Origin of the sequence: Streptomyces sp. NPDC059002 (assembly GCF_042740435.1) — a bacterium.
Classification (GTDB): Bacteria; Actinomycetota; Actinomycetes; order Streptomycetales; family Streptomycetaceae; genus Streptomyces.
Genome location: NZ_JBHYJI010000012.1, coordinates 61,172 through 118,842 on the forward strand (window position 1 = coordinate 61,172; position 57,671 = coordinate 118,842).

Consider the following 57,671-nt stretch of genomic DNA (forward strand, 5'->3'; position numbering starts at 1 on the left):
AATTATCTAATCATTTACTTTTAATTATTAATATATCTTTTTCCGGGTGGTATTGGGGGTTTTCCGCCATGCGGCGGCAATACGCGGGTGTGGCCCCGCGTGTTTGTGGGGGGGCCTCGCCGGACGTACGGAATCGGATCGGTCGAACTCGGACTGGACGTACGGAAGAGAGTCGTCAGGCCAGGAAGTCCCGCGCGATGCCCTCGGCCACGGTCTCCAGGATCGGGCCCGCCTCCGCGATGCACCGCGCCACGTCGGGCTCGACCTCGGTGAGGGCGTACGCGCGGCGGATGCCCGCCCTGCCGAGGACCTCGGGGGCCAGGGCCAGGCGGCCGCAGACCGCGACGACCTCGATCCCGGCGGCGCGGGCGGCGGCGGCCACCCCGGCGGGCGCCTTGCCGTGCAGGGTCTGCTCGTCGAGGGAGCCCTCACCGGTGATGACGAGGGTGGCGCGGGCCAGGGCGGGCGCGAAGCCGAGCACGTCGAGCATGACCTCGATGCCGGGCCGGAAGCTCGCGCCGAGCCCGACGAGCGCGCCGTACCCGATGCCGCCCGCCGCGCCGGCGCCCGGCGACTGCGCGTACTCGGCGGCCTTGGGGCCGATGGCCTTCTCCAGGACCGTGGCGAAGTGGGCGAGCGCCGAGTCCAGCGCGGCGACGTCCTCGGGCGTCGCGCCCTTCTGCGGTCCGTACACCGCGGGCGCGCCCTTCGGGCCGGTCAGCGGGTTGTCGACGTCGCTCGCGAGGACGATCCCGACGTCCTTCAGGCGCGGGTCGAGGCCGGAGAGATCGGCGCTCGCCAGGTCCTTCAGCGGGCCGCCGCCGGGCGCGACGGGCGCGCCGTCCGCGTCCAGGAAGCGGGCGCCGAGCGCGGCCAGCATGCCCGCGCCGCCGTCGGTCGTGGCGCTGCCGCCGACGCCGAAGACGATGGTGCGGGCCCCCGCGTCGAGCGCGGCGCGGAGCAGCTCTCCGGAGCCGTACGTCGTGGACGTGAGCGGCGCGAAGACGCCGTCGGGGAGCAGCTGGAGGCCGGAGGCCTCGGCCATCTCCACCACGGCGGTGCCGTCCTTGAGCGCGTACGCCGCGGTCACCTCGGCGCCGAGCGGTCCGGTGACCCGCACCTCGCGGCGCTCGAAGCCGCCCGCGACGGCCGCGGCGACCGTGCCGTCGCCGCCGTCGGCGACCGGCAGCGCCTCGACCTGCACACCGGGGGCGACGCGGTGGAGTCCGGCCGTCACCCGCTCGGCGACCTGCACGGCCGTGAGCGAACCCTTGAACTTGTCCGCGGCGATGAGGACACGCTGCGCCTGCCGCTCGTGTCCCGCCGTCCCTGCAGCGTCCGCCACCTTGCATTCCCCTTGCTTTCCGGGCCTTGCTCGCGTCAAGGCAGTCGCGCCGCTGCGACCATAACCGCAGGAGGGGCTCCCTGCCCATGGCCGCCCTCGGCGGCGGACGGCGTGCCCAGGCGATAAATACCCCTTTACCGCTCCATAGTGGTGCGTCATGAGCACGGAAATGATCGATCAGCCCCTGCCCGACGAGGGCCCGCCGGACCCGCCGTCGAACGGCCGGGACCCCTCCGGCGGCTCCCCTTCCGACGGCACCCCCGACTTCGCCGTCATCGGCATCGGCGTGGCCGCCGTCCTCGCGGTGGTCGCGTGGGCGGCGATCGGCAAGAAGTCCTTCGAGAGCGCGTCGGACACCGCACTCGCCTGGGTCCTTGACAACTTCGCCTGGCTCTTCGTGATCGCCGCGGACGTCTTCCTCGTCCTGTGCGTCGTCCTCGCGATCAGCCGCTTCGGCCGGATCAGGCTCGGCAAGGACGACGCACGGCCCGAGTTCACCGACCTCGCGTGGATCGCGATGATGTTCAGCGCGGGCATGGGCATCGGCCTGATGTTCTACGGCGTCGGCGAGCCCCTCACCCACTATCTGAACCCGCCGCCCTCCAGCGGCGCCGAGCCCCGCACCGGCGGCGCCGCCCGCACCGCCCTCGAGTACTCCTTCTTCCACTGGACCCTGACCCCCTGGGCGATCTACGGCATCGCGGGCCTCGCCCTCGCCTACGCGGGCTTCCGCAAGGGCCGCGGCAACCGGCTCAGCGCGGTCTTCGTGCCGCTCATCGGCGCCCGGCGGGCAGCGGGCTGGCCGGGCCGTCTCATCGACCTGCTCGCGCTCTTCGCCACCGTCTTCGGCACGGCGACGAGCCTCGGCGTGGGTGCCCTCCAGGTCGCCACCGGCCTCAACCTCACCACGGGCGCGGAGAGTTCGACCACCCTCCAGCTGATCATCATCGCCTCCCTCGGCACGGCCTTCGTGGTCTCCGCGTTCTCCGGGGTGCACAAGGGCGTGAAGTGGCTGAGCACCCTCAACCTCGCGCTCGCCGCCTGTCTGATGCTGTTCGTCTTCGTGCTCGGCCCCACCGTCTACATCCTGGACGCGATCCCGGCCAGCCTCGGCGGCTATCTCCACGAACTCCTGCCGATGGCCACGCGCACCGGCGCCTTCACCGACAGCAGCTGGCTCGGCGCGTGGACGATCTTCTACTGGGCGTGGTGGCTGTCGTGGGCGCCGTTCGTCGGCACGTTCATCGCGCGGATCTCCCACGGCCGCACGATCCGCGAGTTCCTGATCGGTGTGCTGCTCGTGCCGAGCGGCGCCACCGTCATCTGGTTCTGTGTGATGGGCGGCACCGGGATCCGCCTGGACTCCACCGGCAAGGTCGACATGGCCGAGAAGGTGAAGGAGGGCGCGGAGTCCTCGCTCTTCGCGATGCTGGACGCACTGCCGCTCGGCACGGTCACCTCATGGGTCGCGATGATCCTCGTCATGACGTACTTCGTCACGAGCGCCGACTCCGCGTCCCTGGTGATGGGCTCCCTCAGCAGCCGCGGCTCGCTGCACCCGCCGACCTGGCTGGTCGTCACCTGGGGCGTCCTGATGGCGGCGGTGGCCGCGGTGCTCCTGGTCGCGGGCGGGCTCAGCTCGCTGCAGAGCGCGACGATCCTGGTGGCGCTGCCGTTCGTCGTGGTGATGCTGACGCTGTGCTGGGCGCTCCTCAAGGAGCTGCGCGAGGACCCCGGTGCGGGGCCCGCGCGCGGGCACGCGCTGCACGGCCTGCGGGACGCGGTGCGCGCGATGGTCGGTGACGCGATCACCGAGCAGACCCCGGAGCGTCACCCCCGGCTGCGACGGATCGTCAGATCCCGCAGCCAGGACGAGGACTGAGCGCTCCGCGGGAAGTGCGGTCCACATCTGCGGGTGCGTCGTGGCTGGCCACTGCCCCGCGCCCCTACGCGGCGCACCCGGACCGCAACGACCTTCCACAAGGCCGCTCAGCGGATCGGGCCCCGCCACATGGGCGGGGCCCTCGGCCGCACATGCTTCGCGCCGCATCGGCGTCGTGACCGCGCGGAAGCGCCCCGGATTCGGTAGACCGGACGCATGACCTCCAAGACCCTCGCAGGCACCGGATCCAGCACCGTCGACCTCGCCGACCGGGTGCTCGGCGGCTGGCTCGGGCGGATCGCGGGCAACATGCTCGGCAAACCGGTGGAGCGTGGCGACTACTGGACGCGCGAGCGCATCGACCGCTATCTGCGGCGCGCCGACGCGCTGCCCCTCACCGACTACCTCCCCGAACCGCCGGACGGCGACGAGGAGTTCGAGCTGCGCCCCGAGTGGCGCCGCTGTGTGCGCGGCCGGATCCACGGCAGCTGCCGGGACGACGACGTCGACTACGCCATCCTCGGCCTGCACCTCTTGGAGACCCACGGGTTCGCGTTCAGCACCGAGCAGGTCGGCGACCTGTGGCTGCTGCGCCTGCCGTATCTGCAGACGTTCACCGCGGAGCGCGCCGCGTACCGCAACCTCGCGAGCGGACTGCGGCCGCCGCTCACCGCCACGTACGAGAACCCGTACCAGGACTGGATCGGCGCGCTGATCCGCGCCGACGTCTTCGGCTGGACGTCGCCGGGCGACCCGCGCCGCGCCGCCGCGCTCGCCCGCCGCGACGCCGTCCTCTCCCACACGGGCAACGGCGTCTACGGGTCGATGTGGGCGGCCGCGCTCATCGCGGCGGCGTTCACCGCGGCCGGACCGCGCGACGCGGTGGACACGGCGCTCGCCGTGATCCCCGCGAGCAGCCGCCTCGCACGCACGGTGCGGCGCGTGACATCGCTCCACGAGGCGGGCCTCGGCTGGGCCGACACGCTCACCACGCTCACCGAGGAGACGGCGGGCCTCGGCTGGATCCATGTGGTGCCGAACGTCGCCGTCCTGACCGCCGGACTCCTGTACGGCGAGGGGGACTTCACCCGCACCGTCGCACTCACCGTGCGCGGCGGTCTGGACACCGACTCCAACGGCGCGACGGCCGGGTCGGTGGCGGGCGTCCTGTGCGGGGCCGCGGCCATCCCGGCCCAGTGGACCGAGCCCCTCGCGGACCGGGTGAGCAGCGCGGTGTTCGGCTTCGACGGCGCCCGGATCAGCGAACTCGCGGCGCGCACCGTGGAATTGGCCGCACAATGACTCCATGCCTGAGTACCTGGAACTGGACCTGGCCGGGGCCGCGCTGCGCGTCGAGCTCGCCGACGTGGGGCAGGCTCCCGAACCGGGCGCGCTGCCGCCCGAGTTCGGTGTGCCGGGCCCCGTCTCCACCGGCGGCGGCCGGACCGCGGCGCTCGCCGCCGACGCGCTGCGGGCCACGCTGCGCCCGCTCGGCCCGCTCCTCGACGAGGTGCACGCGGCGGTGTCCGGAGCCGAGCGGCCGCCCGAGGAGTTCACGGTCGACTTCGGCATCGAGGTGGGCAAGGACCTGAAGCTCGGCATCGTCGGCCTGAAGGGGGCGGCGACCATGACGGTGTCGGCGACATGGCGGCGCGCGGATGGTCAGGGGGCCGGGACCGACGGTCCGTCGAGCGGGGGCGACGGGGCGTAGTCGTGGGCTGGTTCAAAGGGGCGGAAGGGCCGCCGCCGGTGGTCGCCGTCCTGGGACGGGACGGCGACGCGGCGGTCGGCGCGGCCGCGCTGCTCTCCCCCGGGCGCGCCCTGACCTGCGCGCATGTCGTCAATGAAGCGCTCGGGCGGCCGCTGTTGAGCGGCACGCGGCCCGCGGACGAGGTGCTCCAGGTGGGCTTCGCCCGGCGCACGGTACGGATCAAGGCGCAGATCGAGGTGTGGGTGCCGCCCCGGCACGGCGCCGCGGCCTGGCAGGGCGACCTGTGCGTCCTGCACCTCGCCGAGCCCGCGCCCGCCGGTGCCGACCCCGTCGTCTGGACGGACATGACGGAGGGTCAGTCGCTGCGGGCCTGGCACGGCTGCGGGGAGCCGATCACCTTCGCGGACACGGTCCTCAAACTGCTCGACGGCCAACTGGGCTATCTGGACGGCCCGTTGTCCGGCGCCGCGATCGGCCCCGGGTTCAGCGGCGGGCCGCTGTGGACCGACTCGGGCGACAGCGCGGCCGGGCTCGTCGTCGGACGCCTCGGGCAGCCGGACGCCGCCCACCCCGGCCAGACGCTGCGCCGCACCTGGGCGCTGCCCTGGCAGACGGTGCGCGAGCAGCTGTACGCGGCGGGGGCGGGCGACGTCGTGGACGACTGCCGTACGCTGCGCGGCACCCCGCAGGACGACCCGCTGGCCGCCGAACTGACCTCCCTGCTGCACTCGTTGCTGCCCGACCCGGTGGTGCGCGCCGAACACGCGCGACGGCTCGCCGCCGAACTGGGCCTCGCCGTACCGTCGGACGGCTCGGCGCCCCGCGTCGAGGAACTGACCGCCGTCCTCCTGGAGCGGCCCCGCGCCCTGCCGACACTCAGCGAGTCGCTGCTCACCGCGGGGCCCCACGGCGCACGGCCCGACCACCTGACGGCACTGCTCGGCACCGGGCGGGCCGTCGAGGCGGCGGGGCTGCTCTCGCGCCGCGAGCACGCCTTCCTCGAAGAGCAGCTCAGGCGGGTCGTCCTGCACGATCCGACGCTGCCCGCCCGCGCCGCCCAGGAGGCGCTGCGCTACACGCCGCTCCCCTCCGCCCTGTGCACCGCGCGCCTTCCCGTGTCCGCGCTCGGGCAGGTCATCGCGGACCTGGAGGAGTACCAGGACGGCGGCCGCGTGCCCGCGGGAACGCCGCGGGTGCCCGCGCTCGTGCACCTGGTCGAGTTCATCGCCGCCGCCGCGGGCGGACACGTCGGCGACGCCCTCGGCCGCTGGAGCGAGCGGGTCTGCGCCAGGATCGGCGTGCACCCCGCGGCACGCGACCAGCGCAGGGCCGACGCCGCGCACTGGGCGGGCGCCCGGACACCCCCGGTGACCCGGCTCCTCGCCCGGCTCACCCGGGCCGAACCGGACGGCGAAGGCACCGAACGGGCCGAGCGCTACCGGTGCCGACTGTGGCAGCAGCACGCGGACGGCACGGTGCGCCGCCTGGAGACCACGACGGGCGACACGCCCCTGACGCCGGAACAGGTCGGCGCGCTGATCCGCGAGGGCGCCGAACGGTCCGGCGACGGGCTGCCCGCCGTCGACATCGAGGTCGACAGGGCGGCACTCCACCTGCCCTTCGACGAATGGGACGCGGGCAGCCCCAACGAATTCGTGCCGAGCCTCCCGCTCGGCGCCTCCTTCCCGCTCACGCTGCGCTGCCCGGAGATGAGCCGACGGGTGCCGCGCCGCGAGGGGGAACACCGCCGCCGCTGGGGCGACGGGCACGGCAGACCCCTGGTCATCGACCCGAGCTGCGCGGACGGACGGCAGGTCGCCGCGCTGCTGAGCTCCACCCACCGGGACGCCAACCACGTCGTCCTGCACGGCCCGCCCGCGCTCCGCGCCCAGCTGCTCGACCTCTGTCTCGCCCTCGGCGTCCCCGTCGTGCTCTGGGACCGCGAGGCCGAGGGACACGACCACGCCCACCGCCTCGAACCCCTCGCGCCCACCGGCCGCCTGCACGAACTCCCGGGCCGGCTGCACCGGTTCAGGGCGGCCACGCTGCCGGACCCCGCGGGATGCCTGGCGCGCCCCTCCCTCGTCTGGGAGGACCTCGTGTGGCAGGACCGCGCGGGATCCGACCACGAGCCGAGACTCACGGACCCCGACGCGCCGCCGCGCCCGCTTTCCGACGAAGGAGTACGCAGTTCATGACGGCACCCCAGCAAGGCGACTGGCGCCTGTTCCGCGGCGACGGCGACGCCCGGCGCGTCGACTTCCCCGAGGCCCCGCCCTGGCGCCGCTTCACCCCGGCGGACGGCACGCCACGGCCCCGCCCCTATCTGATCGGCCCCGACGAGTCGGAGGTGGTCAACGCCGCACTGCTGCTGCGCCGCCCGCTCCTGGTCACCGGGCATCCCGGCACCGGCAAGTCCTCCCTCGCGCACGCCGTGGCGCACGAGCTGTCCCTCGGCCGCGTGCTGACCTGGCCGGTCAACAGCCGCTCCACGCTGCGCGACGCCCTCTACGACTACGACGCGATCGGCCGCCTCCGCGAGTCGAATCTGCGCCGCGAGGCCGCTTCGGAGGACGGCACCGAGGACGAGGGGCCCGACATCGGTTCGTACGTCCGTCTTGGCCCGCTCGGCACCGCCCTGGTCCCCGGCGAGCGTCCGCGCGTCCTGCTCGTCGACGAGCTCGACAAGGGCGACGTCGACCTGCCGAACGACCTCCTGACGGTCTTCGAGGAGGGCGAGTTCGAGATCCCGGAGCTGGCCAGGCTCCCCGAGGACCAGGCGCACATCGACGTCCTCACCGCGGATCCGCAGGTGCGGGCGCCGGTGACGCGGGGCAGGGTGCGCTGCTCCGAGTTCCCGGTCGTGGTCATCACCAGCAACGGCGAACGCGAGTTCCCGCCCGCGTTCCTGCGCCGCTGCGTACGCCTCGACCTCGCGGAGCCGGACGAGCAGCGGCTGCGGGACATCGTCGAGGCCCACCTCGGCGACGCCGCGCTCGACGGCCTCGACGACCTCCTGCGCACCTTCCTCGGCCGCCGCGCCCCCGGCGAACTGGCCACGGACCAGCTCCTGAACGCCGTGTTCCTGCGCAAGGGCGGACTCGACCTGCCGCCGGGCGCGCTGCTCGACGCGGTGCTCCATCGGCTCGGTGGGGCGGTGTAGGGGTGGCGGACCAGCAGGACGCCGTCGACCGGATCAGGCAGATGCTGCGAGGGAGCGCCGCCCGCGGGCGGCCCGAGCGGCTGCGCCTGGCGCTCGGGGCGTTCGCGGAGAGCGGTGTGGAGCTCACGCAGGAGGAGCTGCTCGACGCGCTGTGGCTGGCGGCGCGGCTGCCCGAGGGCGCGTCGACGGCCCTGGCCCGGGCGTCGGGGACGATCACACCGGCGCGGCAGGCGTACGGGGACGGGTGGCTGCCACCGGTCCCCGGAGCGCAGGCGGACTCGACGAGGCTCCGCATGCCCAGGGAACCTGCCTCCGCCGACGACGAACCGCCTCCGCCGAAGCGGCGGCCCCACCCCGTGGCACCGCCCGCGGACGCCGACGTCCAGCCTCGCGCGGTCCCGCGCACCGCCCCGTCCACCCCCCTCAGGGAGTCCCCCGGCCGCTCCCCCCTCTACGGCGGCACCGCCCGCGCCCCGCGCAGGAACGCCGTCCCCGCCCGCCCCGTCCGCACCCCCGGCGCCCGCGCCCTCGGCTCCCGGCAGCTCCAACTGGGCCGTGCGCTACGCCCGTTGAAGCAGACCGTCGCCGACCGCAGACGCTGGGAGCTCGACGAGACCGCCACCGCCGACTCGACGGCCCACAGCGGTCTCACCGACGCCGTGCTGCGCCCCGCCCGCGCGCGCTGGCTCGATCTGACGCTGCTCGTGGACGACGGGGCCTCCATGCTCCTGTGGCAGCGGCTCGCCACGGAGACGCGGCTGCTCCTCGAACGCAGCGGCGCGTTCCGTGACGTACGCGTGCACGGCCTGGACACCCGTACCCCGGGCGCCCCGCTCCTCGGCCGCCGCCCCTTCACGCCCGGCACCGCCGTGCTGCCGCCCGCCACGGTGACCGACCCGGGCGGCAACACCCTGATCCTCGTGCTCAGCGACGGCGTCGGCGCGGCCTGGCGGGACGGGCGAATGCGGGAACTCCTCAAGCAGTGGGGGCGGTTCGGGCCGACGGCCGTGCTGCACGCGCTGCCCCCGCACCTGTGGGACGGCTCCGGCATCCGCGCCGAACGCTGGCGCGTCACCACCCGGCGGCGCGGCGCGCCCAACCTCACCTGGGACGTGGCGGATCCGGTCCTCCCGTCCGGGCTCACCGGGTTCGACGGCGTGCCGGTCCCGGTGCTCGCGCCCGAGCCGGCCGCGGTCGGCGCCTGGGCGGGCCTGGTCGCATCGCCCGGGGCCAGCGCCGTCCTGCCGCTCCTGACCGAGCCCTTCGCACCGGCCCCTGCGGCGCCCGACCCGCTCGACACGGGCCAGCACGTCCTGCGGTTCCGGGACACGGTGTCCCCGGAGGCGTACCGCCTGGCCGCCCATGTCGCCGCCGTCGCCCCGGCGTCCGTGCCGGTGATGCGCCTGGTGCAGGACGCGCTCGGACCGGACGTGACGACCGGGCACCTCGCCGAGGTGTTCCTGAGCGGTCTGATGCGACGCTGCGACGACTCCGTCGATCTCGCCCCGCAGCACCGGAGTTACGACGTCACGTCCGAGGCCCGCGACATCCTCCTCGGCACCGCGCCGGTCCGCGAACTCCTGCGTACCAGCCGGACCGTGACGGACCGTCTGGGCGAACTGGCGGGCAGGTCCGCCGACTTCCCGGCCTGGCTCGCCCACCCCGAGGGCGCCGGACGGGTCGGCGACGGGGCACGGCCGTTCGGCTGGGTGGACGAACGGCTGATGCGGAGGCTGGGGGTGGGGGTGGGCGTCCCGCGGGCGGCACCCGCGCCGTCCTCCGCCGGACCGGACGTACCCCCGCATGACGCGTCCACGGACGACGTGCCCGCGTATGTCGACGCACCCGGCTCGCCGTGGCGGTCGCTGCAGCCCGCGAATCCCCGATGGGCGGGCCCCTGGCGGCTGTTCGCGCGGCACAGCAGCGCGAAGACGACCAGCGGGATGTTCCTGGGACGGCGCGCCGAGGGGGGCGTCGCGGCCCTCCGGCTGACGCGTTCGGGTTCGCTGAGCCGCACCACGCTGCCCCGGCAGGCCCAGGCGCTGCGCCTCCTGAACGGCTGCCGGGCGCCCCGGCTGATCGGCATGGACCCGGCGGCGGAGCCGTCCTGGCTTGCGATGGAACTCCACCTGGCGGACGGTCGCCCCGCGCCGTACCTCGCGGGCCGGACCCTGGACGGCGAACGGTACGCCGACCCGGGGCAGTTCGCCCTGCTCGGCCTGCGGGTCGCCGGAGTCCTCGCGGACGCCCACGTCCGGGGGATCCTGCACGGCGACCTGGTGCCGAGCAGGGTGCTGCTGACGCCGGACGACGTGTGCGTCACCGGCTGGTGCGTGCACGAGCACGCCGACGGCGTCGAACACGACATCTCCAAGCTCGGCCTCGTACTCCTCGGAGCCGCGGGCCGCGGCCTGCCCCACTCCTTGACCGACATCCTGCGGCGCTGCTCGTCGCCGCTGCTCGACGAGCGGCCCACGGCCCGCGAAGTGGCCGAGCACTTCCGGGCGTTCGTCGAGTCGCAAACCCACGCGCCCCGTACGGACGGCGACGCCGACGGCACGCTCGCCGTGCCCGTCGGACGCGACGAGCGGGGCGCCGACGTCGTCCTCGACTTCCGCGCCATGGGCCCGCACGGCATCATCCAGGGGTCGGCGGCGGACTGGTCCGCCGTCCTCGACGGGATCGTCTGCGGCCTGGCCGAACGGTATTCACCGGTGGCGGTGCAGTTCCACCTCTTCGACGCGACCCAGCAGTACCTGCGTCCGGCGACGGCCGGCACGCTGCCCCACATCGTGGCGGCGGCCGGATCCGCCTCCCTGGAACGCACGCTCGGCGGCGAACGCACACGCCGCCGCACCTTGCTCACCGAGGCGCGCGCCATGGGCAGGCCACGCCCCGAACTCACCCGGCTGATCGCGGTCGTCACGCCGGACGGACTGACGGGCGAGACGGGCTGGCTCGAAGACCTCGACATCCACCTCCTGGTGCTCGACGGCCCCGAACGAGGGCCGCTCGACCTGGACTTCCGCATCGACCTCACCGGCCGCGACCCCGTGCTCCACCACTCGCGGGCACCCTCGTCCGGCATCCCCTTCCGGCTGCCGCTGCCCCGGCGCGTCCCGTATGAGGCCATGTACGCCGACGAGTTCCAGGCCGCCGTGACACATGGCCGCCAGGGGCACCACCACGCCGCGCTCGGCTGGCTGGAGAGAATCGCTGCCCGCCAGCTCGAACACCTCGGCCCCGACCACCCGCACCTGCTGTCCACGCAGTACGAGACCGGTCACCTCCAACTCGCCCTCGACCGCCTCGATGACGCCCTGCAGACGTTCAGCAACTGCGCGACACGGCGCGCCGAGGTGCTCGGCAATGAGCACGCCGACACCCTGACCGCGCACCAGCAGTTCGCCTTCGTGCTCGCCCGCATGGGCCGCCACGACGAGGCGCACACGGTCTACCGCATCGTGCTCCGCCTCTGGGAGAACGTCCGGGGCCACACCCATCCCGACACCCTGCTGTGCCGCCACAACCTCGCCGTCACCCTCATCGCCCTGCGCCACTACACGAAGGCCGTCGTCGAAGCCCGCGCCGCGCGCAGCGGACGCGAGAGCGTGCTGGGCAGCGAGCACCCCGACACCCTCGCGAGCGGCCATGAACTGGCCGTCGCGCTGCACAGATCGGGCATCCTGGCCGAGGCCATCGACATCGCGCGGAGCGTCCTCGAAGCGCGCGAGCGCGTCCTCGGCCCCATCCACCCCGGCACCCTCGCGACCTACCGCCTCATGAGGGACCTCGGGCTGCCCGGACGCTGACGGGGCCGCCCCGGCTACGCTTCCCCCGTGACCATCCAGGACTTCGCCACATACGTCGCAGGACTCCCCCGCGTGCTCGTCGGGGCCGCCGCGCTCTTCCGGGACGCCGAGGGACGGGTCCTGCTCGTCGAGCCCAACTACCGCGAGGGCTGGGCGCTGCCGGGCGGGACCGTCGAGTCCGACGCCGGGGAGACGCCGCGGCAGGGCGCCCGCAGGGAGACCCTCGAAGAGATCGGGCTCGATGTCGTGCTCGGTCCGCTGCTCGCGGTGGACTGGGTGCCCGCGGGCAGCGAGCGGGTCCGGCCGCCGCTGGTGGCGTATCTGTACGACGGCGGGGTGCTCGACGCGGAGCGGCTGAAGTCGATCGTGCTCCAGGAGGAGGAGCTGGTCTCCTGGCGCCTGGTGGAGCGCGCGGACCTCGCGGAGCTGCTGCCCGGCGCGCTGGGGCGCCGGGTCGCGGTCGCCCTCGACGTCCTGGCGGACGGCGGCGGCACGGCGGAGCTGGAGAACGGCCACCGGGTCGGCTGACACCGCCCCGGCAGCGCGCCGCCCAGCACCCGGCAGCACACGGCTCAGAACAGGGCGTCCGCCCCGGCCCCGTCCTCGGGCCCGCCCTCGAAGGCGAGCAGCCGCTTCTTGCGGTCGAGCCCGCCGCCGTATCCCGTCAGGCTGCCGTCGGCCCCGACGACGCGGTGGCAGGGCACGATGACGCCGATGGGGTTCTTGCCGTTGGCGAGGCCCACGGCGCGTGAGGCGTTCGGTTTGCCGAGGGCGTCGGCGAGTTGGCCGTACGTACGGGTCTCGCCGTACGGGATCCGCCGGAGCTCCTGCCAGACCGTCCGCTGGAACGGCGTGCCGTCCAGGCGAAGGGGCAGGTCGAACTCGGTGAGTTCACCGGCGAAGTAGCCCGTCAGCTGGCTGATCGTCTCGCCGAACGGCGCCGGGTCGCGGTCGCCGAAGGTCTCCTGCGGCGGGCGGTGGCGCTGCTCGGTCATGTAGAGGCCGCTGAGGACGCCGTCGGTGGCGACGAGCGTGAGCGGCCCGTAGGGGCTGTCGATGACGGTGTGCAGGCGTTCCATGAGTACGTCCCTCGGGGGATGGCTTACGCGGGGATGACGTTGATCGGGTGGTCGTCGGTGGCCCACAGGTACTGGACCGCGTACGCCCGCCAGGGCCGCCAGGCCGCGGCGCGCGCGGTGAGCGCCGCCGGGGTGTGCGGCAGGCCCAACTCCTGTGCGGCGCGCCGGATTCCGAGGTCGGTGGGGAGGAAGGCGTCCGGGTCGCCGAGGGCCCGCAGCGCGATCACCTCGACCGTCCAGGGCCCGAAGCCGGGCAGTTCGGTCAGCCGGGCACGGGCCTCCTCCCAGTCGCTCTCGGCACCGAGCCGCAGGCTGCCGTCGGCGAGCCGGCCGACGAGCGTGGTCAGCGTGGTGCGGCGGCTGCGCGGCAGGGCGAGGGACTCCGGGTCGAGCGCGGCGAGCTGCCCGGGGGCGGGGAAGAGATGGGTGAGGCCGCCCTCGGGGTCCTCGACGGGGGTGCCGTGCGCGGTGACCAGGCGCGCGGCGTGGGTGCGGGCGGCGGCCGTGGAGACCTGCTGGCCGAGCACGGCGCGTACGGCGAACTCGGCCTCGTCCACGGTGCGGGGCACGCGACGGCCCGGCGCCTTGTCGACGAGCGGCGCGAGCAGCGGGTCGCTCCTCAACTGGCCGTCGACGGCGGCCGGATCGGCGTCCAGGTCGAGCAGGCGGCGGCAGCGGCTGATGGCCAGGGTGAGGTCGCGCAGGTCGGTGAGGCTGAGCCGGCAGCCGATGTGGTCGGGGTGCGGGGTGAGCGCGACGATGCCGTGCCCGAAGGGGAGGCTGAGCGTGCGCCGGTAGGCCCCGTCGCGCCACTCCTCGACGCCGGGCACACCGGTCGCGATGAGGTGCCCGAAGAGGTTGTCGGGGTTGAGCGGCTTGCGGAACGGCAGGCGCAGCGAGAGGACCCCGGGGGCGCCGGACGCCGCGGGCACCTGCCCCGCGGCGGCGCGCTTCGGCACACGGGCGCGCAGCTCGCCGGGGGCCAGCGCGAAGACCTCGCGCACGGTGTCGTTGAACGTGCGGATCGAGGAGAACCCGGCGGCGAAGGCGATCTCCGCCATGGGCAGCGCGGTCGTCTCGATGAGCAGCCGCGCGGTCTGCGCGCGCTGGGCGCGGGCCAGGGCGAGTGGTCCCGCGCCCAGCTCGGCGAGCAGCTGGCGCTCGACCTGCCGGGCGCTGTAGCCGAGGCGTGCGGCGAGACCCGGGACGCCCTCGCGGTCGACGACGCCGTCGCCGATGAGCCGCATGGCGCGGGCCACGAGGTCGGCCCGCTGGTTCCACTCGGGCGAGCCGGGGCTGCTGTCGGGGCGGCACCGCTTGCAGGCCCGGAATCCGGCCTGCTGGCAGGCGGCGGCGCTCGGGTAGAAGGTCATGTTCTCGGCCTTGGGCGGCACGACCGGACAGCTGGGACGGCAGTAGATCCGCGTGGTGAGGACGGCCGTGAAGAACCATCCGTCGAAGCGGGCGTCCTTCGACTGAACAGCACGTACGCAACGCTCGGTGTCGGTGTGCATGCCGTCAAGCATCGAGGATCGGGCCCGCCCGGGCTGGCGGGAATCCGACATCAACCTCGCGCCACCAGGCCCCTCACGCGCTCCTGAGCCGCCGCCACACCGCCTTCGCCGCGTTGTGCCCCGACATGCCGTGCACACCGGGACCGGGCGGGGTCGCGGACGAGCAGATGAAGACGGCGGGGTGGGCCGTGGTGTACGGGGAGAGGGAGAGCTTGGGCCGCAGCAGGAGCTGGAGTCCGCTGGCGGCTCCGCACGCGATGTCGCCGCCCACGTAGTTCGCGTTGCGCGCGGCGAGTTCGGGCGGGCCCGCCGTGGCGCGGGCGAGGATCCGGTCGCGGAATCCGGGCGCGAAGCGCTCCAGCTGGCGCTCGATGGCGTCGGTCAGATCGCCGTCCCAGCCGTTCGGGACGTGGCCGTACGCCCAGAAGACGTGCTGGCCCGCCGGGGCGCGGCCGGGGTCGACGACGCTGGGCTGCACCGTGATCAGGAACGGGGCGTCGGGGGCGCGGCCCTCGCGCGAGGCGGCGTGCAGCGCGGCGCCGATCTCCTTGCTGCTCGCGCCGACCTGGACGGTCCCCGCGGTCCACGGCTCCTGCGCGGTCCAGGGCACGGGCCCGTCGAGGGCGTAGTCGATCTTGAAGGCGCTGGCGCCGTACCGGTACCCCTCGTAGGCGCGGCCGAGTCCGGCGATCCTGGCGAGCGCGGTGGGCGAGGTGTCGAAGACGTAGGCGCGGGCGGGCGGCAGGTCGTCGAGCCGCTTGACCTCGTAGTCCGTGTGGACCGCGCCGCCGAGGTCCGTCAGGTACGCGGTGAGCGCGTCGGAGATGGACTGCGAGCCGCCGCGAGCGACGGGCCAGCCGCGGGCGTGCGCGGCCAGCGCGAAGACCAGGCCGACGCCGCCGGTGACGATGCCGTCGAGCGGCGCGATGACATGGGCGACGAGTCCGGCGAAGAGCGCGCGGGCGCGCTCTTCGCGGAAGCGCCGCATCAGCCACGTCGACGGCGGCAGGCCCGCGAGTCCGAAGCGGGCGAGGGTGACGGGGTCCCGGGGCAGCGAGCTGAGCGGCAGCGACATGAAGTCCCGCAGCAGGACGTCCCACTTGCCGAGGAAGGGCTCCACCAGGCGCCGGTACGCCCCCGCGTCGCGCGGCCCGAACGAGGCGGCGGTCTCGGCGACGGAGCGGGAGAGCACGGCCGCGGTGCCGTCCAGGAAGGGGTGCGCCATCGGCAGCGGGGGCTGCAGCCACTCCAGGCCGTACCGGTCCAGCGGCATGGCGCGGAACGCCGGGGAGTTGATGCCAAGGGGGTGGGCGGCGGAGCAGGGGTCGTGCCGGAATCCCGGCAGCGTCAGCTCTTCCGTGCGTGCCCCGCCCCCCACGGTGCTCCTGGCCTCGAAGACGGCCACCGAGAAGCCCCGGCGGGCCAGCTCGACGGCAGCGGTGAGCCCGTTCGGTCCCGCCCCCACGACGACGGCATCAAGCATCGACGGCACCTTCGGACTCCTTTGTCAGCCGATGGCCACTGCCGCCAGGATAGGCCGGGGCACCGGCGCCGCCGTCGGCGCGGGTACCCCCGGGGCGGTCCGCGGGATCAGGCGGTGCCCGCGAGGAGACCCACCACACGCTCGGCCGTGGCCGCGTCGCGCGCCGCGGTGAACGGCAGGGCGTTCCCCCCGGCTATCCGGAACGGCTCTCCCGCCAGGGTCAGGTCGGCGCCGCCGGCCTCGGCGACGAGCAGCAGACCCGCGGCGTGGTCCCAGGCCAGCTCCCAGGAGAAGGCGACGGCGTCCAACTCGCCCTTCGCGATGGCGAGGTACTCCAGTCCCGCGGATCCGCAGGGGCGGGGGCGCACACCCTCGGTCCACAGGCCGCTCAGCGCCTGCTTCTGGGCGTCGGTGGTGAAGTCCGGGTGCGAGGTGGCCACTTCGATGGCGGGGCCCGGCGCGGGCGAGCCCGCGACCAGCGGCCGTCCGTCGAGGTGGGCGCCCTTGCCGCGGACGGCCACGGCCAGCTCGTCGAGGGCGGGTGCGTACGTCCACGAGGCCTGGACCTCGCCGTCGACCGCGAGGGCGACGAGCATGCAGAAGCCGGGGTCGCCCCGCACGAACTGCCGGGTGCCGTCCACCGGGTCGACGATCCACACCGGAGCGGCGCCCCGTATCGCCTCGTACCTCGACGGGTCCGCGTGCACCGCTTCCTCGCCGACCACGACGGAGCCGGGAAGGAGGGCGGCGAGATCGGCGGTGAGCTGCTCCTCGGCGCGGCGGTCGGCGACGGTCACCACGTCGTGCGGCCCGGACTTCTCGACCACGTCGCCCTCGGCGAGCTGCCGGAACCGGGGCATGACCTCGGCCGCGGCAGCCTTGCGGAGGGCCTCTTCAACGCCGTGCACGCCGTGCACCAGAAACTTTTCGATCATGTGTCCATGAGAGCACGCCCCACTGACATCCCGTACGCCCCACCTGAACGCCCCCTTACCTCACGGTGAACCTCCCGTGCCGCGCCCCGCCGCCCGCCCACTCTCTCACCGCCCCACGGCGTACCCCTGCATCCCCCGGGGATTGGCCCCCGCCGAAAGCACCCCGGTCCGCGGATCCCGTGCCACCGCGCACAGCCGCCCCTCCGACCACGCGCCGCCCACCGTCACGTCGTGCCCCCGCCGCCGCAGCTCCGCCACCACGTCGGGGTCCGTGCGCGACTCGACCGTGAGGCTGCCCGCCCGCATCTCGCGCGGGTGGAAGGAGCCGGGGAAGGCGTCGGTGTGCCAGTTCGGGGCGTCGATGGAGCCCTGCAGATCGAGGCCGCCCCGCACCGTGGACCGCAGCACGACCCCCAGGAAGAAGTGCACCTGCCACTGGTCCTGCTGGTCGCCGCCCGGCGTGCCGAAGGCCATGACGGGCACCCCGTCCTTGAGCGCCAGGGACGGCGTGAGCGTGGTCCGCGGGCGCCGCCCCGGTGTGAGCGAGTTCGGCAGGCCCTCCTCCAGCCACGCCATCTGGAGCCGGGTGCCGAGCGGGAAGCCCAGTTCGGGCACGACGGGGTTGGACTGCAGCCAGCCGCCGCTCGGTGTGGCCGAGAGCATGTTGCCCCAGCGGTCGACGATGTCGAGGTGGCAGGTGTCGCCCCGGGTCCCGCCGTCCACGGCCACGGTCGGCTCGCCGCTCCCCGCCGCCGCCATGCCGCCCGCCGCGTCGGCTCCGGGGTGCTCCCCCGCGGCCACCGCGGCGGCGTGCGCCGACAGCCTGGGCCGCCGTCCGCCGGGGCTCCCCGGCCGCAGCTCGTAGGAGGCCTTCTCGCCGATGAGCCGTCGCCGCAGGGCGTTGTACTCGGCGGAGAGCAGCTCCGCAACGGGCACGTCGGCCGCGCCGCCCCCGGCGTCGCCGTACCAGGCCTCCCGGTCGGCCATGGCCAACTTGCAGCCCTCGACCAGGAGATGGATGTACGCGGCCGATCCGTACTCCGGGAGTTCCGCCACGTTCCGCGGCAGCAGCGCGAGTTGCTGGAGGAAGGCCGGGCCCTGGCTCCAGGCCCCGGCCTTGCACAGGGTCCAGCCGTTCCAGTCGTAGGTGACCGGGTCCTCGTACCCCGCGGACCAGCCGCGCAGATCGTCCGCCGACAGCGTTCCCTCGTGCCGCCGTCCGCTGGTGTCCATGGTGGGCCGTCCCGCCTGCCGCACCAGCGCGTCGGCGATGAAGCCGTCGCGCCACACCTCGCGCGCGGCGTCGATCTCCGCGACGCGGACATCGCCATCGGCCCCGGCTCCGGCCCGTTCCCCGGCCTCCGCTATCAGCCGTCGCCAGGTGGCCGCGAGCGCCGGGTTGCGCAACAGCTCGCCGGTGCGCGGCGGTTCACCGTCCGGCAGATAGACGGCGGCCGACGACGGCCACTCGCGCTCGAAGAGTTCCCGCACCGTCCCGACGGTCTCCACGACGCGCTCCACGGGCGCGTGCCCGTCCTCCGCGTACCCGATGGCGTACGTGAGGACGTCGGCGAGCGACTTCGTCCCGTGGTCGCGGAGCAGCAGCATCCAGGCGTCGAACGCGCCGGGCACGGCCGCGGCGAGCGGCCCGGTGCCGGGCACCAGGTCCAGGCCGAGGGACCGGTAGTGGGCCACGGTGGCACCGGCGGGCGCGGGCCCCTGGCCGCAGAGCACGCGCACGTCGCCGCCCGCGGGCGCGAGCACGATCGGGACCTCGCCGGCGGGACCGTTGAGATGGGGCTCGACCACGTGCAGGACGAATCCGGCGGCGACGGCGGCGTCAAAAGCGTTGCCCCCGTCCTCCAGAACGGCCATCGCGGACTGCGAGGCGAGCCAGTGGGTGGACGACACCATGCCGAAGGTGCCCTGCAGTGTGGGACGCGTCGTGAACATGATCCGCAGGCTAGCCCCGAAGCAGGCGCGCCCGCCGTGCGATCGCCCGCCGCGAACCGGACAGAGTCGGCGTAAGGAAGAATTCGGAACGGCCGAGGCGTTCGGCCGAGACAGGCTGAACCGAAGCGCGGGCATGGAGGAAGAACGGTGCACGGTGAGTACAAGGTCCCCGGCGGCAAGCTCGTCGTAGTGGATCTGGACGTCGAGGGCGGCGAGTTGCGGCACACGCGCGTGGCGGGTGATTTCTTCCTGGAACCGGACGAGGCGCTCGACGCGATCAACGGAGCGCTCGACGGCGCCCCCGCCGACACGAACACCGCGGGGCTCGCCGCCCGGATCGACGCGGCGCTCCCCGAGGGCACCGTGATGTACGGACTGACGTCGGAGGGCATCGGCGTCGCCGTGCGCCGCGCCCTCGCGCACGCGACCGACTGGACCGACTACGACTGGCAGCTCGTCCACGAGGGCCCGCAGGCGCCCGCGCTGCACATGGCGCTCGACGAGGTGCTCACCCAGGAGGTCGCTGCGGGCCGGCGCGCGCCGACGCTGCGGGTGTGGGAGTGGGGCGCCCCTTCGGTGATCATCGGCAGCTTCCAGTCGCTTGCCAACGAGGTCGACCCGGAGGGCGCGGCCCGGCACGGCATCGAGGTGGTGCGCCGGATCTCCGGCGGCGGGGCGATGTTCGTGGAGCCGGGGAACACCATCACGTACTCCTTGTCGGTGCCCGAGGCCCTCGTGCAGGGGCTCTCGTTCCAGGACAGCTACGCGTATCTCGACGACTGGGTGCTCGGCGCCCTCGCCGACATGGGCATCAAGGCGTGGTACCAGCCGCTGAACGACATCGCGACGGACGCGGGGAAGATCGCGGGGGCCGCGCAGAAGCGCATGGTGGCGCCCGGCGGCGGCCCGGGCGCGGTGCTGCACCACGTGACGATGTCGTACGACATCGACGCGGACAAGATGCTGGAGGTGCTGCGCATCGGCAAGGAGAAGCTGTCCGACAAGGGGACGAAGAGCGCCAAGAAGCGCGTGGACCCGCTGCGCCGCCAGACCGGTCTGCCGCGCGAGTCGGTCATCGACCGGATGATCGAGTCCTTCCGCGGGCGGTACGGCCTGACGGACGGCAAGGTCACCGAGGAGGAGCTGGCCCGGGCGCAGGAGCTGGCCCGGACGAAGTTCAGCTCCCCGGAGTGGACGGCGCGGGTGCCGTAGGCCGGTCCTCCGGGCGGTGCGGCTGTTCGTCGTCCGGGCTGCGCTGCCAGGCCGTCGTGCCGAGCATGCCGGTCTCGCCGATGTCGAGGCCGCCCTCCGGCTCGATGGTCTGGCGCGCGGCGCCCTTGGCGGTGCCGATGTCGACGTAGACGCCGCTGCCCTCGCGGGTGGACGCGTCGACGGCCGAGTACCGCCAGACCAGCGAGGTGTACGCGGACTCGCCCGGCTTCAGACGGATGCGGCGCGGTCCGGGGTCGTCCATGGTGGTGACCGGCTCGGTGCCCTTGAGCACGGTCACGCGGAAGGGCTTCTTGTCCAGGCCCCGGACGCGGATGTCCGGGTATCCGTTGAGTTCGCGCACGCCCTTGCCGCAGTTCGTCACCGTCACCGACATCGCGCGCAGGCCCATCGCGGCGGTCACCATGCCCGGGGACATGGTGACGCCCGACGCCGGGCAGCGCGGGGTGCCGGGGGACGGCGGTGCGGAGGGGGACGGCCCGTCGGGGCCGAGCGCGAGGTCGCCCGGCCCGCTCGGCGCGGACCGGGTCGGCTCGGGCCGCGTGGCCTCGGGCTTCGGCTCGCGTCCCGGGTTCGTCTCGCGGTCCAGTTCCGCGGAGAGCCCGCAACCGGCCACGAGCAGCGCGGTCGCCGACAGGGCCACGGCATGTCTGAGCGGTCTCGGTATGACGGTCACGCGGAGATCATGCCATGCCCTGTCTTGCCCCCTCATATGCGGACGATGCCGGTCACGCGAGGGCGGGGATGACCTGGGTGCCGTATGCGTCGATGACGTTCTCGCGCGCGTCGTGCATCGCGTACAGGGCGAATTGGTCGACGCCCAACTCCCGCAGTTCCCTGAGCCGTTCGATGTGCGCCTCGACCGGTCCGACGAGGCAGAACCGGTCGACGATCTCGTCGGGCACGAAGGCGGTGTCGGGGTTCCCGGCACGCCCGTGGTGGCTGTAGTCGTAGCCCTCGCGGGCCTTGATGTACTCGGTGAGGGCCTGCGGCACCATCGAGGAGTGCTCGCCGTACTTGGCGACGAGGTCGGCGACGTGGTTGCCGACCATGCCGCCGAACCACCTGCACTGCTCGCGGGCGTGCGCGAGGTCGTCGCCGACGTAGGCGGGCGCGGCGACGCAGATCTTCACGTCGGCCGGATCGCGCCCCGCATCGGCGGCCGCGTCCCGTACGGCCTTGACCATCCACTGGGTGAGGTAGGGGTCGGCGAGTTGCAGGATGAACCCGTCGGCCCGCTGCCCGGCGAGCGCGAGCGCCTTGGGTCCGTACGCCGCCATCCACACCGGCAGCTTCCCGTCCCGCACCCACGGCAGCCGCAGCGTCTGCCCGCCGACGTCCGCGGGGCGGCCCTCACCGAGGTCGCGGATCACGTCGATGGCCTCGCCGAGCGTGGCAAGGGTGTTGGGCTTGCGCCCGGCGACGCGCATCGCGGAGTCGCCGCGTCCGATGCCGCAGACGGTGCGGTTGCCGTACATGTCGTTGAGGGTGGCGAAGGTGGAGGCGGTCACCTCCCAGGTCCTGGTCCCCGGGTTGGTGACCATGGGCCCCACGATCAGCCGTTCCGTGTGTTCGAGGATGCGGCTGTAGATGACGAACGGCTCCTGCCAGAGCACCGCGGAGTCGAACGTCCAGCCATAGCGGAAGCCGTTGCGTTCCGCGCGTCGCATGAGTCCGACGACCGCCGACGCGGGCGGGTCGGTCTGCAGCACAAGTCCGAAATCCACGGCGGGACCTCCTCGTTCAGGTACTGAGCTCGTGCATGCCCGGGTGGCACGGCACCTCGGCGACCACCGCGGGAGGGACGATCCTGAACCGGTTCGGGGGCCTTGGCAAGAGGGCCTCTACGCGCGCCCACCTCCCGTCGACGCGTCGCGCGGCCACGGTGACCGCCCGGAGAGGAAGGAGCGGATCGCCTCCTGCGTCGCCGCCGCGTCGAAGCTCTCGGTCTCCCACAGGGCCGAGCGCATCGTGCCCCGGTCACGATACGAGCGCATGACGCGGACGTGGTCGTGGCGCGCCACGAAGCCCTTCAGGTCCCGCCCGTCGCGCCAGACGGAGACCGAGCCCGAGCGGGGGCGGCGCGGGTCGGGGTCCACCCAGAGCCAGAGGCCGAGGGCGCCGGTGACATCGCGCCAGGAACGGCGCAGGACGGCGCCCGCGACATTGACGCCCAGCGCGGTCCAGGGGTGGTGCGGGGTGAACTCGGTGACGCTGACCGTGGCCGCCCCGGCCACGTCCTTCTCGTGGGCGGAGGCCGCTGCAGGGCCTGACGTCCATGGCGCGAACCAGATGGTGGACGGCATGGCGTTCCCCTCGTGAGCGCTGGGTCCGTGAACTCCGGAATATATAAGCACGGACGGTCGTGCTAATATACCAGATCTCTGCTGCCGCCGACCGAGGAGTACTGGACATGGGCCCCACAGAGGCAATCGTGAGTACGACCATCAACGCCGTCTCCCGCGTCTCGGCCGGACTCGCGGGCTCCGCCGCCTACACCCTGTTCCACATGCCACTGGCCCGCAGCAAGATGCGCTCCTCGGAGCGCGAGCTGTTCGCCGCCACGCACCGGGGACGCATCCGGGTCAACGGCAAGTCCGCGGTGACCTACCTGTGGGGCAGCGGCGAGCGGCCGGTCCTGCTGGTGCACGGCTGGCAGTCGCGCGGCTCGCGCTACGCCGACCTCATCCCGGGGCTGCTCGACCGGGGCTACAGCGTCGTCACCTTCGACGCCCCCGGCCACGGCGACGGCACGGGCCGCAGCACCACCATCCTCGAATACCGCAGCATTCTGACCGAACTGCACGACCAGTACGGCACGTTCGAGGCCCTGGTCGCACACTCCCTGGGCACCCTCGCCTCGTTCTACGCCATCAAGGGGGGCGTCAAGGCGGAGCGGATCGTCGCCCTCAGCGGGGTCCGCGACTTCGAGTACCTGCTCGACGAGTTCTGCGCCGAGCTCAAGCTGCGCCCCGTCCTGCGGGGCGAGCTGCTCACCCGGATCGGGAAGCACCTCTTCCCCGGCATGCCCGCCGACCTCATGCCGTTCTCCGTCTCGCACGCCACCGAGGCCATCACGGCACCGGTCCTGGTGGTGCACGACGAGGGCGACAGCCGGATCGGGGTGGGCCAGGGGCGCGGGATCGCCGAGGCGTTCGGCGACCAGGCGCGGCTCATCATCACGCAGGGACTCGGGCACCGCAGGATCCTCGGCGACCCCGAAGTGGTGCGCGCCGTCCTGGAGTTCGTCGAGCACGGGCACGACGCGGCGGGCCGGTCAGAGGCGCAGGCAGAGGTGATTCCGGCCAAGGACTGAGCACACCCCTGCCACGTCAGGACGGACGGGACCCCGGCGGCCTCAGCGGCGCCGGGGTGCTCGTGCGTCGCCCCATCCGCCCACCGGGGAACCCGGGCGAGTGCCAGGACCAGGCAGACCGTACGGCCGTTTGGTCACCACACCCCCACACACTGACCGCACGATCGTCCACATAATCGGTACACTGGTCACCTCAACGGGCACCCTCAGCACCTGGCCCAGGAGATTGGCAGGCACGACCATGGCAGTGACACACGTCGACGGGCGGGTCGCCCGCGGGAACCAGACCCGTCAGCTGGTCCTCAAGCGCGCCATGCAGGTCGCGTCCGTCGAAGGCCTGGAGGGGCTCTCCCTCGGCCGGCTCGCGGGCGAGCTCAAGCTCAGCAAGAGCGGTGTCTTCGCCCTCTTCGGCTCCAAGGAGGACCTCCAGCTCGCCACGGTGCGCGCGGCGATCAAGGTCTATCTGGAGCACGTGGTCCAGCCGGCCCGTGAACTCCCGCCGGGGATCGCCCGGTTGTGGCGCGTGTGCACGAGCTGGCTCATCTACTCGCGCGAGCGGGTCTTCCCCGGCGGCTGCTTCTTCTACTCGACGTCGGCGGAGTACGACGCCCGTACCGGCCAGGTGCACGACACCCTCGCCGCCGCGCGCACCAACTGGTCCACCTATCTGGAGCAGACCGTCCTCGAGGCGCAGCAGACGAAGGAGCTCGCACAGGACGTCGACATCCCCCAACTGGTCTTCGAACTGGTCGCGTTCCTGGAGATGGCCAACGCCGAGTCCGTCCTGCACGACGAGTTCACCAGCTACGACAAGGCGGCCACGGCCATCCTGAACCGGCTGCGCGGCGTGGCCACCGACCCGTCGCTGCTGCCCGCGACCAGCGAGGGCTGGGCGGGCGCATAAGGGCGGGCGCACAGGCGCCGTGCGAAGGTCCGCCCGGGGGTGACGGGCCCTCGCACGGCGCGTCCGTGGGCGGGGCTCAGGCCCCGATGGCGTGCACGCCGCCGTCGACGTGCACGATCTCCCCGGTGGTCCGGGGGAACCAGTCCGAGAGCAGCGCGACCACCGCGCGGGCCGCGGGCTCCGGGTCCGCGATGTCCCAGCCGATGGGCGCGCGCGTGCGCCACACCTCGCGGAAGGTGTCGAAGCCCGGGATCGACTTGGCCGCCATCGTCTTGATCGGACCGGCCGCCACGAGGTTGCAGCGGATCCCGCGCGGACCCAGATCCCGGGCGACATAGCGCGAGGTGGACTCCAGGGCGGCCTTGGCCACGCCCATCCAGTCGTAGGCGGGCCAGGCGGTCGACGCGTCGAAGTCGAGGCCCACGACGGCGCCGCCGCGCTCCTCCATGAGCGGCAGACAGGCCATGGCGAGGGATTTGAGGGAGTACGCGGACACCTCGACCGCGGTCGCCACCGAATCCCAGCCGGTCTCGAGGAAGTTGCCCCCGAGCGCGTCCTGCGGGGCGAAGGCGATGGAATGCACCACGCCGTCCAGGCGCGCGTGTCCGCCGACGCTCTCGCGGACCCGGTCCGCGAGGCTGTCGAGCTGCCCCTTGTCCCGTACGTCCAGCTCGATCAGGGGCGCGGGGCGGGGCAGCCGCTTGGCGATGCGCTCGACCAGGCTGAGCCTGCCGTACCCGGTGAGGACCACCTCGGCGCCCTGCTCCTGGGCGAGTTTCGCCGCATGGAAGGCGATCGAGGACTCCATGAGCACCCCGGTCACCAGCACGCGCTTGCCCGCGAGCATGCCGTTCATCCCGCCACCACCTCGGTCTTCCTGCCGGGCTCCGTGGCACCGGACGTCACGAACTGCACGATTTCCTCGACGACTTGGGGCGCGCCCAGGATGCGCTGATGCCCGAAGCGCCGCGTACGGACGAGGCGTGCGCGGAAGAACTCGGCCATGCGCACCCCCTGGCCCGGGTCGACCGAACGGTCGTCGTCGTCATGGATGACGAGCAGCGGGACCGCCAGATCGGCGGTCTCGTGGAAGACGGAGAACCGCGTCCACATGTCCTTCTCGCCGGGGTAGACGACCCGCTCGATGCGCCCGCGCAGCTCCTCGTCGAGCTGCTCGGAGAGCCCCGCGGCCGTGCAGAAGCTCTCGACCAGGTAGGCGAAGTCGGGGACCGGGCTGATCGCCACGATGCGCCCGGTGCGCACGCCGTGCTGGAGGGCGAAGAAGGTCGCCGTCACCCCGAAGGAGTGCGCCACGATCGCCTCGAAGTCCCCGTGTTCACGGTGGAGTTCGACGAGGATGTCGCGGTACTCGAGGATCGTGGTGCCCTCGCCGGTGGACTCGCCGTGCCCCGGTGCGTCGAACGCGACCGGGCTGTATCCGAGGTCGATGAGCCGGGCGATCGCCTTGGCGTAGCGCGAGGCGCGCGATTCCCAGCCGTGCACGAGGAGCACGGGGCGCGCACCGTCGCCCCAGCGGTAGACGACGGCCTCCTTGCCGTCGACCGTCAGCTTCGAGATCCGTGCGCTCTCGATGACCGCCCGCTCGTCGGGCCTTGGCCTGCTGCGGCCTTGAGGGCGACGGAAGAGGTCGAACATCTCCTCGCCCCGGTCACTCAGGGCAGCCTGTGCGGCTGCTGTTGCGGGATTCATCCCACGCCCTCCAGAAGATCAGGAATGTCGAGATGTTAGCACGACCGTTCGCTCATATTGATTCTACGGGACTGACCGCGATCCAGAAAAGTGTACGGACGGTCGTGCTAACGTTTGTGCTGTCAGCTCTCCCTGCTTGGAGGACGCCATGACACTCCCGACCTTCGCGACGAAGCGGCCCGCTTCCGACGCGGACGCAACGGCAGACAGGTACCCCGGCCCGAACCAGGAGTTCAAGGACCACTTGGACGCCCTGATCGAGGCGACGCTCCTGCCGGGCTGCGCCGAGCAGCCCGCCGACACCACACACCAGCCAGGGAAGGGACGCAATGACTGACGCAGGCGCCACGGAGCGCATAGGCATCGCCGTCGCGTCGGGGATGCTCAAAGGGGTCTACGGCCACGGCGTACTGGCCGCGTTCGAGGAACGCGGCCTGCGCGCGCACGTCTACGGCACCGCCTCGTCCTCCGTGCTCTCCGGCGGCCTCGCCGCGGTCGGCCGGGCCCGGCGCACCGGCGTGGACTACTGGCTCAAGGCCACCGCGGCCGCCGGGGAGAAGGGCATGAGCGCCGTCGTCCTCGACAGCATCGAGGAGTACGGCCCGGTGCTGCGCGAGGGGCTCTTCCGCGCCGGGGCACCGGAGTTCCTGCTCGCCACCGGGAAGGTCACCAACGCGGCCGCCGCCGAGGTCACCCAGGGCTCCGGCGCGAAGGCGCTCGGCAGGGACCTGCTGCGCAACGTCTTCGCCGGGGACCGGAGTTGGGTCGAGGAGAACCTCGCCACCGTCGTGTTCTCCTCGCGCGCCGAGGCCGGGGGCACGGAGCCGCGCCTCACTCCGGAGAACTACGACGCCGTGTCGTACGCGTCGACCCGCATGCTGCACGCCTGGGCGGTCCCCGCGGAGATCGACGGGGAGGCGTATGTCGACGCCTCGTACACCTGCTCCTGTCCGGCGCGTGAAGTCGCCGCCACGGGCGTGGACGTGCTGATCGCGATCGGCTCCGACCCCTTCCCGCTCTTCCGCGACCTCTACGCGTCCGAGGAGATCGTGGACGGCTCCGTCATCGGGCAGGCACGGGTGCTGGTGATCAAGCCGGCCGAGGATCTCAAGAACCTCGGGGTCGACTACGCGTCGGCGACCGCGGACGGGCTCGTCAAGGCGTACGAACTCGGGCTCGAGGCGGGTCACCGCTTCGTGGACGCGCACGGCGACCTGCTCGCCGCCGCCCCCGCCGCCGCAGAGGAGGAGGTCGCGTGACACACGTGGTCACCGAGCAGTGTGTCCACTGCAAGTTCGCGGAGTGCATCACCTACTGTCCGGTCGCCTGTTTCCGGGAGGCCGGCTCGTTCCTGGTGATCGACCCCGAGGAGTGCATCGACTGCGGCAACTGCGTCGAGGCGTGCCCGGCCGACGCGATCTACCCCGAGGACGAGCTGCCGCCCGAACTGGCGCCCGCGCTGGAGTGGAACGCCCGGCTCGCCACCGAACTCCCCCTGGCCACCACGCGCGTCGAGCCGTTGCCCGACGGCGAGCGGTGGCAGGGGAAGCCCGGCAAGTGGGACACCCTCCCGGTCGAACAGGCGCCCCGTGTCAGCTGTCCCTGAACTCGGCGAACTCGACTTCGCGCGGCTCCTGCACGAGCGGGCGCGCCAGGCACCCGACGTGGTCGCCCACCGGTTCGTCCACGACGACGAGTCCGCGGAAGAACTCACCCACGCCGCGCTCGACGCCCGCGCGCGCACCGTCGCCGCGGGCATCGCGGCGGCCACCGGCGGGCGTCCCGACCCGGTGCTGCTCCTGTTCGCCCCCGGGCCCGACTATCTCGCGGCCCTGTTCGGCTGCTTCTACGCGGGCGTGCCCGCGGTGCCCGCCTTCCCGCCCGACCCGACGCGCCTCGCACGCACGCTGCCCCGGCTCGCCGCCATCATCGAGGACGCGGGCGCGAGCACGGTCCTGACCACGTCGGACATCGCGCCGCTGCTGGCGGAGTGGCTCACCAGCACCCTCGGCGGCCGGGCCCCGCACCTGATCGCCACCGACACGCTCGACCCCGCGGACGCCACGGTGGATCCGCCGCCCGCGCCGAGGGCCGGGGTGCCCGCGCTGCTGCAGTACACCTCGGGTTCCACGGCGCTGCCGCGCGGCGTGCTGCTCGACCACGACCGGCTGCGCGCCAACTGCGCCGAGATCGCCCGCGGCTTCGGGATCCACCCGGGCAGCTCCGGCGGCCTCTGGCTGCCGCCGTACCACGACATGGGTCTGGTCGGCGGCATCCTCACACCGCTGGCCACCGGGATACCGGTGACGCTGATGTCCCCGGTGACGTTCCTGCGCCGCCCGCTGTCCTGGCTGCGCATGGTCTCCCGGTACCGCGCGACGATCATCGGCGCGCCCAACTTCGCGTACGACCTCTGTGTGCGGCGCGCGACGGACGCGGAGGTCGAAGGGCTCGATCTGTCCGGGGTCGAACTCGCCTTCACCGGGGCCGAACCCGTGCGGGCCGAGACGATGGAGCGGTTCGCCGCGCTCTTCGGGCCCGCCGGGTTCCGCGCCGCCGCGTTCCTGCCCTGCTACGGACTCGCCGAGGCGACGCTGTATGTGACGGGCGGCAAGCCGCTGGGCGGCTGGCAGTCGGTGTCCGTGGACCGCGAGGCACTGGAGGTCCACGGCACGGCACGGCCCGCGCGGCCGGGACACCCGTCGAGGGACCTGGTCGGCTGCGGCAGGCCCGGGCCCGGCACCCGGCTCCTGATCGCCGATCCGGCCACCCGCGAACCCCTCGCGGACGGCGCCGTCGGCGAGATCTGGGTCGACTCCCCCAGCGTCACCGACGGCTACTGGCGGCGTCCCGAAGAGACCGCAGGGACGTTCGGCGCGCGGACCCCGGCCGGTGCGGGGCCGTATCTGCGCACCGGTGACCTCGGGTTCGTCCTGGACGACGAACTCTTCGTCGCGGGACGGCTCAAGGACCTCATCGTCATCAACGGACGCAATCTGCATCCGGTCGACGTCGAGCGGGTCTGCGAGGCCGCGGTCCCCGGCATCCGCCGCAACTGCGGTGCCGTGTTCGCGGTCGACGGCGCCCCCGGCGGGACCGAGCGGCTCGTCGTGGTCTACGAGGCCGACGTCGCCGACGAGGCGCGGTACGCGGCGGCCGTCGACGGCATCCGCCGGACCGTCTCGATGGAACTGAACGTCCGTCCGCACGCCGTCGTCCTGGTGCGGCCGCGGACGATCCCCAAGACCTCCAGCGGAAAGGTCCAGCGCTGGCTGGCCCACAGGCACTACCTCGCCGGCGAACTGGACGTCCTCGCACGCACCGACGAAAGGGCCGGTCGATGATCGTCAAGGTCAGGGGCGTCCTGCTCCGCTTCACCGACTACGAGAACGAGATCGAGGTCGACGGCGGCACCGTGCGCGCCGGTCTCACCGGGCTCACCGAGCGCTACCCGCGGCTGCGCGAGGTGCTGCTCGACCGGGACGGCACCGTGCGCCCGACCCATCTGATCGCCCTCAACGGCGAGCGGCTCACCCAGGGCGACCTGGACCGCGAGGCCACCGAGGACGACCGGGTGGACATCGTCACCGCGATCTCCGGGGGCTAGCCGCGATGCCGCGCACCTCGACGTACGAGACCGTGCTCGACGCGGGTCTCTTCACCCCGGCCCAGCTGGGCACCACCGCCGTCGGACGCCTCGCCTTCCAGGCGGGGGCCCGCTGGATGCGCGACCACGTGTGCAGCCATCGCGCCCTGGTGGCCGAGCACCAGGTCGGATTCGTGCTCTGGTCATGGCAGTTGGAGTACGAGAATCCGCTGGGCTTCCTCGACGCCGACGAGGCGCTGGTGGACGTACGGGCACGGCTGCGCGGCCCCGGGTCCTCGCAGCTGGAGGTGGAGATGACGCTCACCGGTCCCGCCGGTGTCGCGGTGCGCACGCGGGGCGCCTCGGTGCCGCTGCGGCTGGGCGGCGACCAGGCCCTGTCCGGGGCGCCCGCGCCGCTGCCCGACGCGCTCGTCGCCGCCTTCAAGGACGACGAGGTGGAGCGTTCGCCGCACCGGTCCGCCGTGCGGGCGCTGCGTGCGGAGCTGGAGCGGGACGGGGAGCCGCTCGCCGCGGGCACCACGTCCTTCCGCGTGTACCGCCACCACTGCGAGGTGGCCGACCAGTGGTACTGGGCCGAGACCCTCGGGTTCGCGGCGGGCGCCCGGGAGGAACTGGTGCTCCGGCACGGCCGTTCGGCTCCCGAGCTGCGCCGCGCCCCTGCCGAGGGGATCCGCAGGGTCGATGTGACCTGGCTGCGCTCCGGCCAGCTGTGGGACCGCCTGGAGGTGCGCAGCACGGCGTACCGGCACGGCGCGGGGCTCGCCTTCGTGCACGAGATCCGGCTCGCCGACGACGACGGCGGGCCCTGCGCCCTCGTGGTGGAACGCATATGAGCGCCCTCTGGACCGCGGAGCGTGCGGACGGGACGGAGCGGGCCGAGGAGTCCGCGCCGACCGCCTACGACGGTGCGGCGCGCCTGGAGCGGGCGCTCGGCTGCCCGTTCGACCCCGGCACCGGCATGTCGCTGGCCGGTGGGGTGCGCGCGGACGAGGCCGAGGCCGAACCCGCCGCCGCGTACGAGGCGGCCTGGGCGGCCGGGCTGCACCGGCATCTGGTGCCCGGGGCCGAGGGCGGCAGCCTCACCTCGTTCGAGTCGTTCGCGGCGGTGGTGCGTGCCGTGTCGCGGCGTGACCTCGCGGTGTCCGTGGGCCTCGGCTCGACGCTGCTCGCCGCGATGCCCGTGTGGATCTGGGGCGACGACGAACAGCGGCGCAGGGTCGCCGAGTTGGTGCTCGGCAGGGCCTGGGGCACGGCGGGCATCAGCGAGGAGGCGGCGGGCAGCGATCTGCTGGCCACCGCGACGCGCGCGACCCCCCGCGACGGCGGCGGCCATGTGCTGGACGGCAAGAAGTGGCTCGTCGGCAACGGCAGCCGCTCCGCGTTCGCCACCGTGCTCGCCGCGTCGCAGCCGTCGTACGGCCTGTTCCTGCTCGACTTCGAGGCCATCGGCGGCGACGGCGTGCGGCGGCTGCCGAAGGTCCGCACGCACGGGCTCCGCGGACACGATCTGAGCGGCTTCGTGCTCGACGGCTGCCGGGTCGGCGCGGACGCCGTGCTCGGGCGGCCGGGGCGGGGCGTCGAAATGGTCTCCGGCATGCTGCAGTTCACCCGGACCCTGGTCGGCGCGAGCAGTCTCGGCGCGGCCGACACGGCCCTGCGCATCGCCCTGCGCCACGCCCGTGAACGCACGCTGTACGGGCAGTCCGCGCTCGCCCTCGCCCCCGTGCGCTCGCTGCTGGCGGGCGGCTTCGCCGACCTGCTGATCGCCGAGTGCACGGAACTGGCCGCGGCGCGCGGACTCGATGTGGCACGGCAGCGGATGGCCCTGTGGTCGGCGGTCGCCAAGTACGTGGTGCCGAGCCTGTGCGTGGACGCCGTGCACGCCTGCGGGGAGGTTCTCAGCGCGCGGGCCCATCTGCGCGAGGGCGTCGCGGGCGGCGCGTTCCAGAAACTGCTGCGCGACGTGTCGATCACCCCGGTCTTCGAGGGCACCGAACTGGTGCAACTCGACACGGTGCGGGCCCAGTTGGCGGCAGCTGCCGTACGGCGGCGCGGGACTTCCGCGCGGATTCCGCTCCCGCTGCTCTTCGGGTTCGGCGAGCCGGTGCCGTCACCGGCCCCGCGCGAGGTGCGGCCCGCGCTGACCTTCGGCGGCGCCGACGAGGTCGTCGACCTCCTCGACGAGGCCGCCGAAGCGCTCGCCGACGACGCCGGACTCGCCCCGCTCGTGCGCACCTTGGTGACGGTCCGCAACGAGACCCGCGCGGCGTTCGCGGGCCTCGGCACGCGCCGTACGGCCGCCGCGTACGAGGCGGCCCGCACGCACTGTCTGGTGCACGCGGCCGCCTGCTGTCTGCACACCTGGCTGCTGCGCGGCGCCGCACTCGGCGGCCCGGCGGGCGAGCGGGCCTGGCTCTCGGTCGCGCTGCGCCGCGTCCTCGCGCGGCTCGGCCGCCCGGTCGCGCCCGACTCCGCGGCCGAAGACTTCCTGGTGGGCTCGCTCACCAGACTCGACGACGAGGACCGGGCGTTCTCGCTCGTGCCGCTCCGGCTCGCACCGCAGTACCGCGACTGACCCGCGGTCTGCCGCACCGATTCCAGGGAGTACGCCATCACCACCACCGACCACCCGCAGAGCACCGCCGAGTCCGCGGGAGCCTGGCTCTCCTCGCTGATCGGGGAGCTGCTCGGCATCGACGAACGACTCCCCGCCGACCGGCCGCTCGGCGAGCTGGGCATCGACTCGCTCACCGCGGCCCAGCTCTCCGTGGAGGTCGAGGAGCGGACCGGCGCCACCATCGCGCTCGACCGGTTCCTCGGCGACGAGACCCTCGACGACCTGGTGCGCGCGCTGCGCGCCGATACCGCGTCCGGGGGGTCGACATGACGCCCCGGGCCCATGCGGCCGACATCATGAACCGCGCGGACCTGGCGCACGACACCCTCGACGCGGAGGTGGCACGGGTCAGGCAGGAGGCGCGGTCCCGGTTCGGGGGCTTCGTCCTCGACCACGTCAATCCGGGCTCGTACTTCCTCAACCACGAGCGCAGGGCGCTCGACAAGCGGCTCTTCGAGCAGGCGGGCGACCTCGGCCTGATGCGGTTCTCGCTGCCGGTCGAGGCGGGCGGCGACGGCCGGGACAAGCTCGCGTGGGGCGTGGTGGTCGAGGAGATCGCCCGCCTCTCGCGCGATCCCGGGTTCGCCGTGCTGCTCGACATCACCGTCGAGATCACCGAGTTGATCCTCTCCAGCGGCAGGCCCGAGCTGATCGACGCGTACGTCCCCGACCTGCTGGCCGGGCGGCGGTTCGGGGTGCAGGGCGCCTATGAGAACAGGGACCCCTACGACTACCGGTCCACCGCGCGCCTGGAGGGCGACGCGTGGGTACTCAACGGCGCCAAGCGCTTTCTGGCCGGGGCCCGGTTCGCCGATCTGTTCGTCCTGTTCCTGCGCGACGAGGCGTCCAACGACATGCTCGCCTTCGTCGTCGAGAAGGACGACCCGGGCGTCAGCGCCGTGCACATGGACACCATGGGCCTGCACACCATGGGGCTCGGCCAGGTCGTGCTGCACGACGTGCGACTGCCCGCGTGGCGTCTGGTGTGGCGGGCCGACGCGCTCAGCGAGCTCAACACCTATGCCCGTATCCGCAGGACGATGAGCGCCTGCGGGGTGCTCGGCGCGCTGGACGGCGTCGTCGACGCCTGTGTGCGGTCGCTGACCTCGCGCAGGCGCGGCGGCCGCCCCGTGCTCGACTACAGCAATGTCGAGCGCACGGTCGGTGAGATGCACATGCTGCTGCAGAGCGCCCGCGCGAGCGTCCACCGCGCCCTGGACGGCACCCGATCGCCGGACCGCGACCCGCACTTCGACGAGTTCGCGACCGTCGCCAAGCACCAGACGGCGGAGTGCGCGCTGCGCGTGGGCCGGCTCGTGATGGGGCTGCAGGGCGGCGAGGCGTACATGTCCGCCTTCCCCTGGGAGCGGTTCATGCGCGACATCCTCGGGCTGATCTCCGGGCAGGGCTCCCAGGAGACGCTGCTCATCCAGCTCGGGCAGCGCGCGATCGTCGGCCTCGAAGGTGACCAGGCACGCGAGGACGCCGCCGAGCGCTCCGTCGCCCGGTGCGCGGACGCCTGGTGGGCGCTGCACGCCGTCGACGCGGGCGGCGCGGGGACGCCGGTCGCGGCGGTCCGCGAGGTGGCCACCGCCGCGGGTCTCGGCGCCGCCGTCGCCCCCGACCGGCTCGACGCGCTGGCCGCGCTGCTCGACCGCGCCCACACGCTGCTGTCCGCCGTACGGTCCGGGCGCACGCCCGAGACGCTTCCGCAGGGCCCCGCGGGCCTGTTCGGCGGGCGGCTCGCGGAGGTCGCGGACGGGGCGTGGGCCCTGGTGGCGTGTGCCGTCGCGCACCAGACCGGGCTGCTGACCCGCCTCGTACGGCCGCTGACGGCGAAGGAGGCCGCCGACGACCTGTCCGAGGACCTCACCGAGGGGCTGCTGCGGATCCTGGTCGACGCCTCGCTCGTACGGAAGGACGCCGCGGACCGGCACGTCGTCGACCCCGGCCTCGAACGCGTCCTGATCGGCGGTCCGCGCGCCTCGGCGTTCGCCGCGCGGCTGCGCCGCACGGTCATCGCGGGCGCCCGGCTGCGCGCGGGGACACGGGGGTTGGGGCGCGCGATGGTGCCGGGCTGCGGGGGCGAGGCCGCGGTGCTCGCGGACGCGCTCGTCGACGTGCTGCTCGGGCGGCTCGAAGGGCTGCCCTGGACGCTGGACACGCCGGGCGCGCGGGTGGGCTGCGCGGCCGCCGACGGAGGACGCACCGCCGCGCAGCTCGCCCGGCACATCCCGTCCGTGCCGGTGCTCGCGCTGCAACGGGAACAGGTGGTCGCGCCCCCGGTGGGCGGCGCGAAGGGACGGGCCCGGGTGCGGGATCACGCCCCGGCCGAGGCGCGCATCGAGGTGCGGGCCGGGGACCGGGCGGGCTTCGCGGAGGACGACAGGCTGGCCCTTGCCTGGCTGCCCGCAGGGGGGCATACGACCGAGGGTCTCTGGCGGTCCGTGGCGGCGGCCGCGCGGGCGCTGCTGCCCGGCGGCTGGCTGGTCGTACCGTGCCCGCTGCCGCCCAAGCGGCCGCTCGGGGCTGCGGCCGTACGTCTTGAACTCACGCTGGTGGGCGGCTCGGTGCCGTCCGACGCCGCCGTCGAGGAGTCGCTGCGGGCCGCCGGTCTCGGTCAGGTCCGCACGGCGTGGGAGGACGCGGCGCTCGGTCTGCGACTCGTCGTGGGGCGCCGCCCGTAGCGGGACGGGGGCGCGGGGCGCCGTGTCTCAGCGGCCCGCGCTCCTGCCCTTGCGCAGCAGGCAGGTGAGGCGGGCCGTGCAGACCAGTTGGTCGCGGTCGTTGGTGATCGTCACCTGGTAGGTGCCGACCTGGGCGCCCTCGTGCAGGGGTACGCAGACGCCGGTGACGAGGCCGTCGCGGGCGGCGCGGTGGTGCGTGCAGTTCAGTTCGAGGCCGACCAGCATGCCGTCGGGTGCCACATAGGCCGCGGCGGCGAGGGAGCCGAGGGTCTCGGCGAGTGCCGCGCTCGCGCCGCCGTGCAGCAGCCCGAACGGCTGGCGGTTGCCCGCCACGGGCATGGTCCCGACGACCCGCTCGCGGGACCACTCGGTGATTCTGATGCCGAGGCGGTTCACGAGCTGTTCCGCGGCGAGTTCCTCGGGCATGTCGGCCATGATCCGGTCCATCGGCTGCTTCATCGCGTCGCTCCCAGTGCGTTCCGTGCGCGGTCGGTCCGTCCGGCGAGGGCGGCCAGATGCCCGAAGTCGGCCTGCTGTTCGCCCGGTTCGTCGGGGGCGGGCTCTCCGGCGGCGTCCGCCGCGCGCAGGAGCAGGGCCACGGCCAGGTCTCCCCGGGGCGGCAGGGCCGTGCCGCCGGTGGCCGTGAGGTGGGCGAAGGCGGCGGCGGTGCGCGGGTTGGCCGCCAGCTCCGCCGCGATCACGAGCACCTGGTCGATGTCGTCGTCGATGAGCAGCAGTTCGGCCGCGTCGAGCGCCTCGTCGGCGATGCCGTCGACGGCGGCCAGACAGGAGACGGGTCCCGTGAGGCCGTACTCGATGGTGAGGTGGCCGAGGATCGATGTGGTGACCGACTGGAGGAACAGCAGCGGGTTGTGCACGCGCCCGCTCACCAGTTTCTGGCTCGCCAGGTCGGACGTCGTGGCGTCCCCCGCGACGGTGGCGAGCACGACGGCGGTCGTGTCGGCGTACGGCCCGACGAGCGGGTTGCGCTCGCCGGGCTCGCCGAGGCAGCGCCGGACGGTCTCCCGGACCAGCGGGTTGAAGGCGGAGGCCACGAACCCGGGGACGGTGGGCAGTTCGGCGCCCTCGGCCAGCGGCCCGACGCGTGCCGCGGCGGCCACCCGCAGCGCGGGCCGTCCGGCGAGAAGGGGAACGGTCACGGCTGCTCCAGGATGATCGCGGTGTTCATGCCGCCGAAGGCGGCGTTCAGCGAGAGCGCCCGGCGGAGGTCCGCCGTGCGCGGCTCGTCGGGCACGTAGTCGAGGTCGCAGCCGGGGTCGGGCGCGTCGAATCCGGCGGTGGGCGGCACGGTGCCGGACTCCAACGCCATGACGGAGACGACGAGTTCGACGGCTCCGGTGGCCTCCAGCATGTGTCCCGTGGTGCTCTTGGTGGAGCTGACCATGAGCCGGCCCGCGTGCGTGCCGAACGCGGCGTGCAGGGCGGCGGTCTCGGCCAGGTCGTTCACCTCCGTGCCGGTGCCGTGGGCGTTGACGTACTGGATGCCCGTCGGTGCGATCCGTGCCCGGCCGAGCGCGCGGACGACGGCGCGTGCCATGCCGAGCCCTCGGGGGTGGGGCTTGACGACGTGGTGGGCGTCGGCCGCCGCGCCGAACCCGGCGATACGGGCCAGCGGGCGTCCGCCGCGGCGCATCAGATGCTCCCCCGACTCCAGGACGAGGGCCGCGACGCCGTCGCCGAGGAGCATGCCGCTGCGCCCCCGTGCGAAGGGGCGCACCCGCCCGTCCCTGGCGAACGTGCGCCCGGAGTCGAACTTGGCGAACTGCTCCTCCTCCACCAGGTAGGCGCCGCCGACCACGGCGACGTCGACGCGCCCCGCCGCGATCAGCCGGCCCGCGTGCGCGACCGCGCTGGGCGAGGCCACGCAGGCGTTGATGAAGGCGAGCCTCGGTCCGGCGAACCCGAGGTCGGCCGCCACCGCGGCGGGGACGCCGCCCGCCAGGCTGCGGTGGGTGTCCGCGGCGTCCGGTGCCCGGCCGTCGGCGGTGTCCTGCCAGAAGCGGTGGATTCCTGTGAAGTCGCCCTGGGTGCCGATGAGTACGGCCGTGCGGTGCGCGTCGACCGCCCCGGGGTCCAGCTTGGCCGCGCGCAGCGCCCCGCGCGCGCAGGCGACGACGGTCTCCGTCAGCGGGGGCGTGGGGCCCGCGCCGTGGGCGGCCGCGTACCGGTTGCGGAACGGGCGGCTGTCGAAGCGCTCGACCGGGGCGAACGCGGGGCGCCCCGCGAACACGTTCTCGCGCAGCGCGTCGGCGCCGGGCCCGAAGCCGGTGAACGTGTCGTATCCGGTGACCCAGATGTCGGCCGGTGCGCGGTCAGTGGCCATCGGCGTCCACCTGCGCGGCCGTGAGGAACGTGTGGATCCCGCGCACCGAGGTGAAGTAGTCGAGGTCCTCCCCGTACGGATCGATGCTGATGCCGTGTTCCTCGTCCAGGACGTGCTGGAGCCACACCAGTGCCAGCGAGTCCAGGGTGAGGGGGGTGTCCTCGCCGAGCTCCTCCAGGGAGAGCGGGACGATCGGGTAGTGGGTGAGCAGCCTGCGGATCTCGTACGTCGTGATCATGTGGCCGCCTCGTGCTCGTGCCGCACGGCGGTACTCCTTGGTCGGTCGGGCGCCGAGGGCGCCACATGGATCGGCTCCGTGAGGTCGCGGACCGGGTCCGTGGGGGCCGAGTAGTCGACCCCGGGCAGGCCGAAGCCGTTCAGGGCCAGGCATTGCGCGTGGTACGTGTCGGGGTCGCCGAGCCGTCCGATGCTGGCGTCGTCCACCAGGGCGAGCCTGCGGTCGACCTCGGCCTGCACGTCGGGGCTCAGCTCCCTGTCGTCGAGGCGCAGTCGCCCCAGCTCGTCCGTGCCGCTCCGGCGCCCGGGCCCCGGGTAGAGGTGCTCGCCGAGCAGCCGGTGGGCCTGGGCGACGGGTCCTTCGTCCAGGCCGCGTTCCCGCATGACCCGGCCGAGGACCACGGTGTAGAGGGTCTGCGCCGGGATGACCCGGCTCGCCTGGGTGACCATCGCCCGCATGACGGCGGCGACGGCGCGGCCGCCGGTGGGCCCGAGCCGGGCGTCGAGTGCGCGGGCGGTGGCCTCCAGGTCTTCCTTGGCCCGGCCGAGCGTGCCCGCCCGGTAGGTGGGGGCGAGCGCGGTGTTGCCGACATAGCTGAAGGCGACCGTGGTGACGTCGGGCGCGAGCACTCCGGCGTCGCCCAGGACGTCGAGCCAGCGCCGCCAGTCGTCGCCGCCCATCACGGCGACCGTGTCACGGACCTCCTCGTCGGAGGCGGGTTCCAGGGTGGCCCTGCCGACCTGCCCGGTGGCGCTGTCGTACGTCTTGGCCGTGAACGGGGCGCCGAGGGGCTTGATGGCCGAGCGGTGCGTACGGCCGGTCTCCGGGTGGGTGCGGCGCGGCGCGGCCAGGCTGTGCACGACCAGGTCCACCTGCCCGAGGTCGTCGCGGACGGCGCGGGCCGTCCGTTCCTTGACCGCGTCGCTGAACGCGTCCCCCACGACGGTGCGGCCGTAGCGGCCGATGCGCGCCAACTCCCCTTCGAGGGCAGCCGTGTTGTACCAGCCGGGGCTTCCGGTGCGGCCCGGCGAGCCGGGGGTCTCGCGGCACACGTTCAGCGTGGCGGCGCCCAGACCGACGGCCGCGACGAGCCGGGTGGCGAGGCCGAGGCCCGCCGAGCCGCCGATGACGAGGACGGAACGGGGGCGCCCGGCACCGGGCGGCAGCGGCCGCGCCCTGACGTACGCGATGTCGTCGCGCACGCGCCGGGCACAGCCGTCCGGATGGGCGTTGACGCACAGGGAGCCGTGCGTCATCGGCTCGATGATCATGTCTTGGCCTCGCTCGGGACGGGCGCGCCGGCTGCCGCGCCCATGCGGGAGAGCAGCAACTCGCGGTTGCGCAGCAGCTTTCCGTTGCTCGTGCGCGGGATCGCGGGGGCGACCTCGAACCGGCGCGGGACCTTGTAGAGGCTCAGCCGCTCGCGGCACCAGGTCTGCAGTGCACGGGCCGTCGTGCCGTCCTTCGCGCCGACGAACGCCTCGATGGCGCCCTCGAAGAGGACCACCACCTCGGTGACGTCGGGGTGCCCTGCCAGGGCCAGTTCGACCTCCCGGAGGTCGACCTTGAGTCCCCCGACCGCCACGAGGGCGTCGGTCCTGCCGTGCAGGGACAGCACTCCGTTCGCGTCGACCCGGCACCGGTCGTGCGTGCGCAGCCAGCCGTCCGCGTACCGCTCCCGCACCCCGCCCTGGTCGTACGCGTACGGAGAGCCGTCCGTGCGGATGTACAACTCGCCCGCCCGGACCTCCAGTTCCATGCCGGGGGCCGGGCGCCCCACCACCGGGGGACGGTGCGTGCCGGTCAGGTCGACGGCGGCGATGCCGGTCTCGGTCATGCCGTACGCCTGGCCGATCCGGATCCCGTACCGCTCCTTGAACCGCTCGTACACGTCGAGGCGCAGCGCCTCGCCGCCGGAGACGGCCAGCCTGAGGTCGGGCAGGGCGACCGGGTCCGGCACATGGGTGAGCAGCTCGAAGTGGAAGGGCACACCGAACAGCACGTGCGCCCGCTGCTCCGCGAGGGTGGTCAGCAGGGTCCTCGGCCTCGCGTCCGGCGCGAACAGCAGGGTGGCGCCCGCACAGAGCGCGTGCAGCACACCGCCGAGCAGACCGAAGGAGTGCGTCAACGAGTTGCCGAGGAGCACCCGTTCACCGGCCCCCGGCATCTCGGGCAGGGCCGCGAACCGGTCCAGCTCCGCGAGCAGGGACGCCGCGGTGCGTCCGATCGCCTTGGGGTGTCCCGTGGAGCCCGAGGTGAACTGGATCAGCGCGTGCGGCGTGCGCGCCGCCCGCCCCTCGGGCCGTGCCTCGACGCGGTACGCGCAGGTGTCCCGGAACTCGACACGGACGGCCCCCGCGGCCCCCGAGTCGATCAACTGGCCGGGATCGCACAGCGCGAGCAGCCTGGCCACCTCGGCCGGCGTGGACCTCGGGTCGATGAGGACGACCTGCGCCCCGCGCGACCAGAGCGCGAGGACGGTCCACAGATAGCTGAAGCTCGGCGTCATCCGGACGGCGACGGCCGATCCGGGACCGATGCCGCGCTCCGCGAAGTCCCTTTCCAGTGCGGCGACTTCGGTACGCAGCCGGCCCCAGGTCACCTCGGTGCCCGCGCGCGCCCAGACCGTGTCGGCGGGCTGTGCGGCCAGCGCCTCGGCGAGCCTGCGGGCGAGCGGGGCGTCGCCCGCCCCGCCCTCAGCGGCCGCGTTCTCGTCGTGCCCTGTGTTCTCCGTACTGTCCACGGGGTCCGCTCACTTCTCGATGCAGAACTCGGCGACGGGCCAGCCGACATGGCGCTTGTCGGTGGGGGTGTAGCCGAGCAGCTGGTCGCCCGCCTTGAGCTCGGTGACGTTCAGGACCGCTGCGCCGGGGCCGAGGACCCGCACGTGCCAGTCGTCCTGGACGGTCAGGCTGACCTCGACGCCCTCCGGGGACTTCGCCTTGATCGTCAGGAGCGGGCGGGACTCCAGCTTGACGCGGCCCACCGCGATCCGCCGGGTGCGGCCGTCGGCGCCCACGCCGAGCACCGTCGCCCCGGCCTTGAGTTCGCTGAGGTAGTTGGTGCGGTTGTCCGCCCCGTACGTGTAGGAGTGCAGGGCACCGGCGTTGACGCGGAACGGCCGGGTCGGCATGTAGGGCAGCGGGTGCGTCTCGCTGACGCAGAGGACGAAGCCATGGGCGTACGAGCCCACCAGGATCCCCTCGTCCTTCTCGAAGTGCGTGCAGGTGTCGACGCAGACGCGGTCGCCCATGCCCGAGTGCTCGATCGACTCGACGGTCAGGGAGGTCAGTTCGAGGGGTTCGGTCTTGACGGCGAGGAGTTCGGCGAGCTTGAAGACGTCGTCGACACCGGAGGGCGCCATCAGCAGTCCCTCGGAGCCCTTCTCCAGGACGCCGACGACGATCTCGGCCTCCTCGACCGAGCCGACCTCGCAGATCAGCCTGCCGTCGGAGCGGTCGGCGGCCGCGATCACGATCTCCAGCGGGATCTTGGTCGGGTCGCGGAACCGCACGACGGTGTACGGCAGGTCGGCGGCCGCGCCGCAGGCGAGGTCGAGGGTGCGCTGGTCGGTGACCTCGACGTACGCGGTCACCGACTTGTCGCCCGCGAGGAACCGCAGGCGCAGGGCGTTGAGCTGCTGCTCGTCGTCGACGGTCACGGGGATGAGGTCGGGGCCCTCACCGGCCGCGGCGTCCTCGGCCGCGCCGCCCGGTGGCAGCAGCACCTTGCGCACCGTGGGCGGCAGGGTGGAGAGCACTTCCGCGTGGGAGTCCACGATGCCGTCGAGCCGGGCGTGCACGGCCGCGTCGACGACTGCGGCGACCTGCTCGGGGGCGACGGAACGGATGTCGATCCAGGCGAATTTCACAGGAGTTCCTCGGGATGCGGAGACGGAGAGGTGCAGACATGGAGCGATGGAGCGATGAAGGCGCTTGTGCATGAAGCAGTGCGGTGTCGCGGGGAGCCCCCGTACGACGTGCCGGGGAGTCCCCGTGCGCCGTGCGGGAGGCTCCCCGCGCGTCAGGCCGTGATGGCCGTTTCGTACAGGTCGGGCACGGGCCGCGGCAGGCCCGCGGGATCGCGCGGCGCGTGGACGGTCTCGGCGAGTTCCCGCACGAGCCGCTCGGGGTCCGCGCTGGTGAACACCCGCCGCCCGACGGCGAGTCCGGCGCAGCCCGTGTCGAGCACGGCCCGTGCGTAGGTGGTCAGGTCCGCGCCGTTCTGGGGTCCGCCCGCCACCAGGACCGGGACCGGGCAGCTCGCCACGACCTCGGCCATCCGGTGCAGCGGTGCGGCGGCCGAGGTCTTGACCAGGTCGGCGCCCAGGTCGACGGCGATGTTCACCACGTGGGACAGCAGGGCCGGGTCGCAGGCGTCGGCGATCCGGGGGCCCCTGGGGTAGATCATCGCGAGCAGCGGCAGGTTCCAGTGCTGGCACTCGGTGGCGATGCGGCCGAGGTCGGCGAGCTGGCCCGCCTCGGTCTCCGACCCGACGTTGACGTGCACGCTGACCGCGTCCGCGCCGAGCCGCACGGCGTCCTCCACGCCGCCGACGAGCACCTTGGCGTTCTCGTCGGCCGCGTGCACGGTGCCCGCGCTGAGGTGCACGATCAGCGCGCAGCTCCGCAGATGGCGCGGGTCGATGCTGGGCGCCCGTCCCTTGTGGACGATGACCGCGTCCGCGCCGCCCGCGACGATCCGCCCGAGCAGCCGGTCGAACCCGACGGCGTCGGCGACAGGACCGTCGGAGACCGAGTGGTCGAGCGGGATGAACAGATGGCGTGCGTCGCCGTGCCGGGAGAGCCTGCTCATCCGGAGCTCTTTGCCGCCGAAGCGGGCCCGGGGCGTAGGGGCGGCCATCCGTCAGCCCTCGCCGAAGAGAGTGCGGGCGAAGTACTGCGTGTCGAAGTACTCCCGCATGCTGCGGATCTGGCCGCCCTCGACGGTGAACTGGGCGCTGATGTTCAGGGCGTAGGGCGCGCCGTCCCGCGTGGTGGCCTTGGTGACGCACTCGACCGAGACCTCGCTGCCCTCGGCGATGACGTGGCCGACCTCGACCGCGTAGTCGGCCGTGGGGTCGAAGCGCTCCCCCATCGGCATGAGGAACTTCTCGGCGATCTCGGTGAGGCCGGTCCAGGTGCCCGCCACCGGGTGGTCGCCCGGTATGTGGTAGACGGCGTCGGCGGCGATGAGCTGCGGGATGGCCGCGACATCACGCTCGCGCAGCGCCTTGAGGTAACGGTGCACGACGCTCTTGGCCTCGGCACCGGCATCGGAGTGGTTCATGGGTTCTCCCGTTGTGAAGGTCGGTCGGTCATTCGTCGAGCAGTTGGGGCGTCAGGGCCCGCTGGAACGGCTTGAACAGCACGGACTGCGGGGCGAGGCGCAGATAGACGTCGCGCACGGCGCGCAGCGCGGGGTTCTCGAGCTGCTCGAAGCCGCCGAACTTGCGGGAGACCTCGACCATTTCCCTGGTGCGGTCGCGGCGCAGCTTCTCGTACGCGCGCAGGGCCGCCACCGGGTCCCGGCGCGAGACCAGGCACTGCGCGAGCACCACGGCGTCCTCGATGGCGGTGCTGCCGCCCTGGCCGAGGCTCGGCAGCATGGGGTGGGCGGCGTCGCCGAGCAGCGTGACGGGCCCGTCGCCCCAGTTCTCCAGGAACGGCCGGTCCTGTGCGGGGACGGCGACGATGTCCTCGACCGGGGTGGTCCTGATCGCCTCGCACACCTCGTCCGCCCAGCCGGTGTAGGCGCGCACGATCGGGTCCTTGTCGCCGTCCCAGACGCGTGCGGCGTCGGCGGGCATGTTCATGGTGCCCCACCAGTAGGCGCGGCCCCGGCCCACGTCGTGGATGCCGAAGCGCCGCCCGAGGCCCCAGTAGTGGGCGTTGAACCCCTTGGTGATCTTCGGGTGGGAGAACGGGGTGACGGAGAGCCAGCAGAGGAAGCCGCCGTACGTCGGTGCCTTCGCGCTGCCGGTGACCTGGCGGCGGATCGCGGAGTTGATGCCGTCGGCGCCGATCAGGATGTCGGCGGTGGCCTCGCTGCCGTCCTCGAAGGTGACCCGTACGCCGTCGCCCGTGGTGTCGTAGCCGGTGGCGACGGCGCCCGTCCTGACGGTCAGGCCGCCGAGCGCGTCGAGCAGGGCCTCCTGGAGATCGCCCCGGTACATCGCGACGCTCGGGGCGCCGAGCCGGTCGCCCGCCGTCTCGACGGGGAGCGAGCGGAGCGTGCGGCCCTTGTCGGTCATGATCTCGGTGTGCAGGATCGTCTGGCCGCGCTTCTCCAGGCCGAGGTCGATGTCGAGCGCGCGCAGGGCGGCGATCGCGTTGCTCATCACGGAGATGCCGAAGCCCGCGGGCCGCAGTTCGGGCGCGCGCTCGTACACCTCCACCTCAATGCCCACGCGGCGCAGGGTCACGGCGGTCGCGAGACCTCCGATGCCGGCTCCGATCACGATGGCTCGGGGTTGGGTGCGCTCAGGCACGGCGGTGTCCCTTCTCGGCGGTGCTCGGCTCGGCCAGTTCGGCCACCGCCGCGGCCACGTCGGCCACGTGCGGCTCTTCCATGATCGAAAGATGGTCGCCGGGTACGTGGACGACCTTCACGTGGCCGGTGGTCATGGTGTGCCACCCATTGGCCGGGTCGGTGTGCTGGGTGCCGCCCGCGCCGTGCATCTCCCGGAGGACCTTCGGCAGCGGCTCCGTGGCGCGGATCAGGGTGATGTCGTCGGCGCCCGGTTCCGGCTGATAGTCCTGGGTGGCGCGCCAGTTGGCCTCGTACACCCCGAACAGCCTGCCGACGAGCGAGCCGTTGCTGTCCGCGGGCAGGATGCCCTCGTCGGCGGCCATCCTGGCGATGAACTCGAACTTCTCGTCCAGCGTGGTGAGTTCGCCGGGGATGGCTTCGAGCGGCGAGTCGCCGCCGCGGCCGAGCAGCAGCAGTTCCCAGAAGAACCAGCCCAGGAGTGCCTCGTCGGTGTATCCCCTGCGCTCCTCGGCGGGGCCGAGTGCCACGGTGTCCAGGAGGATCACCTCGGCCACCTCGTGTCCCGCGGCGCGCAGCTGGCGGGCCATCTCGAAGGCCACGAAGCCGCCGAAGGACCAGCCGCCGACGATGTACGGGCCTTCGGGCCTGACCCTGCGCATGGCCTCGATGTAGCCCGCGGCGATGGCGGGGACGCTGCGCAGCGGCTCGGTGCCGAGGTCGCCGCCGGACGCCTGGAAGGCGAACAGCGGCTGGTCGGCGGGCAGATGCCTGGCCAGCGGCACGTAGCAGAGCACGTTGCCGCCCATGGGGTGCGCGAGGAACAGCGGTGTCCGGTCGCCCTCCGCGCGGATCGGCACCAGCGGGTCGAAGGTGAGTGTGGCGCCGCCGGAGCGCAGGAGTCCGGCGACCGCGGCCACCGTCGGCGCCGCGATGAAGCCGGAGATCGGGATGGAGACCCCGTACCGCTGCTCGATGAGCACGACGAGCCGCATCGTGGTGAGCGAGGTGGCGCCCAGCGCGAAGATGTCGTCGTGCACGCCGATGCTGTCGACGCCGAGCAGCTCGGTGAGCAGTTCCACCAGGGTGCGTTCGTACGCGTCCCGTGGCGCCTGTCCGTCCGTCGTGCCGGGCCGGGTGAGCCGCAGGGCCCGCAGCGCCTTGTCGTCCCGCTTCCCGCTGGGCGTCAGCGGGAGTCCGGGCAGCCACTCGAAGTGCCGGGGCACCATGAACTCCGGGAGCAGTGCGCGCAGTTCGGTGCGCAGCGCCGTCAGGTCGGTGGCCGCCGCGTCGCCGACGAGGAAGGCGACGAGGCCGGTGGACCCGTCCGTGTCGGCGCGGGCGACCACGGCCGCCTCCTTGATGCCGCCGCCCGCCGCGCCGGACGACACGACGCGGACGAGGGCGACCTCGGCCTCCGCGGGTTCGACGCGGTAGCCGCGGATCTTCACCTGGGTGTCGGCCCGGCCCGCGTAGGCGAGGGCGCCGTCGGGCAGCACGAGGCCCAGGTCGCCGGTCCGGTAGGCGGTGATGTCGCCGCCGGGCAGCGTGAGCCGTACGAAGCGTTCGCCGGTCAGCGCGGGGTCGCCGAGGTAGCCGTCGGCGAGCGCGGCGCCGGTGAGGAACAGTTCGCCCTGCACGCCGGTGGGCACGGGGCGGCCCCGCGGGTCGAGCACCAGCACGTCGGCGCCGGTCACCGGGGTGCCGATGGGGACGAGCGCGGGAAAGGCGCCCGGGTCCCCGGTCAGGGTGTGGGTGGCGACGACGTGCGATTCGGTCGGCCCGTACTGGTTCTCCAGGATCGCTCCGGGCAGCGCGGCGAGGAACGCCCGTATCTCGTCGGTGACCCGCAGCTGCTCCCCGGACGAGCAGATCACCCGCAGCCTGCGCGGCACGACGCCGAGCGCGGCCGACGCCTCCGCGAGCTGCTGCAGGGCGACGTAGGGCAGGCAGATCCGCACCACCTCGTCCTGGTCGAGCAGCCGCAGCAGCGCGGGCATGTCCCGTCGTTCGTCCTCGGCGACCAGGCGCAGGGTGCCGCCCGAGCAGAGGGTCGAGTAGATCTCCTGGAAGGACACGTCGAAGCTGAGCGGCGCGTACTGCGCGGTGGGCTCGCCCGCGGCCGCGCTCGCCGCCCTGATCTGCCAGCCGATCAGACCGGCCAGCGAACGGTGCGGCATCACCACACCCTTGGGGCGGCCCGTGGAGCCCGAGGTGAACAGGATGTACGCGGTGCTCGCCAGGTCGACGGGGCCTTCGGGGAGCTCGGGCAGTCCGGCGTCCACCGTCCCGTCGAACAGGGACTCCGCCGTGAGGAGCGGCGCCGTGTCGCCGAGCGATGCGGCGTCCGCCGCGCGGGCGATGATCCGGAAGGGCTCGGCGTCCGCCACCATGGCGGCGATCCTGGCCGCCGGGTAGCCGGTGTCCAGCGGGACGCACGCGGCCCCCGCCATGGCCGTGCCGAGGATCGCGGCGATCGTCTCCGGCGAGCGGTCCATGGCGATGCCGATCCGGGCGCCGGGACGGGCACCGAGGGCGAGCAGCCGCCGTGCCACGTGCTCGGCGCGCTCCCTCAACTCCCGGTAGGTCCAGGCGCGTTCACGGGTGGCGACGGCGCGCGCGTCGGGGGTGCGGTCGGCCTGTCGGCGGAAGAGCCGCACGACGTCCTCGTCGAAGGCGCCGTCACCGGCTTCCGCCTGCGCCCGCTCCCCCGCGAGGAAGGCGAAGTCGGGCGCCTCGTCGGGCCGGGTGACCATGCGGCGGAGGACTTCGGTGTACGTGTCCCCGAAGAGCTCGGCCTGGGCCGGGGTGATGCCGCGCCCTTCCCCGTCGATGCGCAGCGTCACACCGCCGTCGACCGGGTGCGTGAAGGCGTTGACGAGGAGCTGGAAGTCGGTCTCCTCCCAGGTCGTGAACTCTTCGAGGCGTACGGCGGGCAGCCGCAGCACATCCGAGAGGACATGGAAGTGCACGTAGTTGAACGCCGTGTGCAGCACCGGGGCGCCGTGGTCCTCCTGGATCGCGCTCAGCGGGTACCGCTGGTGCGGGCGGCCCGCGCGCTCCTGGCGGAACAGCTCGCGCGCCACGTCGAGCCAACTGCCCGCCGCGGCCGTGGTGCCGGGGCCGCCGACGCGCACCGGCACGGTGTTGAGGAAGAGCCCCACCATCCGCTCGGCGCCCTCGCGCTCCGGCCTGCCGTGGGTGATGAGTCCCGTGGTGAAGTCGTCGAGCCCGGAGAAGAGCTTCAGGGTCAGGGCGTACGCGGCGAACAGCAGGGACTTGACCGGCAGCGCCTGCTCCTGGGCGAGCGCGCGCATGCGGCGGACGACGTCGTCGGGCAGGGCGACCTGCCGGACCACCAGGTCGTCGCCGCGCGGCGGTTCGGCGGGTCCGAAGCCGTCGAGCCGCAGCGCCTCCGCGCCCGCCGTCAGCGCCTTCCAGTGCTCCCGCGACGCGGGGTCGGCCAGCGCCTCGCGCTCGCCCCGCACATGGTGGGCGACGGCGGGCAGGCCCTCGTCCGTGACGGGTCCGATGTCCCCGCCCAGGCCGTGCAGATAGTCCTGGAGGAGTTCCCTGAGGAGGTTGGCGACGCTGCCGCCGTCGAGCAGCGCGTGGTGAAAGCTGAGCACGAGGTCGACGGCGTCGTCACGGACATGGGCCCGGAACAGGTACAGCGGCGCCCGCTCGAACCGGTAGCGGTGGTAACGGCGTTGCTCGACGTGCTCCTGGATCGCGTCCTCGGCGTCCCGCGCGGCACGGCCGCGCAGATCGACGACGTCCAGGCCGCCGGCCGCGCCCGCGTGCACGATCTGCAGCGGCTCGGTGAAGCCGCCGAGGTCGAAGGAGGAGCGCAGCGCCGGGTGCCGGGCGACGAGCCGGTCGAAGGCGGCACGGAAGCCCGCCTCGTCCCAGTCCATGGCCAGCCGGTAGCGGAAGACGTCGTGGTAGACGGCGGACCGCTCGCTCTGCCTGCTGTGGTAGACGAGCCCCAGCTGGAGACGGGTCAGCGGGAAGGCGTCGACGGCACCTTCGAGGCGGGCCCGGTCGACACGCGAGACAAGGCCGAAGGGCGGCAGTTCCGCGGCCGCGTCCGGTCCCGTCCCGCCGGTGGTGGCGTGGGCGGCGAGTGCCGCCACCGTCGGGTGCCACACCAGGTCGTTCAGCGAGAAGTGGATGCCCTGCCGCTCGGCGAGGGCGCGCAGGCGCAGCATCAGGAGCGAGTCGCCGCCGAGCGCGTAGTAGTCGTCGTGGATGCCGACCTCGGCCACGCCGAGCACCTCGGCCCAGATCGCGGCGAGCGCCCGCTCGGTCCCGGTGCGGGGTGCGGCGCCCGGCTCGCCGCGGGTGGCGTCCGGGTCGGGCAGGGTGCGCCGGTCCAGCTTGCCGTTCGGGGTCAGGGGTATCGCGTCGATCCGCAGGAGGTGGGCGGGGAGCATGAACTCGGGGAGTTCCTCGGCGAGTTGCCCGCGCAGCCACCGCGTGTCGAGGTCGTCGTCGCCCGTGTAGTAGCCGACGAGGAACGCGCCGCGTCCGGGTGCCGTGCGGTCCACGACGGCGGCTTCCCGCACGCCGGGTATGCGGGCGAGGGCGTCCTGCACCTCGCCCAGCTCCACGCGGTTGCCGCGGATCTTCACCTGGCCGTCGATCCGGCCGAGGTACTCCAGGGTGCCGTCGCCGAGCCAGCGTGCGAGGTCGCCGGTGCGGTAGAGCCTGCCGCCCTCGACGAAGGGCGCGGGCACGAACTTCTCCCGCGTCAGGTCGGTCCTGTCGAGGTAGCCGCGGGCGAGCGCGACGCCGCCGATGCACAGTTCGCCGGGTACGCCGATGGGCTGCGGCGTGCCGGACGGGCCGACGACGTACAGCTCGGTGTTGTCGATGGGCCGGCCGATGGGGACCCGGGTGACGGGCCGTGCCGCGTCGGAGGGGCAGGTGTGGGCGGACACGTCGACGGTCGCCTCGGTGGGGCCGTACAGATTGGTCAGTACCGGTGCCCCCGCGACACCGGCGAAGACCCGGTTGAACTGGTCGACGCGCCCGGGCGAGAGTGCCTCGCCGCTGCACACCACATGGCGGAGCGAGCCCGCCCGGTCACGCAGGACCGGCGACTCCTCCAGGAGGTCGAGGAAGGGCCCCAGCATGGACGGCACGAAGTGCACGACGCTGACGCGGTGCCGGTCGACGGTGTCCAGGAGGCGGCGCGGGTCCTTCTCGCCGCCCGGCGCGAGCAGCGCCACGGACGCGCCCTCGACGGCCCACCAGAACAGCTCCCACACCGAGACGTCGAAGGAGATGGGGGTCTTCTGCAGGAGTACGTCGCCGTCGCCGATCGGCAGGGCGCGCTGCATCCAGGCGAGACGGTTGATCACTGAACGGTGCTCGACCATCACGCCCTTGGGGCGGCCCGTCGATCCCGAGGTGTAGATGACGTAGGCGAGGTCGCGGGGTCCCGCCACGGGTTCGAGCGCCTCCGCGGACCCCTGCAGCAGGTCGTCGACGGGGCACACGGGCGTGCCGTCGGGCACGGGCAGGCCCGGGGCCTCGGCGTCGGTGACGACGACCTTGGCGGCGCTGTCCTGGAGGATGTACGCGATGCGCCGCTCCGGGTATCCGGGGTCGACGGGGACGTACGCGCCACCGGACTTGAGGACGCCGAGGACAGCGGCGAGCATTCGGGGGCCGCGCTCCATCAGCACCGCGACACGGTCGTCACGGCCCACTCCGCGGGCGCGCAGCGACCGGGCCACCTGGTTGGCGAGGGCGTCGAGTTCGGCGTAGCCGATGGCCTCCTGCTCGTCGTCGCCGAACAGCACGGCGGGCCGGTCGGGGGCCTGGGCGACCCGTTCCTCGAAGAGGGCGTGCAGGGTCGTGTCGTCGGCGAACGGCACCCGGGGGCCGCGCGCGAAGCGCTGGAGGTCCTCCTGCTCGCGGGCGCCGAGCATGTACAGCTCGCCCGCGGCCAGTTCGGGCTTGTCGAGCCCGTGCGAGATCAGCGACGTCAGATGCTCGACGAGCGAGGCGACGGTCAGGTCGTCGTCGAACACGTCGGTGGCGTAGCGCACTTCGACCGTCAGGTCGGAGCTGCCCCGGGTGCCGACGATGGCGACGGCCAGCGCCTCCTGGTCGTGCGGCGGCGCCGTGAAGGACACTCCCCCGCGCTCCACGCCGTCCAGCGGCAGCGGGTTGCGCAGCGTCAGATAGGAGAGGGTGACATCGAAGAGCCTGCGCTCCTTGGACCCGTCGGACGGCAGCTCCCGCAGCAGGTCCCCGATGGGCAGCCGCTGGTGCTGCTGCAGGTCGCCCACCCTCTCCTGCACATCGGCCGCGATCCCGGCCAGCGGCTTGCCGTCGGGCACGTCGATGCGCAGCGGCAGGGTGTTGGCGTACTGCGCGATGGCGGTCAGCTCGGCCCGGGTGCGCCGGTTGAGCAGGGGTACGCCGATCACGGCCTGCTCCGCGCGGTGCACACGGGCGAGCCAGGTGCCGAGCGCGGCGGCCACGTACGCGAAGGGGGTGCTGCCGCTCTCCTTGATGTTCTCGACGACGGCGCCGGGCAGCGTGAACGTGTGCAGGCCGAACGCGGAGCCGCCCGCCGGGGCGCGCCGGGCGAAGAAGTCCGGTTCCATCAGGGCCAGTTCACCGCGGTGGTAGGCCCGGTCGTCCGTGTACTCCTGCGCGGCGAAGTAGTCGTCGCGGCCGGTGACGACGGAGAGCACGGACGGCGCGGGGCCCCGGTCGCGGGGCTTCTGCCCCCGGGCGCGGCGCGCGTAGTCCTCCATCATCTCGGTGTGCAGGACCTCCGCGCCCCGCCCGTCGAGCAGGAGATGGTGGCCCTTCAGGAAGATCTGGACCGCGTCGTCGCCCTCCCGCAGCAGCGTCGCCCGGAACAGCCTGCGGTCGCGCAGCTCGAACGGGGTGGCCATGGTCCGCTCGCGCCACGCGCGGCACGCCGCCTCGGGGTCGGGCTCCGCGGAGAGGTCGATCAGGTCGACGACGGGCTCGCCGTCGTCCCGCAGGGTGTCGGCGAGCCACTGGCACGGCACCCCGTCGGAGTCGTCGAACCGGAGCCGGAAGGTGTCGTGCCGCTCCAGGACGCGGGTGAAGCACGCGCGCAGCAGCTCGATGTCCACGGCGCCGGTGAACCGCTCGTAGACGGCACCGTTGAACTGCGGGCTGCCTGGCGCCCGGGATTCCGCGAACCAGATGTCTCGCTGGTACGGCGACAGCTGAACTTTGTCGGTACTGATGAGCTTGTCCTGTTCTTGAGTAGGTACCGGGACGGAGCGGATCAGGGGCCTTCCCGGTACCTCATGGACCGGGAAGGCCCCTCAGGAGGCCATGGCGGCCGCCCGCTTGGCACGCGAAGCCCGGATGCCCTCGCGCCGGTCCGTGAAGGACGTGGCCTGGGTGTCCAGCTTCGACAGGAAGGTGGCCAGTTCCTCGCGGGCCGCCTCGCCCGCGGGCCCGAACCCGTCCCGCTCGAAGACGCGCAGCTTGCGCAGGATCGGCATGACCACGTTGTCGTGGTGCAGACGCAGGTCGTAGATGCCCGCGAGGGCGATCTCCGCGGACTTGCGCCCGAAGTCCTTGATCGTCGAGCCGGGCATCTCGAATCCGAGCACGACGTCCCTGACCACTTCCATGGCGGTGTCGGGCGCCAGCTCGAACGTGGCCTCGACGAGGTTCCGGTAGAAGACCATGTGCAGGTTCTCGTCGGCCGCGATCCTGGCGAGCAGGGCGTCACAGACCGGATCGGTGCTCACATGGCCGGTGTTGCGGTGCGAGATGCGGGTGGCGAGTTCCTGGAAGGCGGCGTACGCGATGGCGTGCACGGCGCTGAAGTTGTCGGGCCGGTCGTAGCCCAGCTCCATGTGCGCCATCCTGGCCCGCTCCAGGGCCCTCGGGTCGACGGCCCGGGTGACCAGGAGGTAGTCGCGCAGCGCGGTGCCGTGCCTGGCCTCCTCTGCCGTCCAGCGGTTGACCCAGTTGCCCCAGGCGCCGTCCTTGCCGAACTCGGCGACGGCGAAGTGGTAGCCGGGCAGGTTGTCCTCGGTGAGCAGGTTCACCACGAGCGAGGTGCGGGCCACCTCCGGCAGTGTCGCCTCCTCGGGCTGCCAGGCCGCGCCGCCGAGCGGGCCCTCGAAGTCCTGGCCCTTGCTCCAGGGGATGTATTCGTGCGGGAACCACTCCTTGGCGACCCCGTGATGGCGGTGGAGGTTCTCCTCCACCACCGGCTGCAACTCGGCCAGGAGGGAATGCTCCGCACGCGCGGCGCTTCGGTCGGACCGGTCTATGGGGGGCATTGCTGCTCTCTCTTCGGGTTGTCGGTGAGCTGGTCGGCGGGGAGCGGGGACGTGCGGTGAGCGGGACGGGTGGCCGGCCCGTGCGGGCCGGCCACCCGTACGTCTACTGGGCCCGTGCGCGGATCCAGGGAGTTGCCGCCGCGGCCGCCACGGAGCCGATGGCGCAGGCGAGGAACACCTGCAAGTAGCCCGTGTCGTCCAGGACGTTGTGGCGTTCGAGGATGGCCGCGAGCGCCGCGATGCCGAGGGCACCGCCGATCTGGCGTGTGGTCATGAGGAGTCCGGTGCCGGACGCGAAGCGCTGGGGCGCGAGCGACGCGGTGGCGGCGTTGGAGATGGCGGTCAGCGCGGCGCCGATGCCGAGTCCGCCCAGGATGCCGATGGGCAGCCAGACGGTGACGTACTGCCGTTCGGTGCCGAGCAGCAGATACATCGCGGCGCAGGTGCCGCCGAAGAGCACGGAACCCGCGGCCACCGCGGCCCACTGGTGGCGCGGCCCTATCCGGCGTCCCACCACGATGGCGCCGAGCGCGGCACTGAAGGCGCCCGGTGTGACGGCGAGGCCCGCCTTCAGCTCCGAGTAGCCCCAGATGGCGTTGAGGAACAGCAGCGAGCTGAGCAGGTAGGAGTACATGGCCGCGCCGAAGAGCAGCGAGGAGACGTTGGTGGCGGCGAAGGTGCGGTTGCGCCACAGGTCGAGCTCGATGGCGGGCGCGGTCTGCCGCTTGGAGAGCAGCAGCGCGGCGACGACGAGCACGACGCCGCCGAGCAGCAGCGCGAGGACCGAGCCGCTGCCCCAGCCCCAATCCGTGCCCTGCGTCACGCCGAAGACGATCCCGCCGATGCCGAGCGCGAGGGCCAGCGTCCCGACCGGGTCGGGCAGTCGGCGTCCGCTCGGTGTGTCACCGGTGAGGCGGGCGGAGATGGCCACGATGGCGAGGCCGATCGGCAGGTTGATCAGGAAGACGCTGCGCCAGCCCCACTGGTCCACGAGGAGTCCGCCGAGGCTCGGCCCGACGGCGGCGGCCATGCTGCCGACCGCGCCCCAGACGCCGACGGCGACCTGCCTGCGGGCGGGCGGGGTGTGCTGCAGCACGAGGCCGAGCGCCGACGGGATCATGCCGGCCGCGCCGACGCCCTGCAGCGCCCTGGCGCCGACGAGCATCGGCACACCGGTGGCGAAGCCGCTGAGGACCGAGGCGATCGTGAACAGGACCGTGGACCAGAGGAACAGCTTCTTGCGCCCGATGACGTCGGCGACGCGGCCGGCGACCGCGAGCAGCGCGGCGAAGACGACGGTGTACGCCGTGACGACCCACGTCAGCTGGGACAGCGAGGCGTCGGTGAAGTCGCTGCGCAGGTCGGAGAAGGCGATGTTGACGACCGTGGTGTCGAGCACGGCGAGGAAGGTGGCCCCGGACGCGACGAACAGCGCGAGCTTGGCGGCGGCGGAGGAGCCGGTGGAGTCCTGGTGCACCTGCTCTTCGCCGACACCTGCGACGTCCCTCGGGCCCGCCCCGGGCGAGGGAGGTGAACTGGTGGTCATGGTGGGTGGTTCCCTTCGTGGTCGGATCCGCAGCCGGCATCGGATGCCAGATAAAACTAAACGACCGGTCGTTCATTTAAAAGGGAGTACCGGCACCGACAACGGTCGACCGGCCTAACGAGCGATGAACTCCAGCGCGGATTCGATGACTTCCGGCTCACCGAGCACCTTCCTGTGCCCGAGTCCGGCGGTGATCACCAGCTCGGCCCGGTCCCCGTAGGCCGCCTTCAGTGCGTGTGCCTGCTCCACCGGCACCATGTCGTCCTCCGAGTCATGGATGATGCGCATCGGTACATCGATCTCAGCCGGTCTGCGCGTCGCGTCGAACAGCGCCCAGGGATCCGTGACTTCGGCGAAGAGGCGGTGCTCGATGCGGTCGCGCAGGTCCTCGCGCAGGCCCGGCCGCAGCCCGAGGATCCGGGCGAACTCGTCGGGGAAGTGACCGAAGTCCTTCACCGCCGCCACCGTGACGAGGCGCTCCGTCTTCAGCCCGCCGCGCAGCGCGAGGAGCACGCTGGTGGCGCCGAGGGAGTGCGCGACGACCGAGTGGAACGCCCCGTACTTCCGCTGGAGCCTGCCGATGATCTCGCGGTACTCGAGGATCGTCGTGGCCCGGCCGCCCGAACTGCCGTGCCCGGGTGCGTCGAAGGAGATCGGGGTCAGGCCGAGCGCCTCCAGGTGCGGCACGAAGGCGGCGTACCGGGAGGCCCTGGACTGCCAGCCGTGCAGCATCAGGACGGGGTACTCGCCGGTGCCCCAGCGGTAGACCCGCACCTGCTTGCCGTTGACGGAGAGCTCCTCGGTCACGGCCCGCTCGTGCGCGGCACGCTCGGCGGGCAGCACCTTGCCGCGCCGCACCGGATGACAGAACAGCAGGAAGGCGAGGCGGCCCGCGAGGGCGGGGGCGGGTCGCGCCACCGCGTTCAGGAACGCGCCGACGAACAGCTCCGCGCGGCTCATGCCTCCCCCTCGTCCGCTCGGGCCGGGTGACGCCGCAGTGCCGCGTGCGCCAACTCGGCCGCGGCGCCCGTGTATCCGGCCGGGTCCAGGAGCGCCGCGAGCTCATCGGCGTCGAACCGGTCGGCGACCGCCCGCTCCCGGGAGAGCACCGTCGCCAGGGAGAGTCCCGAGGCGGCGGACTCCCGCGCGGCCCGGCTCATGACCTCCTTCGCCGCGGCCTTGCCGAGCACGGGCGCGAGCACCGCTGCGAGCCGCTCGGAGACGATCAGACCACCGGTGATCCCCAGGTTCTCGCGCATCCGCGCGGGCCGCACCTCCAGCCCGGCCACCAGTTCCCGCGCGGTGTGCGCGGCGCCCCCGGCCAGGCGCAGACACTCGCGCAACGGCTGCCACTCGGCGTGCCAGGCACCGGCCGAGCGCTCGTCCTCCGAGAGCATCGCCTGCGTCACCACACTTGCGTACGCGGGGACTTGCAGGGCCGCCGAGCGGATCAGGGTGGCCAGGGCGGGGTTGCGCTTCTGCGGCATCGCCGACGAGACGCCCCGGCCCGCCGCGGCGGGCTCGGCGAGCTCGGCGACCTCCGTGCGGGCCAGGGACTGCACATCGACCGCGATCTTTCCCAGCACCCCGGTGGTCAGGGCGAGTTCACCGGCGATGGCCGCGATCGGCAGCCGGTTGCTGTGCCAGGGCAGCGCCGGGGCGCTCAGTCCTGTCTCCGTGGCGAACCGCTCGGTCAGGCGCCGCGCATAGCCCTCGACCCCTGCCGCGCCCCCGGTGCCGCGGTGCAGCTTCTCGTACTCGACGTAGCCCGCCAACGTGCCCGCCGCGCCGCCGAGTTGGACGACGAGCCCGTCCGCCCGCAGCGCGCGCAGCCGGTCCGCGGCCTCGCCCACCGCGGTCAGCCAGCCCGCCGTCTTGAGCCCGAAGGTCGTCGGCACCGCGTGCAGCGCGAGCGTGCGCCCCGCCATCAGAGCGCCCGCGTGCTCCTCGGTGAGCGCGCTCAGCGATCGCGCGATGTCCTCAAGATCCGCCACCAGAAGGGCGAGGGTGCGGTCGGCGACCAGCATCAGCGCGGTGTCGAAGATGTCCTGGCTCGTCGAGCCGCGGTGCACGAAGTCGGCGGCCGCCGGGTCCTTGGCCGCCACCAGGGCGGTGAACGCCTGCACGAGGGCGACCACCGGGTTGGCCGCGCCCCTGCTGAGCACGGCGAGTTCCCGCAGGTCGAGGAGGTCGGCGCGGGCCAGCTCGCCGATGGTCGCGGCGGCCCGCTCCGGCACGTTGCCGAGGGTGGCCTGGGCGCGGACGAGGGCCGCCTCGGCGTCGAGCATGGCCTGCAGCCACGCGCCGTCGGACGTCGCGGCCTCGGCGGGCGTACCGGCGCGGACCGGGCTGAGCAGTCCGGCGTCGACAGGGGTCACGGTCCTGGTCACCTTGTCAGCTCTCCCATCATCTCGCTGTCCGCGCCGGCTTCACCGGCCGCACTGCTGTCGCTGTCCTGTCGCACGCCCTGGGCCAGGCCGAGTACGGCGAGGGCGATGGCGTCGGAGTCCTGCAGCGTCACGGAGTTCACGCCGGGCCGGATGCCCGCCGCGGTCGCCCAGTGCACGGACTCGGTGGGGACGCCGAAGGCGAAGCGCCGCGGGTGCGGCCTGCCGTCCGCGTCGATCAGGTGGAACGGCGCGTCGGTGACGGCGAGTCCACCCGTCTCGTACACGGAACCGTCGGGGTCGGTCACCTCGTACGAACGGCACTGCCGGTCCTCAAGGAGCCGCAGCAGCAGCGGGTCGGCGGTCACCCGCAGGTCGATCTCCGGGAGCCGCGCCTCGATGAGGGTGGTCGCCCAGGTCCGCGAGCCCGGGACCGCCGCGGACTCGATGGTGAACGCCCGCGCGGACTCGTCCGTCGCCGCCCGCACGTCGGGGCCGAGGACGCTGAGCACGCCGGCCTCGATCAGGGCGATGGCCTCCTCGATGCGCCGGGCGGGCGGCCCGATGGAGAGGAAGGCGTTCAGCGGCGTGTACCAGGCGTCCAGGTCCGCGCGGTGCGAACGGCCCGTCAGACCGCCGTGGTCGATGACGATCCGCAGTTCGTTGCGCAGATCGCGCAGCACGTCGAGCGCCGACTTGAGCGGACCCGCCACGTTCCCCGCGCGCGCCGCCCTGAGGTCGTCCCGCAGATGGTCGACGAGCCAGTCCGTGAACTCCTTCGGCGCGGTGAACTCCCGTCCGGTGTACGGCCGGGCGATGCGCGTCCAGTCCCAGCGGTCCCGCTCCTCGATGCCGTACGCGTCGAGGATCTCCCGCTCCTGCGCGCTGCCCGGTTCGGCCGCCAGGTAGCGGGTGCGCAGCAGTTCGGCGTCGACGGGGCGGCCCTCGCCGGTGAGCAGGGCGGTGTAGTAGACCGTCTCGACCTCCTTGGAGACCAGCGGCCACAGCGTCCCGCGGAAGTCGATGCCGCCCTGCCGCCGGGACTGCTCGCACAGGTCCTTGATCACGTCGGGGGTCAGTACGGCGGGCTCGTGACGGCCGTGCGCGCCCTTCTGGTTCTCGCCCCGCGAGTGGAAGGGGAGCCCGCGCCGGGACCCCGCGACGAGCCGCGGCTCGCGGCCCGACGCCCGGTAGACGAGCCCCTTCGCACCCTGCTCGAAGGTGCCGCCCCTGCCGAGGGTCAGCAGCGCCATGTAGTCGAAGAAGTTCAGGCCGAGTCCGAGCAGCGCGACCGTCTCCCCCGGCCCGATGGGCGAGAGGTCCACGTCCGCGGGGTTGGCGGGCAGCACATAGCCGAGGCCGTGCGCCCGTGCGAAGCCGCCGAGTTCGCGCTGGCGGGCCGAGCGGCGCACCGGCAGA

Annotated in this window: 46 protein-coding genes (1 of these 46 cut by a window edge); 19 read left to right on the top strand and 27 right to left on the bottom strand. The window is 73.3% G+C overall.

Translation table 11 applies throughout. From position 1 onward, the window contains the following. Window positions 1-175: 175 nt before the first annotated feature. Window positions 176-1,345, bottom strand: coding sequence for a glycerate kinase (locus tag ACFWZ2_RS13885; RefSeq protein ID WP_384545304.1), 1,170 nt, complete (start codon window positions 1,343-1,345; stop codon window positions 176-178). Window positions 1,346-1,502: 157 nt separating this feature from the next. On the opposite strand from ACFWZ2_RS13885, the gene ACFWZ2_RS13890 reads away from it, so the two are divergent. The 7 genes from ACFWZ2_RS13890 (at window position 1,503) to ACFWZ2_RS13920 (ending at window position 12,441) form a co-directional block, all read left to right on the top strand. Further along, the gene (locus ACFWZ2_RS13890; protein ID WP_384545305.1) at window positions 1,503-3,227 is read left to right on the top strand and encodes a BCCT family transporter; all 1,725 of its coding nucleotides are present in this window, start codon (window positions 1,503-1,505) and stop codon (window positions 3,225-3,227) included. Between the two features lie 216 nt (window positions 3,228-3,443). Continuing rightward, window positions 3,444-4,529, top strand: a complete 1,086-nt coding sequence (locus ACFWZ2_RS13895; protein WP_384545306.1) for an ADP-ribosylglycohydrolase family protein — start codon at window positions 3,444-3,446, stop codon at window positions 4,527-4,529. Between the two features lie 4 nt (window positions 4,530-4,533). After that, entirely contained in the window at window positions 4,534-4,938 is a 405-nt protein-coding gene (locus tag ACFWZ2_RS13900; RefSeq protein ID WP_384545307.1) for a CU044_2847 family protein, read from the top strand. Between the two features lie 2 nt (window positions 4,939-4,940). Then, the gene (locus ACFWZ2_RS13905; RefSeq protein WP_384545308.1) at window positions 4,941-7,136 is read left to right on the top strand and encodes a hypothetical protein; all 2,196 of its coding nucleotides are present in this window, start codon (window positions 4,941-4,943) and stop codon (window positions 7,134-7,136) included. Next, a complete protein-coding gene (locus ACFWZ2_RS13910) occupies window positions 7,133-8,101 on the top strand; it encodes an AAA family ATPase (protein WP_384545309.1) in 969 nt (322 codons plus the stop codon). The genes ACFWZ2_RS13905 and ACFWZ2_RS13910 overlap by 4 nt, the downstream gene beginning before the upstream one ends. Before the next feature lie 2 nt (window positions 8,102-8,103). Beyond that, window positions 8,104-11,913, top strand: coding sequence for an SAV_2336 N-terminal domain-related protein (locus tag ACFWZ2_RS13915; RefSeq protein WP_384545310.1), 3,810 nt, complete (start codon window positions 8,104-8,106; stop codon window positions 11,911-11,913). Window positions 11,914-11,940: 27 nt separating this feature from the next. Next, on the top strand, window positions 11,941-12,441 hold the full coding sequence (locus ACFWZ2_RS13920) for an NUDIX domain-containing protein (RefSeq protein WP_384545311.1): 501 nt from the start codon (window positions 11,941-11,943) through the stop codon (window positions 12,439-12,441). Between the two features lie 44 nt (window positions 12,442-12,485). Here ACFWZ2_RS13920 and ACFWZ2_RS13925 read toward each other — a convergent pair whose 3' ends face one another. The 5 genes from ACFWZ2_RS13925 to ACFWZ2_RS13945 all read right to left on the bottom strand — a co-directional run bounded on the left by ACFWZ2_RS13925 (window position 12,486) and on the right by ACFWZ2_RS13945 (window position 18,877). Continuing rightward, window positions 12,486-12,992 (bottom strand): methylated-DNA--[protein]-cysteine S-methyltransferase, encoded by a 507-nt coding sequence (locus ACFWZ2_RS13925; RefSeq protein ID WP_384545312.1) that lies wholly within the window; start codon window positions 12,990-12,992, stop codon window positions 12,486-12,488. A gap of 23 nt (window positions 12,993-13,015) precedes the next feature. Continuing rightward, complete coding sequence (locus tag ACFWZ2_RS13930) at window positions 13,016-14,506, bottom strand: AlkA N-terminal domain-containing protein (RefSeq protein ID WP_384545313.1); 1,491 nt, start codon at window positions 14,504-14,506, stop codon at window positions 13,016-13,018. A gap of 73 nt (window positions 14,507-14,579) precedes the next feature. After that, entirely contained in the window at window positions 14,580-15,989 is a 1,410-nt protein-coding gene (locus ACFWZ2_RS13935) for a phytoene desaturase family protein (protein ID WP_384545314.1), read from the bottom strand. A 107-nt stretch (window positions 15,990-16,096) separates the two neighbouring features. Beyond that, window positions 16,097-16,924, bottom strand: a complete 828-nt coding sequence (locus ACFWZ2_RS13940) for an inositol monophosphatase family protein (protein ID WP_384545315.1) — start codon at window positions 16,922-16,924, stop codon at window positions 16,097-16,099. A 105-nt stretch (window positions 16,925-17,029) separates the two neighbouring features. Further along, the gene (locus ACFWZ2_RS13945; RefSeq protein ID WP_384545316.1) at window positions 17,030-18,877 is read right to left on the bottom strand and encodes a gamma-glutamyltransferase family protein; all 1,848 of its coding nucleotides are present in this window, start codon (window positions 18,875-18,877) and stop codon (window positions 17,030-17,032) included. Window positions 18,878-19,024: 147 nt separating this feature from the next. Between ACFWZ2_RS13945 and ACFWZ2_RS13950 the strand changes: the two genes are divergently transcribed. Next, complete coding sequence (locus tag ACFWZ2_RS13950) at window positions 19,025-20,089, top strand: biotin/lipoate A/B protein ligase family protein (RefSeq protein ID WP_384545317.1); 1,065 nt, start codon at window positions 19,025-19,027, stop codon at window positions 20,087-20,089. On the opposite strand, the gene ACFWZ2_RS13955 is transcribed toward ACFWZ2_RS13950, so the two are convergent. The 3 genes from ACFWZ2_RS13955 to ACFWZ2_RS13965 form a co-directional block, all read right to left on the bottom strand. Continuing rightward, window positions 20,055-20,783, bottom strand: coding sequence for a DUF4232 domain-containing protein (locus ACFWZ2_RS13955; protein WP_384545318.1), 729 nt, complete (start codon window positions 20,781-20,783; stop codon window positions 20,055-20,057). The two genes, ACFWZ2_RS13950 and ACFWZ2_RS13955, sit on opposite strands and share 35 nt — an antisense overlap. 52 nt (window positions 20,784-20,835) lie before the next feature. Next, complete coding sequence (locus ACFWZ2_RS13960) at window positions 20,836-21,834, bottom strand: TIGR03842 family LLM class F420-dependent oxidoreductase (RefSeq protein WP_384545319.1); 999 nt, start codon at window positions 21,832-21,834, stop codon at window positions 20,836-20,838. 117 nt (window positions 21,835-21,951) lie between these two features. Next, window positions 21,952-22,413, bottom strand: a complete 462-nt coding sequence (locus tag ACFWZ2_RS13965) for a hypothetical protein (protein WP_384545320.1) — start codon at window positions 22,411-22,413, stop codon at window positions 21,952-21,954. A 128-nt stretch (window positions 22,414-22,541) separates the two neighbouring features. Between ACFWZ2_RS13965 and ACFWZ2_RS13970 the strand changes: the two genes are divergently transcribed. Together ACFWZ2_RS13970 and ACFWZ2_RS13975 are read left to right on the top strand one after the other, a co-directional pair. After that, entirely contained in the window at window positions 22,542-23,423 is an 882-nt protein-coding gene (locus ACFWZ2_RS13970; RefSeq protein ID WP_384545321.1) for an alpha/beta fold hydrolase, read from the top strand. 241 nt (window positions 23,424-23,664) lie between these two features. Beyond that, the gene (locus ACFWZ2_RS13975; RefSeq protein ID WP_384545322.1) at window positions 23,665-24,327 is read left to right on the top strand and encodes a TetR/AcrR family transcriptional regulator; all 663 of its coding nucleotides are present in this window, start codon (window positions 23,665-23,667) and stop codon (window positions 24,325-24,327) included. 76 nt (window positions 24,328-24,403) lie between these two features. Here the strand turns inward: ACFWZ2_RS13975 and fabI are convergent, their stop codons facing one another. Further along, entirely contained in the window at window positions 24,404-25,183 is a 780-nt protein-coding gene (gene fabI, locus ACFWZ2_RS13980; RefSeq protein ID WP_384545323.1) for an enoyl-ACP reductase FabI, read from the bottom strand. Then, window positions 25,180-26,037 carry an alpha/beta fold hydrolase gene (locus ACFWZ2_RS13985; protein ID WP_384545324.1) on the bottom strand — a complete coding sequence of 286 codons (858 nt, stop codon included), beginning with the start codon at window positions 26,035-26,037 and terminating at the stop codon, window positions 25,180-25,182. Before ACFWZ2_RS13985 ends, fabI begins: the two co-directional genes overlap by 4 nt. Before the next feature lie 148 nt (window positions 26,038-26,185). Here ACFWZ2_RS13985 and ACFWZ2_RS13990 point away from each other — a divergent pair, with 148 nt between their 5' ends. From ACFWZ2_RS13990 to ACFWZ2_RS14030, 9 genes are all read left to right on the top strand, one after another. Beyond that, entirely contained in the window at window positions 26,186-26,374 is a 189-nt protein-coding gene (locus ACFWZ2_RS13990) for a hypothetical protein (RefSeq protein ID WP_384545325.1), read from the top strand. Next, complete coding sequence (locus ACFWZ2_RS13995; RefSeq protein ID WP_384545326.1) at window positions 26,367-27,296, top strand: hypothetical protein; 930 nt, start codon at window positions 26,367-26,369, stop codon at window positions 27,294-27,296. The genes ACFWZ2_RS13990 and ACFWZ2_RS13995 overlap by 8 nt, the downstream gene beginning before the upstream one ends. Beyond that, entirely contained in the window at window positions 27,293-27,643 is a 351-nt protein-coding gene (locus tag ACFWZ2_RS14000; RefSeq protein ID WP_384545327.1) for a 4Fe-4S binding protein, read from the top strand. Before ACFWZ2_RS13995 ends, ACFWZ2_RS14000 begins: the two co-directional genes overlap by 4 nt. Then, the gene (locus ACFWZ2_RS14005) at window positions 27,627-29,381 is read left to right on the top strand and encodes a fatty acyl-AMP ligase (protein WP_384545328.1); all 1,755 of its coding nucleotides are present in this window, start codon (window positions 27,627-27,629) and stop codon (window positions 29,379-29,381) included. The genes ACFWZ2_RS14000 and ACFWZ2_RS14005 overlap by 17 nt, the downstream gene beginning before the upstream one ends. Further along, window positions 29,378-29,644, top strand: coding sequence for a MoaD/ThiS family protein (locus tag ACFWZ2_RS14010; RefSeq protein WP_384545329.1), 267 nt, complete (start codon window positions 29,378-29,380; stop codon window positions 29,642-29,644). The genes ACFWZ2_RS14005 and ACFWZ2_RS14010 overlap by 4 nt, the downstream gene beginning before the upstream one ends. 5 nt (window positions 29,645-29,649) lie before the next feature. Then, complete coding sequence (locus ACFWZ2_RS14015) at window positions 29,650-30,477, top strand: acyl-CoA thioesterase (RefSeq protein ID WP_384545330.1); 828 nt, start codon at window positions 29,650-29,652, stop codon at window positions 30,475-30,477. Continuing rightward, a complete protein-coding gene (locus ACFWZ2_RS14020) occupies window positions 30,474-32,219 on the top strand; it encodes an acyl-CoA dehydrogenase (protein ID WP_384545331.1) in 1,746 nt (581 codons plus the stop codon). Before ACFWZ2_RS14015 ends, ACFWZ2_RS14020 begins: the two co-directional genes overlap by 4 nt. 96 nt (window positions 32,220-32,315) lie before the next feature. Beyond that, entirely contained in the window at window positions 32,316-32,531 is a 216-nt protein-coding gene (locus ACFWZ2_RS14025) for an acyl carrier protein (protein WP_384545424.1), read from the top strand. Next, window positions 32,528-34,948 carry an acyl-CoA dehydrogenase family protein gene (locus ACFWZ2_RS14030; protein ID WP_384545332.1) on the top strand — a complete coding sequence of 807 codons (2,421 nt, stop codon included), beginning with the start codon at window positions 32,528-32,530 and terminating at the stop codon, window positions 34,946-34,948. Before ACFWZ2_RS14025 ends, ACFWZ2_RS14030 begins: the two co-directional genes overlap by 4 nt. Window positions 34,949-34,975: 27 nt before the next feature. On the opposite strand, the gene ACFWZ2_RS14035 is transcribed toward ACFWZ2_RS14030, so the two are convergent. The 16 genes from ACFWZ2_RS14035 to ACFWZ2_RS14110 all read right to left on the bottom strand — a co-directional run. Continuing rightward, the gene (locus tag ACFWZ2_RS14035; protein WP_384545333.1) at window positions 34,976-35,407 is read right to left on the bottom strand and encodes a PaaI family thioesterase; all 432 of its coding nucleotides are present in this window, start codon (window positions 35,405-35,407) and stop codon (window positions 34,976-34,978) included. Then, entirely contained in the window at window positions 35,404-36,108 is a 705-nt protein-coding gene (locus ACFWZ2_RS14040; protein WP_384545334.1) for a beta-ketoacyl synthase N-terminal-like domain-containing protein, read from the bottom strand. Before ACFWZ2_RS14040 ends, ACFWZ2_RS14035 begins: the two co-directional genes overlap by 4 nt. Continuing rightward, window positions 36,105-37,292 (bottom strand): beta-ketoacyl-[acyl-carrier-protein] synthase family protein, encoded by a 1,188-nt coding sequence (locus ACFWZ2_RS14045; protein WP_384545335.1) that lies wholly within the window; start codon window positions 37,290-37,292, stop codon window positions 36,105-36,107. Before ACFWZ2_RS14045 ends, ACFWZ2_RS14040 begins: the two co-directional genes overlap by 4 nt. After that, window positions 37,282-37,530, bottom strand: coding sequence for an acyl carrier protein (locus ACFWZ2_RS14050; RefSeq protein ID WP_384545336.1), 249 nt, complete (start codon window positions 37,528-37,530; stop codon window positions 37,282-37,284). Before ACFWZ2_RS14050 ends, ACFWZ2_RS14045 begins: the two co-directional genes overlap by 11 nt. Further along, window positions 37,527-38,801 carry an enoyl-ACP reductase FabV gene (gene fabV / locus ACFWZ2_RS14055; RefSeq protein ID WP_384545337.1) on the bottom strand — a complete coding sequence of 425 codons (1,275 nt, stop codon included), beginning with the start codon at window positions 38,799-38,801 and terminating at the stop codon, window positions 37,527-37,529. Before fabV ends, ACFWZ2_RS14050 begins: the two co-directional genes overlap by 4 nt. Further along, window positions 38,798-40,273: a class I adenylate-forming enzyme family protein gene (locus tag ACFWZ2_RS14060; RefSeq protein WP_384545338.1), complete on the bottom strand. Its 1,476-nt coding sequence runs from the start codon at window positions 40,271-40,273 to the stop codon at window positions 38,798-38,800. The genes fabV and ACFWZ2_RS14060 overlap by 4 nt, the downstream gene beginning before the upstream one ends. 9 nt (window positions 40,274-40,282) lie before the next feature. After that, on the bottom strand, window positions 40,283-41,401 hold the full coding sequence (locus ACFWZ2_RS14065) for a 3-dehydroquinate synthase II family protein (RefSeq protein WP_384545339.1): 1,119 nt from the start codon (window positions 41,399-41,401) through the stop codon (window positions 40,283-40,285). A 152-nt stretch (window positions 41,402-41,553) separates the two neighbouring features. Then, window positions 41,554-42,393, bottom strand: coding sequence for a 2-amino-3,7-dideoxy-D-threo-hept-6-ulosonate synthase (locus ACFWZ2_RS14070; RefSeq protein WP_384545340.1), 840 nt, complete (start codon window positions 42,391-42,393; stop codon window positions 41,554-41,556). A gap of 3 nt (window positions 42,394-42,396) precedes the next feature. After that, complete coding sequence (locus ACFWZ2_RS14075) at window positions 42,397-42,819, bottom strand: nuclear transport factor 2 family protein (RefSeq protein ID WP_384545341.1); 423 nt, start codon at window positions 42,817-42,819, stop codon at window positions 42,397-42,399. A 28-nt stretch (window positions 42,820-42,847) separates the two neighbouring features. Then, entirely contained in the window at window positions 42,848-44,020 is a 1,173-nt protein-coding gene (locus ACFWZ2_RS14080) for an FAD-dependent monooxygenase (RefSeq protein ID WP_384545342.1), read from the bottom strand. Further along, window positions 44,013-51,308 carry an amino acid adenylation domain-containing protein gene (locus ACFWZ2_RS14085; RefSeq protein ID WP_384545425.1) on the bottom strand — a complete coding sequence of 2,432 codons (7,296 nt, stop codon included), beginning with the start codon at window positions 51,306-51,308 and terminating at the stop codon, window positions 44,013-44,015. The genes ACFWZ2_RS14080 and ACFWZ2_RS14085 overlap by 8 nt, the downstream gene beginning before the upstream one ends. Before the next feature lie 36 nt (window positions 51,309-51,344). Further along, window positions 51,345-52,319 (bottom strand): acyl-ACP desaturase, encoded by a 975-nt coding sequence (locus ACFWZ2_RS14090; protein WP_384545343.1) that lies wholly within the window; start codon window positions 52,317-52,319, stop codon window positions 51,345-51,347. Between the two features lie 103 nt (window positions 52,320-52,422). Next, window positions 52,423-53,865, bottom strand: a complete 1,443-nt coding sequence (locus ACFWZ2_RS14095) for a DHA2 family efflux MFS transporter permease subunit (protein WP_384545344.1) — start codon at window positions 53,863-53,865, stop codon at window positions 52,423-52,425. 114 nt (window positions 53,866-53,979) lie between these two features. Continuing rightward, a complete protein-coding gene (locus tag ACFWZ2_RS14100; protein ID WP_384545345.1) occupies window positions 53,980-54,825 on the bottom strand; it encodes an alpha/beta fold hydrolase in 846 nt (281 codons plus the stop codon). Next, complete coding sequence (locus tag ACFWZ2_RS14105; RefSeq protein WP_384545346.1) at window positions 54,822-56,243, bottom strand: adenylosuccinate lyase family protein; 1,422 nt, start codon at window positions 56,241-56,243, stop codon at window positions 54,822-54,824. Before ACFWZ2_RS14105 ends, ACFWZ2_RS14100 begins: the two co-directional genes overlap by 4 nt. A gap of 8 nt (window positions 56,244-56,251) precedes the next feature. After that, window positions 56,252-57,671: the 3' portion of an FAD/NAD(P)-binding protein gene (locus ACFWZ2_RS14110; RefSeq protein ID WP_384545347.1), read on the bottom strand. 602 nt of this gene lie beyond the right edge of the window; 1,420 of the gene's 2,022 nt are visible here — the last part of the coding sequence; its start codon lies off the right edge, out of view; the stop codon is at window positions 56,252-56,254.

Bases quoted from the DNA above. Each gene is read 5' to 3' on its own strand.
- ACFWZ2_RS13890 (WP_384545305.1), top strand. From the start codon at position 1,503: ATGAGCACGGAAATGATCGATCAGCCCCTGCCCGACGAGGGCCCGCCG.
- ACFWZ2_RS13895 (WP_384545306.1), top strand. From the start codon at position 3,444: ATGACCTCCAAGACCCTCGCAGGCACCGGATCCAGCACCGTCGACCTC.
- ACFWZ2_RS13900 (WP_384545307.1), top strand. From the start codon at position 4,534: ATGCCTGAGTACCTGGAACTGGACCTGGCCGGGGCCGCGCTGCGCGTC.
- ACFWZ2_RS13910 (WP_384545309.1), top strand. From the start codon at position 7,133: ATGACGGCACCCCAGCAAGGCGACTGGCGCCTGTTCCGCGGCGACGGC.
- ACFWZ2_RS13925 (WP_384545312.1), bottom strand. From the start codon at position 12,992: ATGGAACGCCTGCACACCGTCATCGACAGCCCCTACGGGCCGCTCACG.
- ACFWZ2_RS13930 (WP_384545313.1), bottom strand. From the start codon at position 14,506: ATGCACACCGACACCGAGCGTTGCGTACGTGCTGTTCAGTCGAAGGAC.
- ACFWZ2_RS13935 (WP_384545314.1), bottom strand. From the start codon at position 15,989: ATGCTTGATGCCGTCGTCGTGGGGGCGGGACCGAACGGGCTCACCGCT.
- ACFWZ2_RS13940 (WP_384545315.1), bottom strand. From the start codon at position 16,924: ATGATCGAAAAGTTTCTGGTGCACGGCGTGCACGGCGTTGAAGAGGCC.
- ACFWZ2_RS13945 (WP_384545316.1), bottom strand. From the start codon at position 18,877: ATGTTCACGACGCGTCCCACACTGCAGGGCACCTTCGGCATGGTGTCG.
- ACFWZ2_RS13965 (WP_384545320.1), bottom strand. From the start codon at position 22,413: ATGCCGTCCACCATCTGGTTCGCGCCATGGACGTCAGGCCCTGCAGCG.
- ACFWZ2_RS13975 (WP_384545322.1), top strand. From the start codon at position 23,665: ATGGCAGTGACACACGTCGACGGGCGGGTCGCCCGCGGGAACCAGACC.
- fabI (WP_384545323.1), bottom strand. From the start codon at position 25,183: ATGAACGGCATGCTCGCGGGCAAGCGCGTGCTGGTGACCGGGGTGCTC.
- ACFWZ2_RS13985 (WP_384545324.1), bottom strand. From the start codon at position 26,037: ATGAATCCCGCAACAGCAGCCGCACAGGCTGCCCTGAGTGACCGGGGC.
- ACFWZ2_RS13990 (WP_384545325.1), top strand. From the start codon at position 26,186: ATGACACTCCCGACCTTCGCGACGAAGCGGCCCGCTTCCGACGCGGAC.
- ACFWZ2_RS13995 (WP_384545326.1), top strand. From the start codon at position 26,367: ATGACTGACGCAGGCGCCACGGAGCGCATAGGCATCGCCGTCGCGTCG.
- ACFWZ2_RS14010 (WP_384545329.1), top strand. From the start codon at position 29,378: ATGATCGTCAAGGTCAGGGGCGTCCTGCTCCGCTTCACCGACTACGAG.
- ACFWZ2_RS14015 (WP_384545330.1), top strand. From the start codon at position 29,650: ATGCCGCGCACCTCGACGTACGAGACCGTGCTCGACGCGGGTCTCTTC.
- ACFWZ2_RS14020 (WP_384545331.1), top strand. From the start codon at position 30,474: ATGAGCGCCCTCTGGACCGCGGAGCGTGCGGACGGGACGGAGCGGGCC.
- ACFWZ2_RS14030 (WP_384545332.1), top strand. From the start codon at position 32,528: ATGACGCCCCGGGCCCATGCGGCCGACATCATGAACCGCGCGGACCTG.
- ACFWZ2_RS14035 (WP_384545333.1), bottom strand. From the start codon at position 35,407: ATGAAGCAGCCGATGGACCGGATCATGGCCGACATGCCCGAGGAACTC.
- ACFWZ2_RS14045 (WP_384545335.1), bottom strand. From the start codon at position 37,292: ATGGCCACTGACCGCGCACCGGCCGACATCTGGGTCACCGGATACGAC.
- ACFWZ2_RS14050 (WP_384545336.1), bottom strand. From the start codon at position 37,530: ATGATCACGACGTACGAGATCCGCAGGCTGCTCACCCACTACCCGATC.
- fabV (WP_384545337.1), bottom strand. From the start codon at position 38,801: ATGATCATCGAGCCGATGACGCACGGCTCCCTGTGCGTCAACGCCCAT.
- ACFWZ2_RS14070 (WP_384545340.1), bottom strand. From the start codon at position 42,393: ATGGCCGCCCCTACGCCCCGGGCCCGCTTCGGCGGCAAAGAGCTCCGG.
- ACFWZ2_RS14075 (WP_384545341.1), bottom strand. From the start codon at position 42,819: ATGAACCACTCCGATGCCGGTGCCGAGGCCAAGAGCGTCGTGCACCGT.
- ACFWZ2_RS14090 (WP_384545343.1), bottom strand. From the start codon at position 52,319: ATGCCCCCCATAGACCGGTCCGACCGAAGCGCCGCGCGTGCGGAGCAT.
- ACFWZ2_RS14095 (WP_384545344.1), bottom strand. From the start codon at position 53,865: ATGACCACCAGTTCACCTCCCTCGCCCGGGGCGGGCCCGAGGGACGTC.
- ACFWZ2_RS14100 (WP_384545345.1), bottom strand. From the start codon at position 54,825: ATGAGCCGCGCGGAGCTGTTCGTCGGCGCGTTCCTGAACGCGGTGGCG.